60 protein-coding genes (2 of these 60 cut by a window edge) are annotated in these 57,671 nt (G+C 37.5%); 27 read left to right on the plus strand and 33 right to left on the minus strand.

The genetic code is table 11. From position 1 onward, the window contains the following. The 20 genes from rpsN to K5G00_RS06265 all read right to left on the minus strand — a co-directional run. A protein-coding gene (rpsN, locus tag K5G00_RS06170; protein WP_158863346.1) for a 30S ribosomal protein S14 crosses the window boundary here: on the minus strand, positions 1 to 58 show its 5' portion. It extends 212 nt beyond the left edge of the window; 58 of the gene's 270 nt are visible here — the first part of the coding sequence; it begins with the start codon at positions 56 to 58; its stop codon lies off the left edge, out of view. A 3-nt stretch (positions 59 to 61) separates the two neighbouring features. Beyond that, positions 62 to 619, minus strand: a complete 558-nt coding sequence (gene rplE, locus K5G00_RS06175; protein WP_158863348.1) for a 50S ribosomal protein L5 — start codon at positions 617 to 619, stop codon at positions 62 to 64. Next, positions 619 to 939 (minus strand): 50S ribosomal protein L24, encoded by a 321-nt coding sequence (gene rplX / locus K5G00_RS06180; protein WP_158863350.1) that lies wholly within the window; start codon positions 937 to 939, stop codon positions 619 to 621. The genes rplE and rplX overlap by 1 nt, the downstream gene beginning before the upstream one ends. 18 nt (positions 940 to 957) lie before the next feature. Then, entirely contained in the window at positions 958 to 1,323 is a 366-nt protein-coding gene (rplN, locus tag K5G00_RS06185) for a 50S ribosomal protein L14 (protein WP_158863352.1), read from the minus strand. A gap of 2 nt (positions 1,324 to 1,325) precedes the next feature. Further along, positions 1,326 to 1,589 (minus strand): 30S ribosomal protein S17, encoded by a 264-nt coding sequence (rpsQ, locus tag K5G00_RS06190; RefSeq protein ID WP_158863353.1) that lies wholly within the window; start codon positions 1,587 to 1,589, stop codon positions 1,326 to 1,328. A 7-nt stretch (positions 1,590 to 1,596) separates the two neighbouring features. Continuing rightward, positions 1,597 to 1,800 carry a 50S ribosomal protein L29 gene (rpmC, locus tag K5G00_RS06195; RefSeq protein WP_158863356.1) on the minus strand — a complete coding sequence of 68 codons (204 nt, stop codon included), beginning with the start codon at positions 1,798 to 1,800 and terminating at the stop codon, positions 1,597 to 1,599. A 14-nt stretch (positions 1,801 to 1,814) separates the two neighbouring features. Further along, the gene (gene rplP / locus K5G00_RS06200) at positions 1,815 to 2,237 is read right to left on the minus strand and encodes a 50S ribosomal protein L16 (RefSeq protein ID WP_158863358.1); all 423 of its coding nucleotides are present in this window, start codon (positions 2,235 to 2,237) and stop codon (positions 1,815 to 1,817) included. A gap of 27 nt (positions 2,238 to 2,264) precedes the next feature. Continuing rightward, a complete protein-coding gene (rpsC, locus tag K5G00_RS06205; protein ID WP_158863360.1) occupies positions 2,265 to 2,975 on the minus strand; it encodes a 30S ribosomal protein S3 in 711 nt (236 codons plus the stop codon). A 6-nt stretch (positions 2,976 to 2,981) separates the two neighbouring features. Beyond that, positions 2,982 to 3,401, minus strand: coding sequence for a 50S ribosomal protein L22 (gene rplV / locus K5G00_RS06210; RefSeq protein WP_158863362.1), 420 nt, complete (start codon positions 3,399 to 3,401; stop codon positions 2,982 to 2,984). Positions 3,402 to 3,429: 28 nt separating this feature from the next. After that, positions 3,430 to 3,696: a 30S ribosomal protein S19 gene (gene rpsS / locus K5G00_RS06215; protein WP_158863364.1), complete on the minus strand. Its 267-nt coding sequence runs from the start codon at positions 3,694 to 3,696 to the stop codon at positions 3,430 to 3,432. A gap of 17 nt (positions 3,697 to 3,713) precedes the next feature. Continuing rightward, positions 3,714 to 4,538: a 50S ribosomal protein L2 gene (gene rplB, locus K5G00_RS06220; protein ID WP_158863366.1), complete on the minus strand. Its 825-nt coding sequence runs from the start codon at positions 4,536 to 4,538 to the stop codon at positions 3,714 to 3,716. A gap of 6 nt (positions 4,539 to 4,544) precedes the next feature. Next, on the minus strand, positions 4,545 to 4,835 hold the full coding sequence (gene rplW, locus K5G00_RS06225) for a 50S ribosomal protein L23 (RefSeq protein WP_238765279.1): 291 nt from the start codon (positions 4,833 to 4,835) through the stop codon (positions 4,545 to 4,547). 12 nt (positions 4,836 to 4,847) lie between these two features. Then, positions 4,848 to 5,477, minus strand: coding sequence for a 50S ribosomal protein L4 (rplD, locus tag K5G00_RS06230; RefSeq protein ID WP_238765280.1), 630 nt, complete (start codon positions 5,475 to 5,477; stop codon positions 4,848 to 4,850). Further along, positions 5,468 to 6,097 carry a 50S ribosomal protein L3 gene (gene rplC / locus K5G00_RS06235; RefSeq protein ID WP_158863372.1) on the minus strand — a complete coding sequence of 210 codons (630 nt, stop codon included), beginning with the start codon at positions 6,095 to 6,097 and terminating at the stop codon, positions 5,468 to 5,470. The genes rplD and rplC overlap by 10 nt, the downstream gene beginning before the upstream one ends. A 21-nt stretch (positions 6,098 to 6,118) precedes the next feature. Continuing rightward, the gene (gene rpsJ, locus K5G00_RS06240) at positions 6,119 to 6,424 is read right to left on the minus strand and encodes a 30S ribosomal protein S10 (protein WP_038558987.1); all 306 of its coding nucleotides are present in this window, start codon (positions 6,422 to 6,424) and stop codon (positions 6,119 to 6,121) included. A 20-nt stretch (positions 6,425 to 6,444) separates the two neighbouring features. Beyond that, the gene (gene fusA / locus K5G00_RS06245) at positions 6,445 to 8,559 is read right to left on the minus strand and encodes an elongation factor G (RefSeq protein WP_238765281.1); all 2,115 of its coding nucleotides are present in this window, start codon (positions 8,557 to 8,559) and stop codon (positions 6,445 to 6,447) included. A 67-nt stretch (positions 8,560 to 8,626) separates the two neighbouring features. After that, entirely contained in the window at positions 8,627 to 9,103 is a 477-nt protein-coding gene (gene rpsG / locus K5G00_RS06250; protein ID WP_158863376.1) for a 30S ribosomal protein S7, read from the minus strand. Positions 9,104 to 9,232: 129 nt separating this feature from the next. Beyond that, complete coding sequence (rpsL, locus tag K5G00_RS06255) at positions 9,233 to 9,607, minus strand: 30S ribosomal protein S12 (protein WP_158863378.1); 375 nt, start codon at positions 9,605 to 9,607, stop codon at positions 9,233 to 9,235. A gap of 223 nt (positions 9,608 to 9,830) precedes the next feature. Further along, positions 9,831 to 11,204, minus strand: coding sequence for an HlyD family efflux transporter periplasmic adaptor subunit (locus K5G00_RS06260; RefSeq protein ID WP_238765282.1), 1,374 nt, complete (start codon positions 11,202 to 11,204; stop codon positions 9,831 to 9,833). A gap of 40 nt (positions 11,205 to 11,244) precedes the next feature. Beyond that, positions 11,245 to 13,434, minus strand: a complete 2,190-nt coding sequence (locus tag K5G00_RS06265) for a peptidase domain-containing ABC transporter (RefSeq protein ID WP_238765283.1) — start codon at positions 13,432 to 13,434, stop codon at positions 11,245 to 11,247. A 547-nt stretch (positions 13,435 to 13,981) separates the two neighbouring features. Here K5G00_RS06265 and K5G00_RS06270 point away from each other — a divergent pair. The 14 genes from K5G00_RS06270 to K5G00_RS06335 all read left to right on the plus strand — a co-directional run bounded on the left by K5G00_RS06270 (position 13,982) and on the right by K5G00_RS06335 (position 27,114). Continuing rightward, entirely contained in the window at positions 13,982 to 14,716 is a 735-nt protein-coding gene (locus tag K5G00_RS06270; RefSeq protein ID WP_238765284.1) for a LytR/AlgR family response regulator transcription factor, read from the plus strand. A 416-nt stretch (positions 14,717 to 15,132) separates the two neighbouring features. Next, positions 15,133 to 15,519 (plus strand): HU family DNA-binding protein, encoded by a 387-nt coding sequence (locus tag K5G00_RS06275; RefSeq protein WP_238765285.1) that lies wholly within the window; start codon positions 15,133 to 15,135, stop codon positions 15,517 to 15,519. 351 nt (positions 15,520 to 15,870) lie between these two features. Further along, positions 15,871 to 16,263: an FAD:protein FMN transferase gene (locus K5G00_RS06280; protein WP_238765286.1), complete on the plus strand. Its 393-nt coding sequence runs from the start codon at positions 15,871 to 15,873 to the stop codon at positions 16,261 to 16,263. 169 nt (positions 16,264 to 16,432) lie between these two features. After that, on the plus strand, positions 16,433 to 17,998 hold the full coding sequence (locus K5G00_RS06285; protein WP_238765287.1) for a serine hydrolase domain-containing protein: 1,566 nt from the start codon (positions 16,433 to 16,435) through the stop codon (positions 17,996 to 17,998). Then, positions 17,995 to 20,088, plus strand: a complete 2,094-nt coding sequence (locus tag K5G00_RS30005; protein ID WP_238765288.1) for a S41 family peptidase — start codon at positions 17,995 to 17,997, stop codon at positions 20,086 to 20,088. The genes K5G00_RS06285 and K5G00_RS30005 overlap by 4 nt, the downstream gene beginning before the upstream one ends. A 51-nt stretch (positions 20,089 to 20,139) precedes the next feature. Then, the gene (locus K5G00_RS06295) at positions 20,140 to 20,895 is read left to right on the plus strand and encodes a hypothetical protein (RefSeq protein WP_238765289.1); all 756 of its coding nucleotides are present in this window, start codon (positions 20,140 to 20,142) and stop codon (positions 20,893 to 20,895) included. Positions 20,896 to 21,095: 200 nt separating this feature from the next. Then, the gene (locus K5G00_RS06300; RefSeq protein ID WP_238765290.1) at positions 21,096 to 21,518 is read left to right on the plus strand and encodes a hypothetical protein; all 423 of its coding nucleotides are present in this window, start codon (positions 21,096 to 21,098) and stop codon (positions 21,516 to 21,518) included. Between the two features lie 93 nt (positions 21,519 to 21,611). Then, a complete protein-coding gene (locus K5G00_RS06305; RefSeq protein WP_238765291.1) occupies positions 21,612 to 23,033 on the plus strand; it encodes a hypothetical protein in 1,422 nt (473 codons plus the stop codon). A gap of 103 nt (positions 23,034 to 23,136) precedes the next feature. Continuing rightward, positions 23,137 to 23,631 carry a DUF1648 domain-containing protein gene (locus K5G00_RS06310; RefSeq protein WP_238765292.1) on the plus strand — a complete coding sequence of 165 codons (495 nt, stop codon included), beginning with the start codon at positions 23,137 to 23,139 and terminating at the stop codon, positions 23,629 to 23,631. A 1-nt stretch (position 23,632) separates the two neighbouring features. Further along, positions 23,633 to 23,935 carry a YugE family protein gene (locus K5G00_RS06315; protein WP_238765293.1) on the plus strand — a complete coding sequence of 101 codons (303 nt, stop codon included), beginning with the start codon at positions 23,633 to 23,635 and terminating at the stop codon, positions 23,933 to 23,935. 63 nt (positions 23,936 to 23,998) lie between these two features. Then, complete coding sequence (locus tag K5G00_RS06320) at positions 23,999 to 24,796, plus strand: hypothetical protein (protein ID WP_238765294.1); 798 nt, start codon at positions 23,999 to 24,001, stop codon at positions 24,794 to 24,796. A 141-nt stretch (positions 24,797 to 24,937) separates the two neighbouring features. Beyond that, positions 24,938 to 25,522: a DUF1287 domain-containing protein gene (locus K5G00_RS06325; protein ID WP_238765295.1), complete on the plus strand. Its 585-nt coding sequence runs from the start codon at positions 24,938 to 24,940 to the stop codon at positions 25,520 to 25,522. A gap of 80 nt (positions 25,523 to 25,602) precedes the next feature. Continuing rightward, positions 25,603 to 26,268: a hypothetical protein gene (locus tag K5G00_RS06330; protein ID WP_238765296.1), complete on the plus strand. Its 666-nt coding sequence runs from the start codon at positions 25,603 to 25,605 to the stop codon at positions 26,266 to 26,268. Positions 26,269 to 26,604: 336 nt separating this feature from the next. After that, complete coding sequence (locus tag K5G00_RS06335; protein ID WP_238765297.1) at positions 26,605 to 27,114, plus strand: hypothetical protein; 510 nt, start codon at positions 26,605 to 26,607, stop codon at positions 27,112 to 27,114. A 39-nt stretch (positions 27,115 to 27,153) separates the two neighbouring features. Here the strand turns inward: K5G00_RS06335 and K5G00_RS06340 are convergent, their stop codons facing one another. The 4 genes from K5G00_RS06340 to serC form a co-directional block, all read right to left on the minus strand. Beyond that, complete coding sequence (locus K5G00_RS06340; RefSeq protein WP_238765298.1) at positions 27,154 to 30,129, minus strand: PEP/pyruvate-binding domain-containing protein; 2,976 nt, start codon at positions 30,127 to 30,129, stop codon at positions 27,154 to 27,156. 139 nt (positions 30,130 to 30,268) lie between these two features. After that, the gene (locus K5G00_RS06345; RefSeq protein ID WP_238765299.1) at positions 30,269 to 31,519 is read right to left on the minus strand and encodes a DUF1015 domain-containing protein; all 1,251 of its coding nucleotides are present in this window, start codon (positions 31,517 to 31,519) and stop codon (positions 30,269 to 30,271) included. Between the two features lie 135 nt (positions 31,520 to 31,654). Next, positions 31,655 to 32,575, minus strand: coding sequence for an NAD(P)-dependent oxidoreductase (locus K5G00_RS06350; RefSeq protein WP_238765300.1), 921 nt, complete (start codon positions 32,573 to 32,575; stop codon positions 31,655 to 31,657). Between the two features lie 56 nt (positions 32,576 to 32,631). Then, positions 32,632 to 33,702 (minus strand): 3-phosphoserine/phosphohydroxythreonine transaminase, encoded by a 1,071-nt coding sequence (gene serC / locus K5G00_RS06355; RefSeq protein WP_238765301.1) that lies wholly within the window; start codon positions 33,700 to 33,702, stop codon positions 32,632 to 32,634. Positions 33,703 to 34,073: 371 nt separating this feature from the next. Here serC and K5G00_RS06360 point away from each other — a divergent pair, with 371 nt between their 5' ends. Further along, on the plus strand, positions 34,074 to 35,468 hold the full coding sequence (locus K5G00_RS06360) for a sulfatase (protein ID WP_238765302.1): 1,395 nt from the start codon (positions 34,074 to 34,076) through the stop codon (positions 35,466 to 35,468). Between the two features lie 28 nt (positions 35,469 to 35,496). On the opposite strand, the gene gcvT is transcribed toward K5G00_RS06360, so the two are convergent. Continuing rightward, complete coding sequence (gcvT, locus tag K5G00_RS06365) at positions 35,497 to 36,579, minus strand: glycine cleavage system aminomethyltransferase GcvT (RefSeq protein WP_238765303.1); 1,083 nt, start codon at positions 36,577 to 36,579, stop codon at positions 35,497 to 35,499. Between the two features lie 212 nt (positions 36,580 to 36,791). Between gcvT and K5G00_RS06370 the strand changes: the two genes are divergently transcribed. Together K5G00_RS06370 and K5G00_RS06375 are read left to right on the plus strand one after the other, a co-directional pair. Then, positions 36,792 to 37,142: an Hpt domain-containing protein gene (locus tag K5G00_RS06370; RefSeq protein WP_238765304.1), complete on the plus strand. Its 351-nt coding sequence runs from the start codon at positions 36,792 to 36,794 to the stop codon at positions 37,140 to 37,142. 23 nt (positions 37,143 to 37,165) lie between these two features. Next, positions 37,166 to 37,456 (plus strand): PQ-loop repeat-containing protein, encoded by a 291-nt coding sequence (locus tag K5G00_RS06375; RefSeq protein ID WP_238765443.1) that lies wholly within the window; start codon positions 37,166 to 37,168, stop codon positions 37,454 to 37,456. Here the strand turns inward: K5G00_RS06375 and clpB are convergent. After that, on the minus strand, positions 37,453 to 40,041 hold the full coding sequence (gene clpB, locus K5G00_RS06380; protein WP_238765305.1) for an ATP-dependent chaperone ClpB: 2,589 nt from the start codon (positions 40,039 to 40,041) through the stop codon (positions 37,453 to 37,455). The two genes, K5G00_RS06375 and clpB, sit on opposite strands and share 4 nt — an antisense overlap. Before the next feature lie 618 nt (positions 40,042 to 40,659). Between clpB and ppdK the strand changes: the two genes are divergently transcribed. Further along, positions 40,660 to 43,362 carry a pyruvate, phosphate dikinase gene (ppdK, locus tag K5G00_RS06385; protein WP_238765306.1) on the plus strand — a complete coding sequence of 901 codons (2,703 nt, stop codon included), beginning with the start codon at positions 40,660 to 40,662 and terminating at the stop codon, positions 43,360 to 43,362. 363 nt (positions 43,363 to 43,725) lie between these two features. On the opposite strand, the gene K5G00_RS06390 is transcribed toward ppdK, so the two are convergent. The 5 genes from K5G00_RS06390 to K5G00_RS06410 form a co-directional block, all read right to left on the minus strand. Continuing rightward, positions 43,726 to 44,379 carry a response regulator transcription factor gene (locus K5G00_RS06390; RefSeq protein WP_238765307.1) on the minus strand — a complete coding sequence of 218 codons (654 nt, stop codon included), beginning with the start codon at positions 44,377 to 44,379 and terminating at the stop codon, positions 43,726 to 43,728. Between the two features lie 13 nt (positions 44,380 to 44,392). Next, complete coding sequence (locus K5G00_RS06395) at positions 44,393 to 45,178, minus strand: sensor histidine kinase (protein ID WP_238765308.1); 786 nt, start codon at positions 45,176 to 45,178, stop codon at positions 44,393 to 44,395. A 101-nt stretch (positions 45,179 to 45,279) separates the two neighbouring features. Continuing rightward, positions 45,280 to 45,927 (minus strand): hypothetical protein, encoded by a 648-nt coding sequence (locus K5G00_RS06400; protein ID WP_238765309.1) that lies wholly within the window; start codon positions 45,925 to 45,927, stop codon positions 45,280 to 45,282. Positions 45,928 to 45,941: 14 nt separating this feature from the next. Beyond that, on the minus strand, positions 45,942 to 46,583 hold the full coding sequence (locus tag K5G00_RS06405) for a hypothetical protein (RefSeq protein ID WP_238765310.1): 642 nt from the start codon (positions 46,581 to 46,583) through the stop codon (positions 45,942 to 45,944). A 233-nt stretch (positions 46,584 to 46,816) separates the two neighbouring features. Next, positions 46,817 to 48,004, minus strand: a complete 1,188-nt coding sequence (locus tag K5G00_RS06410) for a hypothetical protein (protein WP_238765311.1) — start codon at positions 48,002 to 48,004, stop codon at positions 46,817 to 46,819. Positions 48,005 to 48,207: 203 nt separating this feature from the next. On the opposite strand from K5G00_RS06410, the gene ruvX reads away from it, so the two are divergent. The 5 genes from ruvX (at position 48,208) to K5G00_RS06435 (ending at position 54,316) form a co-directional block, all read left to right on the plus strand. Further along, entirely contained in the window at positions 48,208 to 48,630 is a 423-nt protein-coding gene (gene ruvX / locus K5G00_RS06415) for a Holliday junction resolvase RuvX (protein ID WP_238765312.1), read from the plus strand. Between the two features lie 47 nt (positions 48,631 to 48,677). Further along, positions 48,678 to 49,235 carry a peptide deformylase gene (gene def / locus K5G00_RS06420; protein ID WP_238765313.1) on the plus strand — a complete coding sequence of 186 codons (558 nt, stop codon included), beginning with the start codon at positions 48,678 to 48,680 and terminating at the stop codon, positions 49,233 to 49,235. Between the two features lie 57 nt (positions 49,236 to 49,292). After that, a complete protein-coding gene (locus K5G00_RS06425; protein ID WP_238765314.1) occupies positions 49,293 to 51,326 on the plus strand; it encodes a ComEC/Rec2 family competence protein in 2,034 nt (677 codons plus the stop codon). 185 nt (positions 51,327 to 51,511) lie between these two features. Next, positions 51,512 to 52,846: a Trk system potassium transporter TrkA gene (gene trkA, locus K5G00_RS06430; protein ID WP_238765315.1), complete on the plus strand. Its 1,335-nt coding sequence runs from the start codon at positions 51,512 to 51,514 to the stop codon at positions 52,844 to 52,846. A 24-nt stretch (positions 52,847 to 52,870) separates the two neighbouring features. Next, positions 52,871 to 54,316 (plus strand): TrkH family potassium uptake protein, encoded by a 1,446-nt coding sequence (locus K5G00_RS06435; RefSeq protein WP_238765316.1) that lies wholly within the window; start codon positions 52,871 to 52,873, stop codon positions 54,314 to 54,316. A gap of 19 nt (positions 54,317 to 54,335) precedes the next feature. On the opposite strand, the gene K5G00_RS06440 is transcribed toward K5G00_RS06435, so the two are convergent. Then, positions 54,336 to 54,950: an L-threonylcarbamoyladenylate synthase gene (locus K5G00_RS06440; protein WP_238765317.1), complete on the minus strand. Its 615-nt coding sequence runs from the start codon at positions 54,948 to 54,950 to the stop codon at positions 54,336 to 54,338. A 124-nt stretch (positions 54,951 to 55,074) separates the two neighbouring features. Here K5G00_RS06440 and mnmD point away from each other — a divergent pair, with 124 nt between their 5' ends. The 4 genes from mnmD (at position 55,075) to K5G00_RS06460 (ending at position 57,578) form a co-directional block, all read left to right on the plus strand. Further along, positions 55,075 to 55,743 carry a tRNA (5-methylaminomethyl-2-thiouridine)(34)-methyltransferase MnmD gene (gene mnmD, locus K5G00_RS06445; protein ID WP_238765318.1) on the plus strand — a complete coding sequence of 223 codons (669 nt, stop codon included), beginning with the start codon at positions 55,075 to 55,077 and terminating at the stop codon, positions 55,741 to 55,743. A 61-nt stretch (positions 55,744 to 55,804) separates the two neighbouring features. Next, the gene (locus K5G00_RS06450; RefSeq protein ID WP_262921298.1) at positions 55,805 to 56,416 is read left to right on the plus strand and encodes an FKBP-type peptidyl-prolyl cis-trans isomerase; all 612 of its coding nucleotides are present in this window, start codon (positions 55,805 to 55,807) and stop codon (positions 56,414 to 56,416) included. 13 nt (positions 56,417 to 56,429) lie between these two features. Continuing rightward, positions 56,430 to 57,134: an FKBP-type peptidyl-prolyl cis-trans isomerase gene (locus K5G00_RS06455; protein ID WP_238765319.1), complete on the plus strand. Its 705-nt coding sequence runs from the start codon at positions 56,430 to 56,432 to the stop codon at positions 57,132 to 57,134. Between the two features lie 75 nt (positions 57,135 to 57,209). Next, complete coding sequence (locus K5G00_RS06460; RefSeq protein WP_238765320.1) at positions 57,210 to 57,578, plus strand: DUF3127 domain-containing protein; 369 nt, start codon at positions 57,210 to 57,212, stop codon at positions 57,576 to 57,578. Positions 57,579 to 57,642: 64 nt separating this feature from the next. Here K5G00_RS06460 and yaaA read toward each other — a convergent pair whose 3' ends face one another. After that, positions 57,643 to 57,671 carry the end of a peroxide stress protein YaaA gene (yaaA, locus tag K5G00_RS06465; RefSeq protein ID WP_238765321.1) on the minus strand. The gene runs 745 nt beyond the window's last position, so the window shows 29 of its 774 coding nt (coding positions 746-774); its start codon lies off the right edge, out of view; its stop codon occupies positions 57,643 to 57,645.

Raw genomic sequence — 57,671 nt, forward strand, 5'->3', positions numbered from 1 at the left:
ACTTGTCAACTAATTTTGCGCGCTTAACTTCGCGGGCTTTCATTGATTCCTTAGCCATTTCTTAGTTCTTTTTAACGTTTTTAAATGGTAAACCTAATTCTTTCAACAAAGCAAAACCTTCTTCGTCGGTACTTGCAGAAGTAACAAAGGTAATGTTCATCCCATTGATTTTGCTCACTTTGTCAAGCACAATCTCCGGGAAAATTATCTGTTCCGGAACACCTAAGGTATAATTTCCTCTCCCGTCCATTTTGCTTTCAATTCCGCGGAAATCGCGAATACGTGGCAAGGCCACTGCAATTAAACGATCAAGAAATTCATACATTTGGTCGCGACGCAGTGTAACGCGCACGCCAATAGGCATTTTTTTCCTTAACTTAAAATTAGAAATGTCCTTTTTTGACATCGTTTGTACGGCTTTTTGGCCGGCGATTGCTGTCATTTCGTTTGTAGCAACTTCGATAATCTTTTTATCGGCGATAGCTGCTCCAACACCTTGGTTAAGAACAATTTTTTCTAATTTCGGAACCTGCATGACAGAAGAATAATCGAATTCTTTCTTCAATGCAGGAATAATTTCTTCCTGATATTTCTTTTTAAGAGTTGGTACGTAAGCCATTACTTAATCTCCTCTCCAGATTTTTTGGAAAAACGAACTAATTTACCTTTGTCGTTCAATTTTCTCCCAATACGTGTAGCTCCCATTTTAGGATCTTCAAGCATTAAATTCGAGATATGAACAGGTGCTTCTCTTTCAACAATACCACCCTGCGGATTTTCAGCATTGGGTTTAGTATGTTTTTTAATCATATTAACACCTTCTACAATTGCTCTGTCGGTTTTTCTGATTACTTCTAAAACACGGCCTTTCTGACCTTTATTATTACCAGTAATCACAACCACAGTGTCACCTTTCTTTATGTGTAATTTTTTCTGCATTTTGAGCTTTTTTCTAAATTACAGTACTTCGGGTGCGAGTGAAATAATTTTCATATTCTTCTCACGTAATTCACGTGCAACCGGACCAAAAATACGGGTTCCCCGCATTTCACCAGCGTTGTTTAACAAAACAACTGCATTATCGTCGAAACGAATATAAGAACCGTCGCCACGGCGAACTTCTTTTTTCGTACGAACAACTATTGCACGCGATACCGCACCTTTTTTAACATCGCTACCAGGTATGGCACTTTTTACAGTAACCACAACAGTATCTCCCAATGAAGCATAACGTTTTCTGGTTCCGCCTAATACACGGATACACAGTACTTCTTTTGCTCCACTGTTATCGGCTACTGAACATCTTGATTCTTGTTGTATCATGATTACTTAGCTCTTTCAATTACTTCAACTAATCTCCAACATTTGCTTTTACTGAGCGGACGTGTTTCCATAATCCTTACAGTGTCGCCAATGTTGCAGGTATTACTCTCATCGTGAACATGGAATTTGGTTGTTTTATTAACGAACTTACCATAAATTGGATGCTTTACTTTACGTTTTTCAGCAACCACAATGGTTTTTTCCATTTTATTGCTAACAACCACCCCGATTCTTTCTTTCCTGAGATTTCTCACTTTATTTTCCATCGCTGAATTAATTCAATTTTTCGTTTAATTCCCTATCGCGAAGAACCGTTTTTAACCGGGCAATATTTCTCTTGCTTTCTGTTAACTTGTTAGGGTTATCAAGCGGAGAAACTGCGTGATTTAAACGAAGGCGAACCAGGTTTTCCTGTTCAGTCTGTATTCTTTCGACGATCTCTTTGGTCGTCAGTTCTTTAATTTCAGATGTTTTCATTATTCACCTCTCTTTTATTCTTCGACAAAATCGCGTCTTACTACAAATTTTGTTGTAACCGGCAATTTCTGGGCTGCTAATCTTAAAGCTTCTTTGGCAAGTGCGAATGGCACGCCATCGGCCTCAATAATTATGCGTCCCGGAGAAACCGGAGCAACAAATGCTTCAGGAGCACCTTTACCTTTACCCATCCTTACTTCGGCTGGTTTTTTGGTAATAGGTTTATCGGGAAATATCCGTATCCATATTTGACCTTGACGTTGCATGTGGCGGGTTACCGCAACCCTTGCTGCCTCAATTTGGCGACCGGTAATCCAGGCCTCTTCCAACGACTTTATTCCAAATGAACCGAATGCTAACTGGTTGCCTCTTTGGGCATTTCCTTTCATTCGGCCTTTCTGTACTCTTCTAAATTTTACCTTTTTTGGCTGTAACATCCTTGTAAATTTCTGAGTGTTAAACCACTATTTTCTTCTTCTTCCACGGTTTCCACCGCCACCTTTACCGCCTCTGCCCGGTTTTTGACCGATGTTGGGCGAAAGATCACGATTTCCGTAAACCATACCTTTACAAATCCAGACTTTTACACCGATAAGTCCGGTTTTGGTCAACGCTTCAGCCAATGCGTAGTCGATATCGGCACGCAAAGTATGCAGCGGAGTACGGCCATCTTTATACATTTCAGAACGAGCCATTTCTGCTCCGTTTAACCTTCCTGAAACCAATACTTTGATTCCTTCAGATCCCATTCTCATGGTTGAAGCAATGGCCATCTTAACTGCCCTGCGGTAAGCAATTTTACCTTCGATCTGACGCGCAATGTTTGTTGCAACGATTTTAGCATCGAGTTCCGGGCGTTTGATCTCAAAAATGTTGATCTGAACTTCTTTATTGGTAATTTTCTTCAACTCTTCTTTCAGTTTATCAACTTCCTGACCTCCCTTACCAATAATAATACCTGGGCGTGACGAGTGCACGGTAATGGTGATAAGTTTCAAGGTACGTTCAATTACGATTCTTGAAATACTGGCTTTAGCCAAACGTGCGTTCAGGTATTCCCTGATCTTTTGGTCTTCTACCAGTTTATCACCATAATCATCGCCGCCGAACCAGTTTGAGTCCCATCCTTTGATGAACCCCAAACGATTTGCAATCGGATTTACTTTTTGTCCCATGTACTATTAATTAAGATTTTCTTCAACAACACTTTCTTTACTATCTACGTAAATAGTAACGTGGTTGGAACGTTTTCTGATTCGGTGTGCACGACCCTGGGGAGCCGGACGTAACCTTTTCAGAATACGGCCTGAATCAACCATAATTTGTTTTACGTAAAGTTCACTTTCTTCTAAACGAACTCCTTCGTTTTTCGCCTGCCAATTGGCAATAGCTGAAAGAAGAAGTTTTTCTACCCTGCGGGAAGCTTCTTTTGATGAATATTTCAAAACATCCAGCGCTTTATTTACCTCCATGCCGCGGATCATATCAGCTACAAGCCTCATTTTCCTTGGAGATGTTGGGCAGTTTCTCAAAACAGCAAAATATTGTTGTTTTTTTTCTTCTTTTCTTTTTTCAGCTGCTAGTCTTTTTCTGGCACCCATTTCTTTTTCTTTTAAAATTAATTATGCCTTATCTTTTATTACCAGCATGCCCCCTGAATGTACGCGTAGGTGCGAATTCACCCAAACGGTGGCCAACCATATTCTCGGTAATGTAAACCGGAATGAACTTGTTTCCGTTATGTACTGCAACAGTATGGCCTACAAAATCAGGAGAAATTACTGATGCCCTGGCCCATGTTTTAACAACCGATTTTTTCCCCGACTCATTCATAGCCAGAACTTTTCTTTCAAGTTTAAAATCGATAAAAGGACCTTTTTTTAATGAACGACTCATAATTTATTCCTCTTTAACTATTTTTTCCTACGTTCTACAATATACTTGTTGGATGCTTTCTTTTTAGAACGGGTTTTATACCCTTTAGCAAGAACGCCTTTACGTGATCTTGGGTGTCCTCCTGATGAACGGCCTTCTCCACCACCCATTGGGTGATCAACCGGGTTCATAACAACACCACGTACACGAGGCCTTCTGCCCAACCATCTTGAACGACCGGCTTTACCCGATTTTTCAATGTTGTGTTCTGTATTTCCAACTGTACCTACTGTAGCCCTGCAAGATGTAAGTACCATACGAGATTCGCCTGAAGGCAATTTCAAAATTGCATATTTGCCTTCACGTGAGGTCAATTGCGCATATGCGCCTGCACTACGAGCCATAACGCCACCCTGCCCAGGATGGAGTTCAATGTTGTGAACCAAAGTACCCAGAGGTATTTCACTAAGTGGTAATGTATTTCCAATTTCAGGTTCCACACCGCTACCGCTCTTTACCGTTTGGCCAACTTGCAACCCGTTAGGCGCTACGATATATCTTTTTTCGCCGTCTTCGTATTGAAGAAGGGCGATGCGAGCAGTACGGTTTGGATCGTACTGAATGGAATCGACAACAGCTGCAACACCGTCTTTATCGCGTTTAAAATCGATAATACGGTATTTGCGTTTGTGTCCCCCACCTATATACCTCATCGTCATGCGGCCCTGGTTGTTTCTACCTCCAGATTTCCGCAGGGGCTCCAACAATGATTTCTCAGGTGTAGATGCAGTAATGGTATCAAAAGCACCTATAATCTTGTGCCTTTGACCCGGAGTTACTGGTTTTAGTTTTCTTACTGCCATTTTATATTAAATATTACTATAAAAGTCAATACTATCACCTTCTACCAAAGTAACAATTGCTTTTTTGTAAGAAGCAGTTTTACCGGTAATGATACCGCCTTTGGTATATCTTGATTTCATTTTTCCACCATAAACTATGGTATTTACGCTGTCAACCGAAACATTATAAAGGTTTTCAACAGCCTTTTTAATTTGAGGTTTGGTTGCTCTGCGATCAACGACAAAACCGTAACGGTTAAACCGCTCAGCCTGGTCTGTCATTTTTTCTGTTACTAATGGTTTTATTAATATTTCCATTTTTTACAAGCCTTATAGGTTAAACGCCTCTTCTATTTTTTTCACAGACCCCTCAACAAGAACAACAGTTTTTGCGTTTAAAATCTGATAAGTATTTAACTCAGAAGCAGTTACAACCGAAACATCCTTCAAATTTCTGGAGGACAAATATATATTATTATTTTCGACTGGTAAAACGAAAAGTGACTTTTTATCAGCGATTTGCAAATTTGCTTTAATCGTCACCAATTCCTTTGTTTTAGGCGCTTCCAAATTAAAATCTTCGAGAACTACAATACTTTTTTCGTTTGCCTTATAAGTCAACGCTGATTTTCTGGCCAACTGTTTTACTTTCTTGTTCAGTTTAAAGCCATAATTGCGCGGACGTGGTCCAAAAACAGTACCACCACCACGGAAAACAGGAGACTTGATACTACCGGCACGAGCTGTACCTGTACCTTTTTGTCTTTTAATTTTCTTGGTACTTCCTGCAATCTCAGCACGTTCTTTTGCTTTATGCGTTCCCTGACGCTGATTTGCCAAATATTGTTTTACATCGAGATAAATGGCATGGTCGCTGGGTTCAATACCGAAAATCTGGTCGTTTAAAGCGACCTTTCTTCCGGTTTCTTTTCCTTCTATATTCAGTACACTTAGTTCCATTGTTTCCTAATAATTATGTATGAACCTTTGGCGCCAGGCACTGAACCTTTCACCACAATTAAATTCTTTTCAGGAATAATTTTCACTACTTCCAGGTTTTCAATAGTGATGGTTTTACCACCATCTCTACCTGCCATTCGCATTCCTTTAAAAACACGTGAAGGCCACGAGGAGGCTCCGATAGAACCCGGTGCTCTCAGCCTGTTGTGCTGTCCGTGTGTTGCATCATTCACACCACGGAAATTGTGTCTTTTTACTACACCCTGGAATCCTTTTCCTTTTGAAACTCCGATTACGTCAACGTAATCTCTTTCATGGAAAATTGAAACATCGATTTCCTGTCCCAACTCAAATTCTTCCTGGTAAGTGTTATGAAACTCAACTACTTTACGCTTTGGTGAAACACCAGCCTTTTTAAAGTGGCCATACTCGGCTTTTGTGGCGTGTTTTTCTTTCTTATCGCCATAAGCCAGCTGAAGCGCTTCGTAGCCGTCGGTTTTGGTGGTTTTCACTTGTGTAACTACACAAGGACCAGCCTCAATCACAGTGCATGGGATATTTTTCCCCTCAACACTGAATACGGATGTCATTCCGATTTTTTTTCCAATAATACCAGCCATTTTTCGACTACTTTTTAATTATCAAACTTTAATTTCAACTTCAACGCCACTGGGTAATTCCAGCTTCATTAAGGCGTCAATTGTTTTTGCGGTAGAGCTGTAAATATCAATCAAACGTTTGTATGACGACAACTGAAACTGCTCTCTCGATTTTTTATTCACGAAAGTGGAACGCAAAACTGTAAAAACTCTTCTGTGCGTTGGTAGCGGAATAGGACCACTTACAACAGCTCCGGTAGTTTTTACCGTTTTAACGATCTTCTCAGCCGATTTGTCAACAAGGTTGTGATCGTAAGATTTCAGCTTAATCCTGATCTTTTGACTCATAATGAGAAAATTGTTATAAATTATTTTAATAAATCAACTCTTCCCTGTACACTTTCCAATACTTTCTCTGCCAACTGACGCGGTACTTCCTGGTAGTCGTTAAACTCCATTGATGAAGTAGCACGTCCGGACGAGAGCGTACGCAATACCGTCACATAACCAAACTGTTCTGATAGCGGAACTTTTGCGTTTATTACTTTTGCACCGCCTTTGGTTTCCATTCCTGCAATATCTCCACGACGACGGTTCAAATCTCCAATAATATCACCCATATATTCTTCCGGAGTAACAATCTCCAGTTTCATAATAGGTTCAAGCAATTTGGGACTAGCCTTAGAGGCTGCATTCTTAAATGCTTGTCTCGCACAAATTTCAAACGACAACTGGTCTGAATCCACCGGGTGAAATGAACCGTCAAGCAAAGTCACTTTAAGGCTGTCGACCGGATATCCTGCAAGCGGTCCGTTTGACAGTGCTTCCTGAAATCCTTTTTGTACGGAAGGAATATATTCACGTGGAATTCTTCCACCTTTTACTTCGTCAACAAATTGTAAACCCTGTACCCCTTCGTCTGCGGGTTCAACCCGAACAATGATATCAGCAAATTTACCGCGTCCACCGGTTTGTTTTTTGAATACTTCACGTAACTCAACCGATTGGCTAATTGCTTCTTTGTATGCTACCTGGGGAGCTCCCTGATTACACTCAACTTTAAATTCACGTCTCAGCCTGTCAATCAGAATTTCGAGGTGAAGTTCTCCCATACCGCGAATAACAGTTTGGCCTGAGTCAGGGTCGGTATTTACCTGGAATGTCGGATCTTCTTCTGCTAATTTGGCTAAACCGTTTCCAAGACGATCCAAATCTTTTTGTGATTTTGGTTCTACCGCAATACCAATAACCGGTTCCGGAAATTCCATACTTTCCAGTTCGATCGGATTTTTAATATCACAAAGGGTATCACCTGTACGAATATCTTTGAATCCAACTGCAGCGCAGATATCTCCTGCTTCAATTACATCCTTTGGATTTTGTTTATTGGAGTGCATCTGGTATAAACGTGAAATACGCTCTTTTTTACCTGTTCTTGAGTTTAATACCTGCGAACCGGATTCAATTTTACCTGAATACACTCTGATATATGCCAAACGACCAACAAACGGGTCGGTAGCAATCTTAAATGCCAAAGCAGCAAGTGGTTCATCAACATCAGCTGTCCGGGTAACTTCTTTATCAATTACCGGATTTTTACCTGTTACATCTCCTTTATCAAGCGGGCTTGGAAGGAAAGCACATACTGAATCGAGCAAACGCTGAACTCCTTTATTTTTAAATGCTGATCCACACATCATTGGGATAATAACTCCATCGATGGTGGCACGGCGAATAACCGTAAGCATCTCTTCTTTTGTTATAGAATCCGGGTCCTCGAAGTAACGTTCCAAAATTGCATCGTCAACTTCGGCAACCGATTCTACCAGTTTTTCTTTCCATTCTTCAGCCTGTTCCATCAATTCTTCTGGAATATCTTCAAGGCTGTAGTTGGTTCCCATATTTTCATCGTCGAACCAGCGAATGGCTTTCATTTCAATAAGATCGATAACCCCTTCAAATCTTTCTTCTGCACCGATCGGAATTTGAACCGGCACCGGGTTCGCTCGTAATTTTTCTTTAATATCATTATATACATTAAAGAAATCAGCCCCCTGACGGTCCATTTTATTTACAAAAGCTATTCTCGGAACACCATATTTTTCTGCCTGACGCCATACAGTTTCCGACTGAGCTTCAACGCCACCTACTGCACAAAAAAGTGCAACGGTACCATCCAATACACGTAATGAGCGTTCGACTTCAACGGTGAAATCAACGTGCCCGGGAGTATCAATGATGTTGATCTTATGTTCAGCATCTTTATATTTCCAGAAAGTGGTTGTAGCAGCAGAAGTAATTGTAATACCTCTTTCCTGCTCCTGTTCCATCCAGTCCATGGTAGCAGCGCCATCGTGCACTTCACCAATACGATGCGTTAATCCCGTGTAAAAGAGAATTCGCTCAGTTACTGTGGTCTTACCCGCATCAATGTGCGCCATAATACCAATGTTTCTTGTATTTTTCAGATCTTGTTTAGCCATTTTTTAAACCAATTTTCTTAATCCTATTTTTACTAATCTTAAAAACTAAACTATACCATTTTCTAAACTAAAATCTGAAATGTGCAAACGCACGGTTTGCTTCGGCCATTCTGTGGGTATCTTCTTTCTTTTTGAAAGCTCCACCTTCTTCGTTAAATGCAGCTACAATTTCTGCAGATAATTTATCGGCCATTGATTTACCCGAACGCTTCCGGGCAAACAATATCATATTTTTAATACTGATTGCGGTTTTTCTTTCCGGTCTGATTTCCATAGGAACCTGAAAGGTAGCACCACCTACACGGCGGCTTTTAACTTCAACAGCCGGAGTAATATTTTCCAATGCTTTTTTCCAAACATCAAGAGGCGAAAGTTCTGTATCCTTCACTCTTTTTTCAACCATATCCAATGTTTGATAGAAAATGGCATAAGCAGTAGATTTTTTACCATCTACCATTAAATCGTTGACAAACCGGGTTACCAAAGTATCGTTGAATTTTGGATCCGGAAGCAAAATCCGCTTTTTTGGTTTCGTCTTTCTCATTTTAAAACTTTTAAGTGTTATTTAAATTGGCTGCCCGTAGGCGGTCTTCAGTGTTTTCTTCGGAAGACATTTTGAAAGAAAACCTTACTCAACCAAACCACTGCAAATAACGTTGTTAAATACTAATTTTTACTTTTTTGGTTTTTTAGCACCATATTTTGAACGACGTTGTAAACGTCCTTCTACACCTGCTGTATCAAGAGCACCACGAATTAAGTGATAACGTACACCTGGCAAGTCTTTTACCCTGCCGCCACGTACCAATACAATGGAGTGTTCCTGCAAATTGTGTCCTTCACCGGGAATATACGCATTTACCTCTTTCCCATTGGTCAACCTCACCCTTGCTACTTTACGCATCGCTGAGTTAGGTTTTTTTGGAGTTGTGGTATAAACACGCACACATACACCGCGACGTTGCGGGCATGAATCTAAAGCCGGAGATTTACTCTTCTCAACTTTAGTTTGTCTTCCTTTTCTAACTAACTGTTGAATAGTTGGCATAAATACCTGTTTTTTTATAACGTTAATAATACTTTTTCAAAACGGACTGCAAAAGTATGCAAAAATCCTTAAAAACAATACGTTTCGGGGGAAAAATGCATAGCACCCCCTTAAAACGGCACGCAAAAGTACAAATTCTTACCAAAGAACAATAACATTTTACTTCTTTTTTCCAAAAATTAAGATTGAAATTTGGGGAATAAAAGATACCTACAGAGAAAAGTTAATTATTTACCCTTTCTTTCCATAACGCTTTGAGCGGATTAAATATACGCTGTATCAGTTTCAGGTCTTCCGTTATAATTTCGGCCTGCCCCATTAACTGATTTTGAAACTCAAGAGACTTCCCGTAATTGGTAACCAATCCCTCAGGAAAAACAACTTCTACCATATAAAAGTTATCTTCTGCCGGAACGAGAGAAACATTGCTTACTTTTCCCCTGACCAAACCATATTCCATATAGGGATAATTATCAAATTTTATATTAACGTCCAATCCCTGTTTTACTTTTCCTGAACCGCGAATAGGAAGTTCTACTTTCCCAACAAGCTCACCAACGTTTTCGGGAACAATAGTAAATACCCTGTCGCCCTGAGTAACATTTTGATTAACACTCCAAAATTTATTAAAGGTGATAACTCCATCGATTGGAGATCGCATCAGATAGGTTAACTCCCAATTACTTACTTCGCTTTTTAATATATTGAATGCCTCCTGAAGCTCTGATTTAAATTTGTTTTTCTGGTCGGAATACAACTTTTCGTTTTCAATTATCTTCTGTTCCAGTTCACTGATTTCAATTTCACGTTCAGCAAGCTGAGACCGCAAACCGTCGAGTTCCCCTTTTTTACTCAACATCTCAGCTTCAGCCAATTCCAGGTCCGTGGAAGCAATCACCTGCCGGTCTTTTAATCCTTGTTGCCGCTCAAAATTTCTTTTTCTTATTTTGTACTCGTTGTTTACTGCATTTTTCTGCTCCCACAGCCTGTCGTATAAAATACGGGCCATATTGCGCTGCTGTTTTAACGATTCATTCATTCGGGGATAGTAATTCTGTTCAACAAACAGAAGCAGCTCATCATATTTTTTTAAAAACAGTGAATAGTATTCCTGGATTGTTCCGAGCTGAAGGTTTTTATCAAAAACAGGACGAATTGAAAAACCCAGGCTATCAAAAACAGGTTGAACAGAATCAATCTGCACATCCAGTTTTTGCACATCACGGTATTCAGCGGGGTTTTGAATAAGCGCAATTACCTGCCCTGCTTTTACCCTGTCGTTGTCGGCAACGGGCAATTGTTCTATTTTACCGGTAGAACGGGCGACCAGAGTAGCCGGGGGATTTTCGGTTGTGATGATAATGTTTGAACGTAAAACTTCAGGATATTTAAAAACAAACGCAGATATAATGATAACGGCAAACACAGCAAGAAAGATATAGATACCAAAACGCACAATACGTGCAGGAACTCCACCCAGAATTTCCTGCACCTCGCCTGAACGAATTTCTACAACGCCTCCTTTACCAGCGGTTAGCGTTTTTCTTTCCCGGGGTGAATTGGTTGCGTTTGTTGTATTTCCTGTATTATCCGGCATATTTACCTTTTCTGTTTCTCTTTCCCTTTTGAAAGAGCCTTTAACTTCCTAATTCCAACTGGTTTTTTACCAGTCTGTAATATTTTCCTTTTTTATCAATTAATTCCTGATGTTTCCCTATTTCAACAATTTGTCCTTTTTCAAGAACCACAATCTGATCGGCATTTTTCACGGTGCTCAAACGGTGCGCAACAACCACTACTGTTTTTCCTCTTGAAAACTCATCCATGTTTTCCATGATGAGTTTTTCGTTGTTTGCATCAAGTGCATTTGTTGCCTCGTCAAAAAACAAATAGCTTGGATTTTTGTATATGGCCCGGGCAATTAAAATCCGTTGCTTTTGCCCCTGGCTCAGCCCCGAGCCTTCCTGCCCGATAACGGTATTGTAACTTAAGGGCAACGATTCAATATAATTCTGAATATTCGCCATCTTTACTGCATGCAAAAACAGCTGTTCATCAATTGCTCCCTCGCTTACCACAATATTCCGCGCTATGGAATCGGAAAAAATAAAACCGTCCTGCATAACCACACCACATTTGTCGCGCCACATGGGCTGGTAATAGTTCGCCAGCCGAACACCGCCAATTTTTATTTCGCCCTCCACCGGCTGGTAAAATCCGAGCATTAATTTTATTAATGTAGTCTTTCCGCTTCCACTGGTTCCGACTATAGCAGTTGTTTTATTTTCCGGAATTTCAAGATTGATGTTGTTTAATACTTTGGGTGACCGTGGCCCCTCATATTGAAATACAAGATTGAAAATAGATATGCTTTTATTTTCAGGAAGCATTTTAACTTTTGTTCCTGCAAATTCCTGCTCATCTTTTTTCTCATGTATCTCGGCCAAACGTTCGAGACTTATTTTTGCATCCTGTGCCTGATGCATAAAATATATTAACTGCCGGAGCGGACTGTTTAGTTGCCCTAATATATATTGTATGGCCAACATCATCCCAAGGGTTAATTCGCCGTTGATAACCCCGGTGGCGGCAATTACAATTATCAGAATGTTTTTTGTTTCGTTAATAAATACAGAACCGGCGTTTTGGTATTGTTCCAGGGCCAGACTTTTTACACTTACTTTAAACAACCCGGCTTGTATACGCTCCCACTCCCAGCGCTTTTCTTTTTCGTAGTTGTTAAGCTTTATTTCCTGCATCCCGTTAATAATCTGGATGAGTTTGCTTTGGTTCTCCGACAATTTTCTGAACCGTTTATAATCGAGCTCCCGTCTTCGTTTCATAAAAATATAAACCCATACAAAATAAAGTACTGAGCCCACAATAAAAATCAGGAGTATCTTCAAGCTGTATATAGCGAGCACAACAGCAAAAATTACCAGGCTGAACATTGAAAACAAAATACCGATGGACTGTGCCGTGAGAAAACGTTCTATTCTGCCATGATCTTCAATACGTTGTAAGATATCTCCGATCATTTTTGAATCGAAAAATCCGAGCGGAAGTTTCATCAATTTTATCAGGAAGTCGGAAATAATTGAAATATTTATTCGTGTTGAAATATGAAGCAAAATCCATGACCGAATAAAATCGACCGACATACGACTGATAAACAAAACCATTTGTGCAGCCAGAACCAGATAGATAAAACCAATGTCCTGGTTACTGATACCGACGTCGACAATACTTTGTGTAAGAAATGGCAAGACCAACTGAATTAGACTGCCAAGAAAAAAACCAAGAAGCAATTGAATCACCAGTTTTCGGTAGGGTTTCAAATAGTTTAACACAAACCTGAAACCCGTCCGTTTTACTTTTTCGTCGGCTTCCTGGTAAAAGTCGGGAGTTGGCTGTAACAACAAACAAATCCCTTTTTCTTCGCCCTCTTTTACTGTAGAGAGCCATTTTTGTCTGAACTCGCTTTCAGAATACTCAAGCCGCCCAAAAGCCGGATCGGCGACAAAAACTTTTCCTTTTTTGAATTTGTAAACAACCACAAAATGGTTTTGCCCCCAGTGAACAATACACGGAAGCGGAGCCTCTTTTTTTAACTGTTCAAATGAAATTTTCACCCCCATCGAACGCAAACCGATTCCTTCGGCGGCGTCGCTAATCCCAAGTAAAGAAACCCCCTCGCGGGTAATAAATGATTTCTCCCGTAAAAATTCAGTAGAAAAATGTTTCCCGTAATATTTTGCGACCATTCGCAAACAACTTGGGCCGCAGTCCATTGCATCGTATTGCTGATAAAACGGGAATTTTGGCATGCCGGTTTTTTTGATTTCGAAAGATAAGAAAAAAATATATTGGGTTCTAAAAACAATAATTGCAAAATACAAATGCTGGTGATACGGATAAAAACTATTCTGAATTCTTAAAACGAATGATGCGGCGGTTTAATTTATGAAGCAATATTCATTTTTTAACCTTTGAAACAATTTTAAACAAGTCAGGAATACAATCACCAAACAAAACTACGCTGAAAATCAAACCGGAACAAAAACTATCGCTTAACTTTCCCTTATTCCGGTTAACATTTCTTTCGCTTAAATAAGAAATATTAGATTGGACAAAAATTCTTTTCCCATTACCTTGCCAAAAAAATAACCGGCAAAAAAACATGGAAATAAATGATACTTCCGGCAACTTTTCCGCAGTTTTATCCATCTACCTTTTGGGAAAAAGCAAAAAAACAGTTTTTTACCAAATTTAAATACTTGCCTGTAGTAACAAATACGAACCTAAAATTTGTGCGGAAAACAAAATATATTCAAACAACAATGTGTGTGAAAATTAAAAGAAAAAGTCAGAGTTATGAGGTGCATTGTTATTAAAAAACCGTCAGAACAAATTAATCTCCTCGGGTTTATAAAAACAGTTCCGTATTTTGATTTGGTTGCCAATTGTACTTCGGTTTTTGAAGCTTACGAAATATTACAAAAACAGCCCATTGACCTTATTTTTATTGATACCGATTTATCAAAAATATCCGGGCTTGATTTTATAAGGAGCCTTGATGATAAACCCCTTTTTATTTTTTATTCCTCAAACGCCAATCTTGCCATTGAAGGTTTTAACCTGAATGCCATTGACTTTTTGTTAAAACCATTTTCTTTCGACCGCTTCTTAAAGGCGGCCAATAAAGCCCTTCTTCATTATACCTTTCGTGAGAAAAAAGCGGGGCACGAAAAAGAAAAAGAAAATGTGGAAAACAACAGCCAGTCGAATGAGTTTGTGCTGGTAAAAACCGATTACCAGACCATTTTGGTGCGGATCGACCACATTCTTTACATTGAAGGATTAAAAGATTACATCAAAATATATACCTCGCAAAATGCCAAACCAATTATTACATTAAACTCATTAAAACGACTCCAGCAAAATCTCCCGTCGGAAAAGTTTTCGCGGATTCATAAGTCATATATCGTCGGGCTCGATCACATAAAAGCAATCAACAAAACCCAGGTGGTTATAAACGATAAATACATTCCGATTGGAGAAAGCTACAAAAGCATTTTTTTAAGCCGGATGGAAGAACTGAGGATTTGATGACCCAAAATCCCGGATACATTGTTCCGTTTTTATGTTTGCTTGTGCGCATCTTCTCTGTCTTTTGCTGCATTCATACAAAAGCCCGGGCAGTATTATCTTAAACCAGCTTATGGAAAAAAACGATTTGACAAGGACGGGATATTATTTTCTCTGTTGGTATTGAAAAATGGATTGTTTCAAAAGAAACACGGGTTTTATCATTATAGCCGACTAATCACCTCATTACTATGTTAGTAAACATACTGCGGCGTTTCAAAGCAAAAAAATTTTATATTTACTGATATACAATATAAAAACCCAAATATTTGTACAAAAAATGATTCTGAAAACTCCAGTAACGATCGCTTTATTATTGCTGCAAACCTGTAAGTCCGGTTGGACTTTTTTTATGTATAACACTCAAATTTAAAATTATGTCAGTAAAATTTAAAGTTATTGAGAGAGGCGAGCCCGGAGTATCCGGAGGCGGCCAAAAGAAGTACTATGCAAACGCGGTATCGTCGGGTGAAATGACGCTGACCAAACTTACCAAAAGCATTGAAAAAGTAAGTACGGTGAGCGGCGCCGACATTCGCGCGGTGGTATATGCAATGGTTGATGTAATGAAAGATGCCCTGGAAGACGGACAAATTGTTCGGTTAGGTGAATTGGGCAGCTTGCGGATCAGTATTTCGAGCAAAGGCGAAGATTCGGCCGACGATGTAAATGCAGCATCGGTAAAAGCGGCAAAAACTATTTTTACACCCGGTGGCGAACTGCGAAAAATGCTCAAAACACTCGATTTCGAAAAAGCAGAGTAATCAGGCATTTACAACAGCTACAGAAATCATGCCCGTGAAATAAAAAAATCATAGGCATGATTTTTCTTAAACATAGTGAAGATTTTATAATTTCATAACTAAGTTTTTACAAAAAAGCGGAGAAGCCCCCGTACCCTGAAACATAACTTTGAGAATTTTAAACCTACCGGATGAGCTACCGAAATAAAAAACTCCATATCCCCACCCCTAAAAGGGCTAAAAACCAAAACAACAATAAAGAGATAAATGAAAGTTGGGGTACACAGCTTTTATATGCAATCCTCCTACGGGTTGTAAAACAGTTGAGTTTTTGTACTAACGTCCAGTTGATAGCAAATGTTAAATGAGAAAATGAATACAAAGTACATCCTTCTAATTTCTTTGGTTTTAATCTTTTTCGGATGTAAAAGGTATCACAAAATTAAAGGTAGTCATCATGCTCCTTATCAAATTGCTTTTCAAAGGAATTCTTTAAAAAGGGTTAAACATTTGATACAAAAAGAGTTTGAAAGATATTATCGTTCTATAAATTCATTTGACTCTCTTTCAATTATATCATATGTAAACCAAAATGAAGATGTAGAAGTTGATTCAATCTCTATCAATGTTTTCAATAAATCAATAGAAATATCAAAGCTATCTGACGGAATGTTTGATGTAACTTGCGATTTATTCAATTTGTATGGACAAAAGGTTGTTAAAATTGAAAATGGAAAGTTTATCAATGAAACAGATATTGAATAATAAATAAAACACTGCGCATAACTATGATTTGTGGGAACTACTTAAAAAAAGAATAATATTAAAATCTCAGGGGCTTAATTTTATTATTTAGCCAGACTGTCGTCAGGCAACATTAAATTAGACGGATTCATTAATTTACATTAAAAATTATTACAATTATAAGATAGGTATGAAGAGAAATAATCAAAAAATTGAGAAACTCAAGATAACAAGTAATGCTGTTATTATTTTTGTAATTCTTCTGATTTCATTAGCATGTTCGAAAGAGAAACATACTTGGGAGGGTGTCTGGCAAACAAATATTGAGTTTTACCCGGGATTCACAGTAGCCAGTGAATTTGAATTATATCAAGATTCCATTGATAAAACATGGAGTGCAAATTGGGAAATTCCGGAGTTAATGAGTTTTGGAGTGTATAAAGATGTAAAAGTAACTCCTTCCTACATCGAAGTTGATTTGGAATCCGGCTGGACTTTAAAAGGTATTTTATTAGAGGATAAAAAATCTATGAACGTAATACGCTATTCACCGACTCTGGGAAGTGATACAATAATGTACCATATGGTTGAAAATGGGACATCTAAGATGCCTGCAAGGCTTGATAATAAAGGCCAGAAAGTGAAATCATGGAATTACACTGCTCCTGATTTAATGAAGGATGATTGGACAATCGGAGCACTATGTGATTCCAATAATAATTGCCAACCATTAGAAGGACTTTTCCAGAAGATTCTTGATGGTAAATATCAAGGATTAGATGCAATACTTGTAGCGCAAAATGGCAAATTGGTACTTGAAGAGTATTTCCATTTAGGCAGAAGAGATAGGGTCCACAGTATTCAATCCGCAACGAAAAGTGTAACTTCTCTCTTGGTTGGTATCGCATATGACAATGGCTTTATAAGTAACCTGGACAAACCATTGCAGGATTGTTTCCCAAAGTACAGAGATTCCTTTAGTCAAAAACCTTGGTCTGTCAGCCTTAAGCACGCCCTAATGATGTCTGGAGGTTTAGACTGGCAAGAGAAAATTCCATATACTGATCCACTTAATGACGCTATAGTTATGAATAATAGCGGTGATATGTACAATTATGTCTTGTCTCGTGATATTAGGCAAGGTGAACAACCGGGTGAAAAGTTTGAATACAACAGTGGACTTTCCGTATTACTTGGTGGTGTGGTTCTGGACGCAACTGGTGTACCGATTGATGAACATGCTGAACAAAACTTGTTTAGTAAACTTGGAATAAAACATTATATCTGGAGTTCAAACAATGGTCAGGTTCATACAGGAGGTGGATTGTATATGCAACCCAGAGATATATTAAAAATTGGACAATTAGTACTTAACAATGGGCAATGGAATGGACAGCAAGTCGTTTCACAATCCTGGGTTAAAGAATCAACAGCATTCCATTTACCTATAAATAGTTCAAAAAATCTTGTGGGGTATGGATATCAGTGGTGGAGAGGCATATTTGAGGTTAACCAAACGAAATACAATACAATTTATGCCGAAGGTTATGGGATACAATATTTATGGATAATTCCCAAATTAGATTTGGTTGTGTTGGTACTTCACCATAATCCAACCGACATTGTTGGCAATCACAGTATCATCTGGAAAGAAATGGAAAGATTTATAATCCCTTCATTTCTTCAGGAAGAAATGACGATAGATTCTAAAGATGAGAATAAAATTACTCCTAATGTGAAAAAAATAAATGAGTGACAGTAAAGTACATATTTCAGAGCGGGGTTGGTGCGGGTTGTAACTGCGGATTGTCGCATCATCGTTCCGTTCCGCCGGACAAGAACGAAGCTCCGAAATCTGCAACATGTACCAACCGCTACCTACAAAACCACGAACCATTGAAAAAAATACAAATTATAATATTGGCATTGTTCTTAATTGGCTGCCAGACTAAAAACACTTCATTTAAAGCTGATTTAGATAAAGAGTTTGATTCAGGCTCAAATACCGAAATGCCGGAATTAACAAATGAGCTAACTGACAATCTGGCCTTATTGGGCAAGATTTGGGGTTTTTTAAAGTATCATCACCCTGAAGTTGGAAAAGGGATATATGATTGGGATGATGAACTGTTTCGGTTTCTACCGGAATACATGAACGTAAACAATACCAGACAGCGGGACAAATTACTACTTCGATGGATAGAAAACTACGGTGAAGTGCCTGAATGTATAACCTGTAAGGAAACAGCTGCCGATGCTTATCAAAAACCTGATTTTTCGTGGCTTGAAAACGGAAATATGAGCGCTGCTTTAAAAGAAAAGATAAAAGAAATCTATCAGAACAGGCACCAGGGAACTCATTATTATATTAAAAAGGTGTATCGTGGTGATAATCCCGAATTTTTAAACGAACAAGCTTATCCAACTTCTTATCCCGCCAAAGATCTTCGTTTATTGGCCTTGTACCGGTACTGGAACATCATCCACTATTTTTTCCCATATAAGTATTTAACAGACAATAATTGGAATGAGGTACTGAGAGAATACATCCCCGTATTTATTAATGCAAAAACAGCATTGGAATATCAATTGGCCGTACTTCAACTTGCAGGCGAAACCAGTGATACGCACGCAAGACTTCTTATGGGAGCAAATGAAACAGGCTTCTTGAGAGGAACAAGGTATGCGCCTCTTCGGACAAAAGAAATAGACTCATTGAGAGGAACAAAGTATGCGCCTTTCCGGGTTCGGTTTATTGAAAATAAATTAACGGTTATTGATTATTTCAAGCCGAAATTGAAAGAAACTGCAGGTTTGGAAATTGGCGACTTCATAACCCATATAAACGGTAAAAAAATTGAATATATCATTGATAGTATCAAAACATATTATCCGGCATCGAACGAAGCAGCACGAAGGTATTACATGGCAACCGATTTGATGCGTTCGAATAGTAATTCAATTCATATCGTCTATAATTCTTACGGGACAATAAAACAAAAAGAATTAACAATGGTTGAAAGGTCTGATTTGAATATGGACGAACCCAATAGTAAATTGTCTTATGACAGTATTATGATCGGTAACGATTCCGGGGTTATCGGATACATTACACTTGAAACCATTAAAGACACGGAAATATCGGATATTAAAAAGTCTTTTAAGAATGCGAAAGGAATCATCATTGATATTCGGAATTATCCTGCCACTTTTGTGCCTTTTGTTTTGGGTGAGTTTTTTACTTCGACAAGAAAGCCTTTTGCGAGAATAACAACAGGAAATTTAAATAATCCGGGAGAATTTAATTTTAGGCCTTATCCGAATTCACTAAATTATAAAGCAGGAACCCGTGATAACTTAAATGATTCTAAAAATCTTAAATCAGAAAATTCAATTAATTCGGAAGGGTTTAAATTGAATCATAGTATGCCGTTTTTAAGCAATAACACAGGAAACCGTGATAGCTTAAAAAATTTTGAACAACCTACATCAGAAAATTATTTCCAGGGAAAGCTAATCGTCATTGTGAATGAAGCAACCATAAGTCTGGCTGAATATACTGCTATGGCACTCAGGGCGGGAGATAATACGACTATAATTGGCAGCCAGACCCAGGGAGCTGACGGAGATGTTTCATTAATCCCGTTACCGGGAGGAATAAAAGCCGGGTTTTCGGGTATTGGTATTTATTATCCGGATGGGAAAGAAACTCAGCGTATTGGCATCGTTCCGGATATTGAAGTAAAACCTACCATTCAAGGGATTCGGGAGGGACGAGATGAACTCCTGGAAAAAGCAATTGAATTAATACTAAAAGAATATGATATTGAGATTTCAGAAAATTAAATATATTTTACAGAGACTGTCGTTGTGTGCCATTTAAGAAACATCGTATATATGAAACAAACTTTGATAATTATAGGATATTTACTGGTAATTACACGGTTGGTGCATGCACAAGATGAGCTATGTGAGAACTGTATTGAATATACATTGGAATTCACCGACAATAAATTACAGGGAAGTAGTCTTCAGTTTTCGGGATATGATGTTTCGATGCTATTACCCTCTGATTTTTCAGATGATAGTTTAACCATAAATGGTTTGTTTGAGACTATTCAAAATCATGATATTAAAGGAGAATTCATTTTCCCAAATGGTAATACCACTGAAATAGAATATTCATTGATACCTTATAATGATTCAATAACTATTTTTATGAAAACATCCAATGGTTGGTATCCATGGGATAAGTTGAGAATTGAGAATAAAAAATTAATATTTTCCTACGATTATTGGTATTGTCCTCCAGCTGCTAAAGCTGACTTAGAAATTTTGGACATATGCTTTGACTACCTTAAAAATCCAGCATATTGGAATCGAAATGATGATAGAAAGTGTGAAGCTGATGAATCCGATAAATTATGGAGCCTGTTTTGTGCTATAAAAATTGCTTCGATTAAAAAATATGGAGAATACAACCACCGAGGACATGTAATTCAAACAGCCCGATTTGTGATCGACGAACTTTATCCGAACCGAGAATATGCTCACACTTTAATGGATTTTAATAATGATTCATCAACAAAGTACGACGATATAATTAAAGTACTGGCAATCGTGAAAGACAGGGCCGAGAAGGAATTAAAATAAAGAGACAAATAAACGGCGAACAACAAGTGCGTTTTGAAAACCAAAACACACCTGGAAAAGCGTTCCTGCGAACTAATTGATTATTAAAATCGCTTTCATTTGTATACTAAATAGTTTTTGACAGACTATAGCAATAATTCGAAGTAAATTGTGTTAGTGAATTAGAACAAAATCAAATAGTCAACCCAAAATCTAAAATTATGAAATCAAACTTATTTCAGATAATCAGCTTATTGGTTGTTTGCTTAAGTCTTGTTTATTGCGACAGACCTCAGTGCACTAACAACAATCCGATTTTTGAACAAAATCAACCCGATTCCAAAATATATAAAGAAGAACTCGCTCGAAAACTTAAGGAAGTTGACCAAACTAAACTTCGTTATTGGCTTCAAAAGTACGAAGAAAAAAATGGGAAGGAGTACTTATATTTTTATGTTCAAGGAGATGGTTTATGTGCAAAAATTATGTTGACTATGAATAACTGGGAGAGACTTGAAGACCTGAGAAAAAAGAAAGGAGTGACCTACCGTGGCGCGAAGTTTACAAATCTCAAATATGAAATCAGACAGAGTGCAGGCAATACCGAGTTCATTTACAAGTCTTATCGAGAAATAATTGATTAAGAGCGGCACTATAAAACACGGTGTAAAATATTGAAATATCAAGAGTTTAATGTTACTTTTTAGCCATACTTTCTTTGTGCATGAATCTGCAAAATGATGAAAAAACTGCTCACGGTACTGAATACTTTCGTTATTATTAACTCCATCCTTGCATCTGGTATTAAGACCGATGATATTAGAGGTAAGTGGTATTTAAAATCAATAGTAATTGATGGCGTATCCAGAAGTCCTGATGAAAATATTTCACCATATATTTATTTTGGATTTGATTCAAGCAATAAATTTTATCACAATGGCTCTTTTCTTATCGTTAATGGAAAAGATAACTTCAGCGAATCTTATTCCTTTCAAAACTTTTATCAACTAAAAAGCGACTCAGTAAAACTTGTTGGCCCAAGATTAATAGGTTATTATGGAACTAACGGTACCACATTTGATTTACGTAATGAGTTATATGGAGCATTTAAGTATAGTATCTCGAGTAACAACCTGATGCTTGAAAACGAGAAAATATCTCTGTATTACGAAAAGGATTCTGTAATCAATTATGGGCTCGAAAAAGCAGTAAATTCTCCTGACTTCGGTTTTGATAAGAAATTAATAGGCAGTTGGCGGTTAGTAAAAATGAATGTTCCGGACTCTTTGGTTGAAGAAATCAACAGCAGCATAGAAAAAGCGTACAAACTAAAAAGCAACCGTGGACTTCCACAAAAAAAGCGACCTGAAAAATTGATTGAGATGGCTAAACAAGAAGTTCAACGGTTTTTAAAGGATGGAGGCTGGACTGTAAATATTGGTGATTTTCTTGAAAATACCAGCTCTTATGATACTTTAAGCTATGGCAACTTTATTAGTTACAGTGATGGGTGCAATCGTTGTGGAGGGTATATCAAACTTTTTAACGACACTTTAAAAACAAACAATATTATGTGTAAGTCGATAGATTGTTTTCCCAATTTTACAGGTACTTTTAAAAGCTCCAGTGTATTTAACAACGCTACTTATCATTTTAATACTGATACCTTAATAGTTGAAGCTAACGACAGAGCAAGTTTTTTTATCCCGTCAGAACAGGCACCATCAATAAAAAAATATGATTTTAAGAATTTGAACAAGTTCTACCAGCTCGTAAATTTGAATATTGAAAATAAAGAGTTGGAAAGAATTGTTTTGAGCCTGATACCGGAAAATGAAATATATTTCCACCTCAAGAGCGGCAGTGGAGTCAACCCAGAAAATCACGACTGTTCAGGAAAAAATATGAAAATATATCTTTATAATAATGAGAATTACTACATGCAAGAGTTAATGTCGGTAATTCATGAGAACCTCAGAGATTTTCAAAATACGTTTAACTATCACTGTGTTTTTGTCAGGAAGAAACATGGAATAAATAAATACTTAAATATGAAAGAATTATTAGGCGAAAAATACATTTTCAATATAGAAGGAAACAATCTCACTTTCCGCTCTCCAAACGGTCGGAACTTTTTGTACCTTAAGTCCAATTACTAAAAAAGAAACAAATCATAAGTCCATAATCAAATAAAAACCAGGATAATCGTAAATTTAAGTGTTGTATTTCATGTTAAAAAACCAAAAATCGAAATAACCTGACATGGAAAAAAGACCCAGAATCCTCATTAACTTAACTTTAATTGACTATTTCTTTGAGATAATCGGAGCAATCGGAATGGTCTGTCTGATTCTCTTACCTGTTTATTACTTTAATGACTTGCAGAGCCAAATGCCAAAGCATTTTAATACTCTTGGACAAGTTGATTCATATAGAAACAGGGGAATAATTTGGTTATTACCGGCAATTGGAATGTTTTTATATGTCGGTCTCTCAATTTTAAATAAATTTCCTTTTGCTTTTAATTACCCAACAAAAGTGACAAACGAGAATGCGGAAAAGTTATACACTCCTGGAACAAGGACAATAAGACTTTTAAAACTAATTGTAATCCTTTTGTTTGCTTTTCTAAATTTTAAAACCCTAGAAACCGGGTTAAACAGAGCAACAGAGGTTGGAAAATATTTCCTGGCAATTTTTCTAATTGTATTTACAATCTTGATGGTAACAATGATTTATAAAATGACTAAAAAATAAAATGACCAATTTTCAAGAATCAAAAGACAGGCTGGAAAAGATTGAAAGAATCAAAAATATTCTTACAAATTGGAATCCATTAGGAGAACAGGCAAAAAGTATAAGTGACCTTGATAATTATGATACCGAGGCAAATGATATTTACTTCCATTTTGTAAGCGAAATAGATTTTCAAAAAAGTAAAAACCCGTTAAAAAGAATCCAAACAATAACAAAGGAAGTATTAAACGAGGCATTCAATCTTTGGTTAAGTGACAAAGAATGTGAAAAACCAGCTAAAAATATAATGGAAATACTAAAATAAAACACCAACGCACAAACCACTGCACATCACAGGGCGGGATTGGTCGTAACAAACAGTTAATCAATGAGAAACCGGATATTAATATTAGTCATTCTAATCTTCGTTCCGTATAGCAATAAAGGACAAGAGAGAGAATGGCTGTTAAACAAAGACTCTGTTTTTACATTAGTATCTTCTGAACATTTTAAACTATATTCTTTTGATGGTCATCTTACTACAGAAACAAAATTAGATATTCTCAAAGAAAGGGAAGTAGCTTTTCAGAAGATTTCCGATTTTTTTGAGATTAAACCAAATCTATCAGTCAATATTTTTCTTTTCAGGAATGAGCAATTAAAGTATAATCTTACTGGTCACAGAGGTTTGGGATGGGGCTTTGATAGTACCATCGTCGAAGTATTTAATGATTCATTTCGTATGGACCCCTACCATGAACTGGTACATATTCTCGGATATACAATTCATAAAACTCCGGCGTTGATTGATGAAGGTACAGCTGTTTATCTGTCTCAATTATATGGCGACAACGCTTTTTCAAAAATGATTGGTTACCCGACAAAAAGTATCAATGAAATTCTTTTATTGCATCGCAAAACAGAAGGATTGATAAATATCTCAACTCTGCTTTTATATGATAAAATTGGAAATTCAAACAATTTTGTCTTAGAATATTGCACATCAGCATCTTTTGTTGAGTTCTTAATCAGGAAATTTGGCAAACAAAAATTTCTTGAATTGTATAAATCAATATCAACTGTAAATAATGCCGGGAATGAAATGATATTTGAAAAAATTTACGGCGCAGAATTTAATCAAATCGAAAATGCATGGACAAAACAAATAAGGATTAACAAATTATAAGGGAGCATATTTTTTTTGTTTAACAAACTACTTTTATCTTATTTATTGAAAAGCAAACCACGATATAAAAAAGGCATAAAAGCGATACAGAGCGTGTATAAAATCTGACGAAATTTATATAAACTAAAACGCGAAAGGTACATGACAAAAAAATTGATCAAAATATTATTGCTCTTATTGACTTTTTATCCAGCCGTTGGACAAACCAGCTTTTACAATCAACTTGCTGATTCTGCATTAACACTGACAAAACAAAAAGTAACTTACGACCCAGGATACTTTCAAATTGAATACCCAAACGGAGATATCCCGGCAAACAAAGGTGTTTGTACCGACCTTGTAATTCGAGCTTACAGAAAACTCGGAATTGACTTACAAAAAGAAGTACACGAGGATATGCTTGGCAACTTTGACAAATACCCGAAAAATTGGGGTCTAAGTTATACTGACAAAAATATCGACCACAGACGAGTTCCAAATCTAATGACATTTTTCTCCAGACATGGAATTGAAAAAGAGATTACAGGCAATTCCACAGATTATCAGCCGGGAGATATTGTTTGCTGGAATTTGGATCGGGGAATTACTCATATTGGAATTGTATGCAGAAAAAAATCAAAAGATGAATTACGATATTTAATTGTACACAATATTGGCAGAGGACAGGTTGTTGAGGACTGTTTATTTCGTTTCAAAATAATCGGGCATTACCGTTACAAAAGGTAGAAAACAAAAATAACCAATAAATTTCCGGAGAACAAAAAGGATTAAAACCGTACATTTTATAATAAAAACATAAAATCCCGATGACCTATTTTAATAAAAAAACCAAAACAACCGCGTCAGCAATGGGAGTGTTGCTTGGCATGGCAGGCGTTATTAATCACGGAGTATTTGAGATTCTTCAGGGCTTTACTCCTACCAACGGATTTTATATTGAAGCCATTGGCGAAGTCCATCGATTTTGGGTTTATGGAACGGAAGGAGCCTTTACAATAATTCATAATTTTCTGATTACAGGTATTTTTGCAGTCTTGACAAGCTTAGCCATAATTATTTGGTCTCTGAAGTATATACATACAAAACATGGCACAACCATATTCCTGTTATTAACTGTTTTATTAATTCTTGTTGGCGGTGGGATCGGTTTTATTATCGTCTTCATTCCCACATGGGCTTTTGCCAGCCAAATAAACAAAGCGCTGAGTTGGTGGAAAAAAATATTTCCCTTCGGTTTAAGAAAGATATTGTCTTCGTTTTGGATCTTCAGTTTAGCTACAGCAATGATTTCGTGGTTGATTGTTATGGAACTGGGAATTTTTGGTTATATCCCGGGGCAAAACAACCCCGATATCATCTTAAACATTGTTTTCATATTACTATTTTCTTCAGCAATTTTAACATGTATAAGCTTTATTTGTGCATATTCAGGAGATATCAATGACAGAAAATTAAATCGCGAATTGCAGTAACAAATTGCTATACGCTTCTGGCATATCATATTAAAACAAAACATTTTCAGCAGTGAATCAGTGCCTTTTATTAAAACTTCCCGAGGCTTCTATAATCTCCGTATATCTTGTAGAAACTGGTTCCTCAAGCAGATTTTTGTTGCCCAATTTAGTTCTCACAGAAATATAAAAAGAAAAAAACACTTATCAATCGACAGGCGGGTGAGAAAACGGATCCCGCTTCTCTCAAGTTAGTTTGAAAACAAATTAAGTTGTACATGACTGGCTCATTTTTTGTTAAATATCAATAAGGTTGAGTTTCTTTTAAGCTAATTCTCAAAACTAAAATATGGAGTCATGAAAGTAAAAATGTTTTTGTTCACCGTTATTCAATTATTTGTTGTACATATTTATGCCCAAAGTCTGAGTGAATCTCTGGGAGGCGTTAAAACCAACTTCCATTTTTTTTCCAACAATACTGATTTGAATGTAACTGACCAGTTCATAATTAAGAGAGCAGAAAAGAAGGCGTCAGCGAGTACCAACTACTCATTCCATTCCGCATATGGTTACGGTTATGGATATCAGTCTTTTCACCTTGAATTTATCACAAGGGAATATTATGTAACAGAAGAAGTTGAACATAAAGGCAAATACAGTGATAAAATAGAGCTGACATTTTATAACTCGGATGATATTGCTCTGGCAACCCATACTTTAGATTATTCGGTTGTGGACTTGTCCTACAATATATCATCCGATGAAATTCAGTTTTTTTATTCGGTAGACCTTTTAGGTATACCAATTGTTCTGTTAAACAAAACTGCGAAAATCAATTTTATAAAAAAGGTATCCAACAAAAAATAGTAAATACAATCCACCAATAATTTAATCAAATTCTTATTTTCAGCAGTAAATCAACGCCTTTTGTTCTTTGCCATTCATTAAAACTGTCAGGGGTTCTTTAAACTCAACATGTTTAATAAATTCTGTTTCCTCAACCAAATTTTTGTCGGTAAGTTTCTCCATTTTCAACTTTGAACTGCGGGAATTATGCGGCACCGAGAAGTAGCCCACATTCATTGACGTTACGTTGTGGAAAAAATGTGAACCAAGAGAGGCATCCAGTGGAAAATCGGGCAGCCCCATTTCTACAATAATACGCGCTTTTGAAATGTGCGCCCACAAAACAGGAATCCCGGTGTATGGATCCCGCGAGCCCCAGCGCCCGGGTCCTATCAGAATATATTCTTTTCCCTGTGCTTCAAAACGGAGGTTTAGTTTGCGAATCTCTTCCGCCATTTGTTTGGTCTTCATTTTATTAAATTTTACAGGATCGACAAAAACCACATCTTTAATATCGTTTATCTTTCCGTTTCCCATTCCCCTTTCGGCGTACATAAGTATTTTGTCCTCATCAACAGCACCCATATCAATCTCCACTTTTTCCTCTATACGGATCAATGGTTTTATCTGTAAAAGATAAAATGTAGGCAATCCATTCTCAGCCTTTTCCAAATCGATGGCATATTCAATTTCAACCGGTGAGCCCATCGCTTCTTTAAAAAGCTTTAATAGCACTTGTAAGGTTTCAGCCAGTGGCAAGTAACCGTATTTTAAGATATTTGCAAAATCGACAACACGCGGTCCCTTCATCTGGATTCCCGGGATCAAATCATCATTTTCCATTATATAAGTGGAAGTAGAATGTTCGAGAGTTTCATCTTCTTCAGCATCTTTTATCCGGAACCGTTTTATAGCGGCATCTTCTCCGTCGGTAATTAAATCAAAATTGTCTTTGGTAAGGTCGATAGCATAAAAATGCTTCTGCGAGTCTCTGAGCTGATCTTTAACAGAAGTTGGATTAATGTTTGGATAAAGCGGACAAAACCTGTAGGAATTTTCGCCGCCAACCACGTACATTCCCAAACCAACGGCAGCTACAGAAAAACCATCCTCCGGCTTCATATATGATATGGGATAGTAGTTAAACGACTGTGCCACACCCGAAACACTTGGATAATATTTATCGTTGTAATTGTGCCCAATTACCTCCTGGATAACCACTGCCATTTTCTCTTCTTCTATTTTATAGTTCACCGCATCAAAATAAGCTTGTGCCGAATCGGTAAAAATACTGGCATACACTAATTTAATCGCCGTTTCCAATTGCTGGTAACGAATTAAAATATCTGTATGGTTATTGGGAATAAGATAAGTTGAATAAACCCCCGAGAAAGGCTGCAGCAAAGAGTCTTCAAATAAACCGGAAGAACGAACCGCCAGTGGCTTTTTCATTTTTTCGAGGTATTTTATTAGTCGTTTTCGGATTTTTTCGTCAAACTCTGATTCCAGAAAATGCTGGCGAATCGATTCAAAATCATTTAATGAATAAATATCATCGTACAGATTATTCATTTCGATGAATTTATCAAACTCCAGGGCTCCTAAAACTGCTGTAGCAGGTATACGAATATTCATACCCTTGATATAATTCTGAAAATCTATATTTTCGATAATGTGGCAAATAAAAGCGATTCCGCGGCCCTTTCCCCCTAAAGACCCCTTCGCCAGCCTAACGACAAAACGATTATGATCAACCAGAACCGGGTCAAAGTTTACAATCGTTCCCTTTAATTTTTCGTATCGAACCGAGCGAAAAACATTGAGACAAAAATTTCTCAACTCCTCTGCAGATTCAAAATCTTCTGTTTTTATGGGACGTAATCTTTCGGCCATATTTATTTCACCGCGCGCCATTAACCAGGTGGAAAAAGAATTTCGTTTTCCGTGATAGAGCATTGCCTCAGCCGGAATGGTACTAAATTTTTCCTGAAACTCCTGCAGATTTTCTGCTTCGGCCAGGGGTTTACCATCCATACCCTTAAATACAAAATTCCCAAATCCAAGCCTCCTGTAAAGAAAATTAAGAATGTCCATCGACAAACTTTCTGAATTTTTATTGATAAAATCGGCACCTACACTTTTGGCGCGTTCCGCATTTGAAATATCATGCGATTGTAACAACGATGGAATCGGATATTTAAAAGTTTGTTTGGCATATTTTAGTAATTCAATTCCGGCATCTTCGTTATCCACGCCATCCTTCTCAAACTTAACATCGGAAATAACACACAAAATATACCGGCGGTAAGCGTTAATTAAACGAACTGCCTCTTCGTAAGTATCAACCAGCAATACTTTCGGACGTGCCCTCATTTTTAAAATTTTATGCAGTTCGTCGGTAGCATCCTCCTGAACCAAAATCTGGGTTTGTGTCATCACTGTAGTGTAAAGCATCGGCAAATACCTTGAATAGTATTGAATGCTATCCTCCACCAAAAGAATAACCCGTACATTTCCGTTTTGTGTATCGCGGGCCACGTTTTTTTTATCCTCGATATATTTTATCATGGCAAGAAAAACATTCGAGTTTCCATTCCAGACAAAAATACGGTCGATTGAATCCAGCTTTCTCCCTTCCGCCTGAAAATACCGTAAATCGGCATTGTTGTTTACAAGTAACAAAAGCGGAACCCTGGGACGAATGGCTCTTATTTCTTTTGACGTTTGAACAGGTGTATTCTTGTCAACTCCGGCCATAACAATAATTAAATCAAAATCTTTATGCTTTAGCGTTAAAAGCGCATCTTCCTGTGAGTTAACACTTGTAAAGCGCGGTGCTGCATATAAATTTAGCTGTAAGTATTCTCCAAAAATCTTGTCGCTAAACTGTCCTTCACGCACAATGGAATACGAGTCGTAAAGTGTAGCAATCAGGAGCACCTCTTTCACTTTAGTGGGCATCAATTCCTGAAAAATATCACGATCAGTTTTTTTCCGTTTGTAAATGTTTGCCAGTGAAATATTTTCAAGTTCCATAAATATCTGTTTTGAACGATGAAATTAAGAAAAATTCAGGCTTGTTTTTGAATTGGGAATATGCTGAAAAAAAGGTAATTGTTAAATTAAGGACAAAAAAATCCCGGAGTTTTCTCCCCGGGACATTTGATTTGTTTTATCAGTCGAGTTTATGAATAACCAGGCCTGAGCGTAGTTTGGGTTCAAACCAGGTGGTTTTGGGCGGCATAATGTTTCCGCTGTCGGCAATATTTATCAACTGCTGCATAGAAACCGGATATAAAGCAAAAGCGGCTTTCATTTCCCCTGAATCGACTCTTCGTTTTAATTCAGCCAAACCACGAATTCCGCCAACGAAATCAACTCTTTTTGAAGTTCTTAAATCTTTGATATCCAATACCGGATCTAAAATCTGTTTTGAAAGAATGGTTACATCCAAAACACCAATCGGGTCTTCATCATCATACGTTCCTTCTTTTGCTGTAAGTTTATACCAGCTTCCGGAAAGATAAAGACTGAACTCATGTAATTTTGAAGGTTTATAGATTTCCTCTCCCATATTTACTACTTCAAATCCTTTTGAACATTCTGCCAGAAAATCAACATCTGACAAACCATTTAAATCGGCAACCACACGATTGTAATCGATAATCTGCAACTGATCATCAGGAAAATGAACTGCCATAAAAAAATTATATTCCTCGTCTCCTGAATGATTGGGATTTTGTGCTGTTTTTTCCAGCCCGATTCGGGCTGCTGCTGCCGTGCGGTGATGACCGTCGGCAACATAGGTAAAAGGTACTTTCTCTGCAAAAAGCCTTTCAATTTTTTTATTTGTTTCCGCGGAATCAATCGTCCAGAAATGATGTCCGAAACCATCTTCTGCGGTAAAATCATATTCCGGGGGATTATTTTTAACGATTTCTGCTACAATTTTGTCAATTTCAGGAACAGCTTTGTATGCAAAAAATACAGGCTCGATATTGGCATTTAAATAACGGGTCAGTACCATCCGGTCTTCCTCTTTTTCCGGCCGGGTTAACTCGTGCTTCTTGATGATTCCATTTTCATAATCGGCACAGGCCGCGGCACCTACAATTCCATACTGCGTTTTTCCATTCATAGTTTGCGCATAAATGTAATATTTTGCCTGTCCATCCTGTTGCAGCCAACTTTTTTCCTGGAAAGCTTTAAAATTTTCAACCGCTTTGTTGTACACTGTTTCAGAATGAATATCATCTACATCGGGGCATTCAATTTCAGCTTTTGTAATCCGCAACAGCGATTTTTCTTTTCCTTCAGCCATTTGAGCTGCTTCTTCCGAATTCATTACATCGTAGGGAAGACATGCCAGTTCTTCAACAATTTCTTTTGGTGGCCGCAGCCCTTTAAATGGTTTTATTTTTGCCATTTGAAATAGATTTTGAATATTGATACAAATAGATTTTAGACCGTCAAAAATAAAAATCTAAAATCCAATAGCGATAACAATTAGAATAATCTTTTCCTAAAAAATTCCTCCTCTTTGGGAAGGCCGGGTGGGTCTCTATTTATTCACCTGGTATGTTTTATCTCCTTTTTCAAAAAAACCGACGATTTGTTCTGCAGCTGCAACTCCGGCATTAATATTTGCCTCTGCAGTTTGTGCTCCTGCTTTTTTGGGTGTAAAGAAATAACGTCCGTCAAATCTTTCAGCAAAATCTGCTTCACAGTCGGGAGTAATATCCGACATGTATTTTAAGCCTGGCTTTTCTTCCATAATCTTCAGCAAATCCGGTTCATTTATTACTTCTTTTCGGGCAGTATTTACCAAAATACTACCGTCTTTTAAGTGTTTCAACACTTCGTAACTTACCGATTTTATGTGTTCTCCCCTGGCCGGAACATGAATGGATACGATGTCGCTCTTTTCATACAACTGTTCCAGCGAATTGGTTACTTTTAGCCCGATAGCAGCAGCTGCATGTTTACTGTAGCGTGTATAAACAATTACTTTCATTCCCATGGCACGTGCAATACGAAAAACATTTCGTGCCACAAAACCAAATCCGTGCAGTCCGAGTGTGCGACCACGAAGTTCTCCACCAGGTTTGCCGCTAAACATTTCACGAATTCCAAAAATGGCCAGACCGATTGCAAGTTCAGCAACTGCGTTGGAGTTCTGGCCGGGAGTATTCATTACTACTATACCTCTTTGGGTTGCTGCACTCAGGTCAACATTATCGTAACCGGCGCCGGCGCGAACCACAATCTTTAAGTTCCTTGCAGCGTCCAGAACTTCTGCATCAAATTTATCGCTTCTGATAATGGCTGCATCAACATCAGAAATACGCTTTAGAAGCTCTTCTTTCGAACTGTATTTTTCAAGTAATAATAAATCATAACCCTCCTTTTTTAAAATTTTACCTATTTTTTTTATTGCTGCGGGAGCAAAAGGTTTTTCAGTAGCAATTAAGATTTTTCTCATAACTCAAATTTTTAGTGCAGAAAAAAAGATGCAGGGTGAAAGTCCTGCATTTTTTTTTATTTTATTTTTTCAAATTCCTGCATGGTTTCGACCAGCGCCTTAACACTGTCGGTGGGCATCGCATTGTAGATTGAAGCCCTGAATCCTCCAACCGACCGGTGTCCCTTGATACCAATCATTCCTCTTGCTGTTGCAAATTCAAGGAATTCTTTTTCAACTTCACCATATTCAGGCGCCATAACAAAAGTTACATTCATTCTTGAACGATCTTCCGGCTCAGCGACTGTAGGAACAAATAATTTATTACGGTCGAGTTCATCATAAAGAATAGATGCTTTTTCCACATTTACTTTTTCAATGGCTTCTACTCCACCCTGGTCTTTTAGCCAGATTAAAGTTTGCAAGCAACCAAAAACTGCCAATGTTGAAGGTGTATTAAACATCGATCCTTTATCAGCATGGATTTTATAATCAAGCATTGTTGGAATCGTCCGTTCAACTTTCCCCAGAGCATCGTCTTTTACAATAACCAAAGTCGCACCTGAAGGGCCAAGGTTTTTTTGCGCGCCGGCATAAATCACAGCATATTTTGACACGTCAAGCGGGCGGCTGAAAATATCTGATGACATATCGGCAACCAGTGGCATAGCAACTTCCGGTTCTTTCAGAATTTCTGTTCCGTAAATGGTATTGTTTGTTGTGTAATGAAAATATTCAGCATCGGCCGGAACTTCATATCCTTTTGGAATATAATTAAAATTTGCATCCTTTGATGATGCAACTTCAACCACTTCTCCAAACAGTTTTGCTTCTTTAATTGCTTTTGAAGCCCAGGAACCTGTGTTCAGGTAAGCAGCTTTTTTGTTCATCAGATTATAAGGAACCATTAAAAACTGTGTACTCGCACCTCCCTGTAAAAACAGTACAGAATAACCGTCGGGAACATGCAGTAACTCTTTTACCAATGCTTGTGCTTCGTCCATTACGGCAACAAACTCTTTGCTTCGGTGTGAAACTTCCATTACAGAAAGCCCTGTTCCTGCAAAATTAACCGCTGCTTCCGCTGTTTTTTCCTTTGTAAATTCGGGCAAAATTGAAGGCCCTGCATAAAAATTGTGCTTTTTCATTATTACAACAAATTAAAAAGGTGAATTAATTAAAACCATTTCGTTGCAAACTTTACTTCAAAGTTCGTTATAAGTTAAAGGTTTGCAGATGAGAAAAATCAATATATCTAATAAAAATTTGAGTTTTAAAACATTAATAAACAACACAAAACCAAATGACAGAAATCATATTTTCTTCCAGATGATTTATAATCGGATAAAGCCCAACTGTTTGTTTAGCATACAAATTTATCGGAATCTAAATAAGAAATCCATTTTTTAAAACATTAATCTTCTACAATAATAATTATTTAAAAAAGTTATAAATTACCGCTTTACAAAATTGTTTGAAAGAATTACTGACAATTTCTGCCAAATCAAATTGACATAAAATGAAAAACACCAAATTCAAGCGGTTACTAATCCTTCTGTTGGTCATACTGGCTTATTCGTGCAAGACAAATCAGGAAGACAAACCGGTTAATTTTATTTTTATTTTAGCTGACGACCTGGGATACGCTCAATCCGGTTGTTACGGCAGTGAATATTATACAACTCCCAACATTGACAAGCTCGCCCGTGAAGGCATGCGGTTTACCAATGCTTATGCTGCGTGCCCGGTATGCTCCCCAACAAGGGCAAGCATAATTACAGGCAAATACCCGGCACGTTTGCACATCACTGATTTTATTGCAGGAAATAAGCGTGATGATTATCCGCTCTCCCAGCCCGACTGGCAGAAGTTTCTTCCTCTTGAAGAAGTTACGTTTGCTGAACTACTGAAGCAAAACGGCTATCAAACAGCGCTGTTTGGGAAATGGCATTTAAGCAAAGAAAAAACACCGCCGGAGAGTTTACCTTTTAATCCGGACAAACAGGGATTTGATGAAACTTTTGTTACTTACAAACCTTCCGGAAATATGGAGCAGCCCTGGCAACAGCCGGAAATTGACGGGCACAATGTAGATACCATTACCCGTTTGGCAACAGAATTTCTGGAAAGAAACCAAACAAAGCCGTTTTTCCTGTTTGTGTCGCATAACTCCATTCATGATCCTTTAATGGAAAAACAGGAAACCATTGAAAAATACAAAAAACGGAAGGGAGTCGATAAACGGGAAAACCACGCTGTAATTGCTGCCATGATTGAACGGCTTGATAAAAGCTGTGGCACCATCTTTAATAAAGTGAACGAACTGGGACTTGAAGAGAATACTGTGATTATTTTCTTCTCTGATAATGGCGGCAGAGATTTGTATGCCAAACAAACACCGCTTCGTTCCGGCAAAGGATGGATTTACGAAGGAGGAATACGCGAACCGCTGATTGTAAAATGGAAAGATAAGTTTCGAGCGGGCACCCTCTCGGAATCATTGATCAGTTCAATTGATTTTTATCCAACATTTCTTGATTTAGCGGGAATAAACGAAAACCCTGAAAATATAGACGGAAAAAGTTTTCTTCCGGTTTTAAACAATCCGAAAATAGAAATACACGATAATCTTTTCTGGCACTATCCACATTACCACGCTGGTTCAGGGATGATGCCTGCAAGCGCTGTTCGCTCAGGGAGATATAAACTAATTGAATGGCATGAACCTTTGTTGATTGAAAACCAAAATGCGTGGGAGCTTTTCGATTTGGAGAATGATATCGGAGAAAAACAAAATCTTTGCGACAGCCTTCCAGAAAAAGTAAAGGAACTGAAACTTGTCTTAACCACCTGGAGAAGCGAAGTGAATGCCCAGATGCCTCAAATAAATAAAAATGCCACTCCAAAAAATTGAAGCGGCAACAATATTGTATGAACGAGATTTAAATAAAGGGCAACTTTACAATCTCTGCGGGAATATTTTTATTCCTGATTTTTACAAAAATCTGCGTTCCAAATGCAGAATACTCTTTGGCAACATATCCCATACCAATTCCTTTGTTTAAAACGGGCGACATGGTACCCGAAGTTACCTTCCCAATAACACTCCCTTCCGAATTTACCAACTCATAGTCATGTCTCGGAATACCACGCTCCTGCATAATAAAACCGCGCAGTCTGCGTGTAATGCCTTCGGTCTTTTGCATCATCAGAAAATCACGATCGATAAATTTCCGGCCGTTGTTAAATTTGGTAATCCATCCTAATCCGGCTTCAATCGGAGACGTAGTGTCATCAATATCATTTCCATATAAACAGTATCCCATTTCCAAACGTAAAGTATCGCGCGCACCTAAACCAATAGGTTTTATTCCAAATTCTTCGCCCGCTTCAAAAATAGCATTCCACATTTCGTCAGCAACTTCATTTCTGAAATAGAGCTCAAAACCACCCGCACCGGTATAACCAGTAGCTGAAATAATTACATCATCTATACCAGCCATTTTGCCTGTAACAAATGTGTAGAATTTTATTTCGGAAAGATTTATGTCTGTTAATTTCTGTAAAGTGGCATTTGCTTTGGGCCCCTGAATTGCAAGCTGGCTAATTCTGTCGGAAGCATTCTCAAGCTCCGCGCCAACATCATTCTGACTCACAACCCAATTCCAGTCCTTTTCAATATTTGCAGCATTTACAACCAACATGTATTTTTCGGGTTCATAAAAATAAACCAGCAGATCATCAACAATTCCACCTTTACCGTTTGGGAAACATGAATATTGCGCCTGCCCTGGAGTTAAAATGATTGGGTCATTTGAAGTAATCTTTTTTACCAAATCCAGCGCTTGTGGTCCTTTGATCCAAAACTCGCCCATGTGCGAAACATCAAAAACTCCTACAGACTCACGAACAGTCATGTGTTCATCTTTAATTCCGCTGTATTCTATAGGCATTTCAAAGCCTGCAAACTCAACCAATTTACCACCCGCTTCTTTATGAATTTTGTTAAATGCTGTAATTTTCATTTCAATATTTTTAGTTCATCCAATCCACAATAACCATCGAATTGGAAACATATTTAACTGATATAACGTTCAAAATAAAAAACTCAAAATATAAGTAATTATTACGCAAAGCTATCAATTCAAATATAGCTGACACATGAAATTTATCAGAAAAAATAACAAGTAGAATGTATCAGATATTTCGTTAAATTGCGAATTATTAAAATTTCAAGATGGAAAAGGAAAATTATCCCTTGGATTTGGGTTACCTCGACGATGTTGCCGGAGGTGATATCGATTTCAAAAAAGAACTGGTAAAAATTTTTCTGCAACAAGTGCCGGTTTTTATTGAAAACATGAAAAAATTTCAGGAAGAAAAAGATCTTGAGAATCTTGCAAAAGAGGCACACACTGCAAAATCATCGGTTTTAATTTTTGGGATGGAAGAAACCGGAGCCAATTTAAAAAAAATTCAACTTCTGGCAGAAGAAAATCAAACGCAACAGATCCCGATGTTATTGGAAAAGTCTATCCGTGACATGGAGGAAATAATACTTCCGTTACAGCATTTTATGGAATCCTGACTTCATACCTTTTAAAAGTGAATATGTTGAATGAAATGATTGGCTGGACAGGAAATATCCTTTTCGCCATTTGTGGTATTCCACAGGTTATTAAAACCTATAAAACCAAGAGTGCAAAAGATTTAAGCATTCTGTTTTTATGGTTATGGCTTGCTGGCGAAGTTCTGACCTTTATCTATATTATCAATGGAGATCTGGAAACAGGCTCCATACATTGGCCGTTGTATTTTAATTACATCGTCAATATTTTTATGGCCTGTTTCCTGATCTACGCAAAATATATCTACCCAAAAAAATACGTTTCCGCTCCTTAATTTCTGAAAATTAATCCGTTGCTATCAAAATCAATTACAATTGTTTTATCTTTTTGAACCTTCCCTCCGATAATCTTTTTTGATAACTCATTTAACACGTGTTTTTGTAATATACGTTTTACCGGACGTGCTCCAAAATGAGGATCAAAACCAGCACTCGCCAACCATTCCACAGCCGAATCAGTAATTTCTATTTTTATGTCTGCTCCCGCCACTCTCTTTAATACCTGCTCAAATTGGAGTCGAACAATTTCTGTAATATCCTCTTTTGAAAGTGGAGTAAACACAATTGTTTCATCAATCCGGTTCAAAAACTCCGGCCGAATGGTTTGTCTCAGCATTTCCATCAAACGGTTTTTTGTTTCTTCCAAAATAAACTCCTGATTCTCCTCATTCATACGCTCAAAACTTTCCTGAATGATTTGTGAACCGAGATTGGAGGTCATTATGATAATGGTATTTTTAAAATTTACAGTCCTCCCCTTATTGTCTGTTAATCTTCCGTCGTCGAGCACCTGAAGCAGCACATTAAAAACGTCGGGGTGTGCTTTTTCAATTTCGTCAAACAACACTACAGAATACGGTTTGTGACGGACTGCTTCAGTCAATTGTCCACCTTCATCATACCCTACATATCCGGGGGGACTACCGATGAGACGCGTGACTGAAAATTTCTCCTGGTATTCCGACATGTCAATCCGCGTAATCATATTTTCGTCATCAAAAAGATACTCCGCCAGTGCTTTTGCCAATTCTGTTTTTCCTACACCTGTCGATCCCAAAAAAATGAAAGAACCGATGGGTCTTTTCTCATCCTGCAAGCCAGCCCTGCTTCTACGCACCGCGTCTGAAACAGCAACGATTGCCTCATTTTGTCCAACAACGCGTTTATGCAGCTCATCTTCCATAAGAAGTAGTTTTTCACGCTCGCTTTGTAACATTTTTGATACCGGAATTCCCGTCCAGCGAGCTACGACTTCGGCTATGTCTTCTGCATCAACCTCCTCTTTAATCAGATTTTCACCTTCTTTTAATTTTTGCAGTTCTTCCTGGTATTTCTGAATCTCATTTTCGGCCTCTTTAACCCGACCATAACGAAGCTCTGCTACGCGCTCATAATTTCCCTGGCGTTCTGCTTCTTCTGCTTCACGTTTAAAATCTTCAATTTCCGATTTCTTTTTCTGAATATTATCAATAACTGCTTTTTCGGACTGCCATTTGGCTCGCAACCGCGATTGTTCTTCTTTCAGATTTGAAATTTCTTCGTGCAGTTGTGCCAACTTTCTGTCGTCTCTTTCCCGTTTTATTGCTTCACGTTCTATTTCGAGCTGTTTTACCCGACGTTCAATTTCATCCAGCTCTTCCGGGACTGAATCCATCTCCAAACGTAATTTTGCTGCAGCCTCATCCATTAAATCAATAGCTTTATCAGGTAAGAACCGGTCGGAAATATAGCGTTGCGACAGCTCTACCGAAGCAATAATTGCGTCGTCTTTTATTCGTACCTTATGGTGGTTCTCATACCTTTCTTTTATTCCTCGTAAAATAGAAATGGCACTCAGCGTATCCGGCTCTTCCACCTGCACTACCTGAAACCTTCTTTCCAGCGCTTTGTCTTTTTCAAAATATTTTTGATACTCGGCATAGGTTGTCGCTCCAATTGCACGAAGTTCACCACGAGCGAGTGCGGGTTTTAAAATATTGGCTGCATCCATTGCACCTTCTCCTTTTCCCGCTCCAACCAAAGTATGAATCTCATCGATAAACAACACCACTTCATCATTCGACTGAACAACTTCATTCACCACAGCCTTTAAACGTTCCTCAAATTCTCCTTTGTATTTTGCACCTGCAATCAGCGCTCCCATGTCGAGAGAATAAACCTGTTTTGTTTTCAGGTTTTCGGGAACATCACCGCGAACAATTCGATGTGCCAGGCCTTCTGCAATAGCAGTTTTCCCTGTACCGGGTTCACCAATTAAAATAGGATTATTTTTTGTCCTGCGGGATAAAATCTGAAGAATTCGGCGAATTTCGTCATCACGTCCGATCACCGGATCCAACTTTCCACTTCTCGCTCTTTCATTTAAATTCAAAGCGAAACGGCTTAACGAATTAAATCTGTCTTCAGCAGTCTGACTATCGACATTGGAACCTTTTCTTAACTCTTGAATAGCTAATTTTAATTCTTTTTTTGCAATACCATTGTCCTTCATCAAATGGCTTACAGAATCTCCAGCTTCAAGCAATGCCAACAAAATATGTTCTACGGAGACAAACTGATCCCCCATCTCCTGAGCCAACGCAAGTGATTTTTGCAAAACCTTGTTGGCCGATGAAGAGAGATACTGTTCCCCTCCGGTAACTTTCGGGTATGATTCGATTATCTTATCAAGTGCCTGTTGAAAAATTGCGGTATTAACTCCTAATTTTTTTAAAAGAAAATTCACCACATTCTCTGCAGAATGTAAAAGTCCTTTTAACAAATGGCCTGTTTCTATACTTTGCTGATTATAGCCTTGTGCTATTTGAAAACCATGTTGAATGGCCTCCTGCGCTTTTATTGTAAAATTGTTTAAATTCATATCTCTCCTGTTTTAACAAACATTCAGCCACAAGCAAAAAAAGAACCATAACTACCTAACAGACAGCCTGTCATATTTATACAATTTGAAAATGAAATTATTTCTGAAAATGAAATTATGATATGAATATTTGGCAGAAAACAAAAAAACAAGGATGAAATCTCACCCTTGTTTTCTTAACCTAACCAAATCTATTCTCTATGAAAAAACACTTTTTTTGTCTAACTTCTTGTACAAAAATAAGCCAGAAAAGAGTTAATACATCTCAAGCAAAGTTAAAGAATGTTAAACCTTAATTCTCAAATCAATAAACAACATTCTATTAACATTTACTCCTTCTATATTTCCTATTTTTAAAGTGCTTACGAAATTTTATTTTAACTGAATCAGAGTTGAACAATCAACCACAAAATTCAATTATTTTATTCATAAGCCTGCAAATATGTACATAAATAAATATTATATGAATTATAACCCACTGAAAATAATGCAATATGCATCTATAACAGCTTTGTAATGTCCTATAAAAGTTTCTATTATGAAAAAATAGAGTTACTTTAGCAGTCCGAATTTTTCGAGATATTTTTAATCTAATTATAACTAAAAAAAATACATTTTATGGCAAAGTACGTTTATACCTTTGGAGCAGGTAAAGCTGAAGGTAAAGCTGACATGAAAAATCTCCTTGGTGGAAAAGGAGCCAATCTCGCAGAAATGAATCTCATCGGAGTTCCGGTTCCTCCCGGATTTACAATTACTACCGAGGTTTGTACCATGTATAATGAGCAAGGGCAAAAAAGTACGTTTGAACTTATAAAACCGGAAGTAGAAGCTGCCGTAGCCATGGTAGAAGAACTTACCGAAACAAAATTTGGCGATAAAGAAAATCCATGTTTGGTTTCAGTTCGTTCGGGAGCAAGAGCTTCAATGCCCGGAATGATGGACACCGTACTAAACCTTGGTATGAATGAAGATGCGGTTGAAGGCATTTCAAAAAAATCAGGAAACCCAAGATTTGCTTGGGATTCATATCGTCGTTTTGTTCAAATGTACGGCGATGTGGTAATGGAAATGAAACCTGCCAGCAAAGAAGAAATTGATCCTTTTGAAGAAATCATAGAAGAATTAAAAGAAGAAAAAGGCATCCAGCTTGACACCGAATTTACTACTGAAGATTTAAAAGAGTTAGTAGTACGTTTTAAAGCCGCCGTAAAAAAAGAAACAGGAAAAGATTTTCCTGTTGATCCCTGGGAACAACTTTGGGGAGCTGTGGCCGCAGTATTTAACAGCTGGAACAATCCACGGGCTATTCTTTACCGTCGTTTGGAACAAATTCCTGACGAATGGGGAACTGCGGTGAATGTTCAGGCTATGGTATTTGGCAATATGGGGGGTAACTCAGGTACAGGAGTTGCTTTTACCCGCGATGCGGCTACCGGTGAAGACATTTTTAATGGTGAATATTTGATCGATGCACAGGGAGAAGATGTGGTAGCAGGTATTCGTACTCCACAGCAAATTACACTGGAAGGATCCAAAAGATGGGCTATTTTACAAGGAATCAGTGAAGAAGACAGAGCTGCTAAATACCCTTCGCTGGAGGAAGCGATGCCTGAAATGTATAAGCAGTTGAATGACACTCAGCAAAAACTGGAAGATCACTACAGCGATATGCAGGATCTTGAATTTACCATCCAGGAAGGTAAACTGTGGTTATTACAAACCCGTAACGGAAAACGTACAGGTGCAGCCATGGTAAAAATTGCTGTTGATATGCTCGAAGAAGGTCGAATTGATGAAAAAACTGCCCTTTCAAGAATAGACCCAAACAAGCTGGACGAATTACTGCACCCTGTTTTCGAAACTGAAGCGATAAAATCGGCAAATGTATTAACAAAAGGGTTACCGGCATCTCCGGGAGCAGCGACCGGCCAGATTGTTTTCTTTGCTGATGAAGCAAGTAAATATCCTGCTTCAATTCTTATCCGGGTTGAGACTTCTCCTGAGGATTTGGAAGGTATGCACATCGCCAAAGGCATCTTAACCGCACGCGGAGGTATGACATCGCATGCAGCAGTTGTTGCCCGCGGAATGGGAAAATGTTGTGTATCAGGAGCCGGAATGGTAAAAATAAACTACAAAACCCGGATTATGACCATTGACGGAAAAGAATTCAGAGAAGGTGACTGGGTTTCATTAAACGGGACTACAGGTGAAGTTTATGAAGGTAAAGTTGCAACCATGGACCCGGATTTAAGTGGTGATTTTGGTAAAGTAATGGATTGGGCTGACAAATTCACAAGAATGAAAGTCCGCACCAATGCAGACACACCAAATGATGCAAAAGTTGCCCGCGAATTTGGCGCTGAAGGAATTGGTCTCTGCCGCACAGAACACATGTTCTTTGAAGGTGAACGAATTAAAGCTATGCGCGAAATGATTCTGGCTAAAACAGAAGAAAAAAGACGCAAAGCTCTTGACAAACTATTGCCTTACCAAAGAGAAGACTTTGAAGGTATTCTCGAAGCGATGGCCGGTTATGGTGTAACTATCCGTCTTCTCGATCCGCCATTACATGAATTTGTTCCTCACGAAGAAGAAAACCAGAAAGAGATGGCAGATGAAATGGGGATCTCAGTTGAAGAAGTAAAAGCTTTGGTTGAAGATTTACATGAATTCAATCCAATGTTGGGACATCGTGGTTGCCGTCTTGGAAACACCTATCCAGAAATTACTGAAATGCAGGCGCGCGCCATTATTGAAGCAGCTGTCAACCTGAAACAAAAAGGTGTTGATGCACGCCCAGAAATAATGGTTCCTTTAATCGGTACTGTTAAAGAATTAAAACTCCAGGCAGATATTATTCACTCAACCGCTAAAAAAGTTTTTGAAGAAAAAGGTGCTGAGTGTGAATATATGGTTGGAACAATGATTGAAATACCAAGAGCTGCTGTTACTGCCGATCAGGTAGCTGAAGTTGCTGAATTCTTCTCGTTTGGTACAAACGACCTTACACAGATGACTTTTGGATACTCACGAGACGATGCCGGCAAATTCCTGCCAGTTTATATCGAAAAAGGAATACTGAAAAATGATCCATTCCAGGTTCTTGATCAGGAAGGTGTTGGACAGGTAGTTAGAATGGGAGTTGAAAAAGGCCGAAGTGTAAAACCCGGGTTAAAAGTAGGAATCTGTGGTGAACATGGTGGCGAACCTTCATCTGTTATGTTCTGCGATAGCGTGGGAATGGACTATGTAAGTTGTTCTCCATATCGCGTTCCAATTGCCCGCGTTGCTGCAGCTCAGGCAAATACAAAATAATCAGATACTTACTCACAATATCACTAAAAGCCGTTCAGTTGAGCGGCTTTTTTTATGTTTGCCATTAGGTATTTTTACCTAATATAAAAACAGGTATAAATACTCTTTCACAGATAAATTAATTATAAGACATTTGCTGGTGAGATTTAGAATACGAAAAGACATAAAACAACATTTAAGATATTCCCCGCACATTAGTTAGTAGTTATTCTTAGTCACACACAGCGTTCCTTTTTGTATCGTAAAGGTTTTCAGTTCAAACTCTCTAACTTTGGAATCCCTTCCGTACTGAAAAATTCTAAGCTAAAATGGGGAACAACTAGAAATTTCTATTTAAAAGGCCGCAAAATAGCGGCCTTTTTTTTATATATGAACTATCTTATTTTTAAAAGCAAAAACAACTAATCCTGCCATATTTTTTGTTTCTGTTTTTTCCAAAAGCCTTTTTTTGTGGCCCTCGACAGTTCTTTTGCTGATAGATAAAACCTCTGCTATTTCCTGTGCTGTATTTTCTTTGCAAATAAGCTCCAGAACCTGAATTTCTCTTTCCGACAATTCCGGATTCAAAGAAATCTCTTTTCTGCTTCCATTGTGAATATTCCGTAAAACCAAATTTGAAATATCAGATGGAAAATAAAATTCTTTCTCGATTAGTTGAGAAAGGGCAAGTTCCAACTCATCGGGGTCGGCATTTTTTAATAAATATCCGTTTACTCCCTTGTTTATCATGTAAAGTATAATCTGCTCGTCGTCTTCCATGGTCAGAATCAAAATTTTCACATCTGGAAATTGCTCCTTTATTTTCTGTGTAGCTTCAATGCCATCCATTACGGGCATTTTTATATCAAGCAAAACGACATCAGGCTTAACCTCTAAATCATGAAGCAATTTAATCAGTTCCAAACCATTTTCTGCTTCGTATATCTCATTTACAAACTCAAAATCTTTAACAATCGAATGAATACCTTTTCGGAATAATCGGTGATCGTCGGTAATTACTACGTTTATTTTCTCCATAGAAAGAATGATTCTAAAAATTGGCAAAAATAATAGCTAACGTTCCTTTTCCCGGGATCGATCTCATTTTAAATTTGGCGCCTATTGTTCCGGAACGACTCTCCAAATTTTTTAATCCCAGGCCTGTTTCCAGTTTTTCATTCAAGTCAAATCCTTTCCCATCATCGCTGATGGAAACTGCTAGAGAGGAGTTTAAAAACCTTGTTTTTATTTGAATTCGAGATGGCTCTGCATGTTTCAACGCATTGTTTACAATTTCCTGAACAATACGAAAAACGGCCAGTTCCTTCTTTATTTCAAACCGAACAGGCTCTCCGGTGCTCCAATATTCAATTTCGATTTTCCCTGATTTATTGATCCAGTTGACTAATTCCTGTATTGCAAAACTTAACCCCAGTTTTTCAAGTGAAGGAGGTAACAAATCCCTTGAAATACGCCTTACCTGTGTAATAACCTCATCTAAATAGGATTTTGTTTCTCCTGCAAGTGTTTTTGCTTTTTCTGATTCCGATTTTTTTTCAATCTGCCCCACATTCAGTTTTACAACCGACAGCATCGCTCCAACTTCATCGTGTAAATCGCGTGCAATTCTCTTTCTTTCTTTTTCCTGAGCAGAAATTGTATTTCGTAATATTTCTTCCTGTTGGTCCGATTTCACTTTAGTTAATTCCAACTCTTTTTTCAGAAGCCTTTTTTGATAAGCAACAAAAAAGAAAAAGATGGCCACTGCAAGAATGATCATTCCGAGTGAACCAATATAATAAACGGTTGTAATATCGGTAATTCCGGTTTCCGGCATCAAACAAACATTTAAGAAATCCCTTAGGGAAGCTAAAATTAAAACAATTTCATAAACTTTTATCTGAAATCATTTATTTATTGAACACCGGAATCAATTTATTAACCGACTGTTTTTCGTTTACCAGCCTTCAAAAAACCAACAGCTATCAGAATATAAAATAAAGCCATCAAAGCGGAATAATAATACACAGTAATTTTTGAAAATTCCCTTGAAACTGCCAGAATATTGTTAAACAAAATGTAAAAAAACAGGTTTCCTGTATAGTAAATTAAAATAGCTGTATTGATCCATATCAAAGGTTCGTCGGCAAGTTTAACAATTTTTGCTTCCATCATCACTTTATAAAAATACATGATGGATAATAAAATTATTAATATGTCTCCCAACGAACTCGGTAAAGACGGATACTCATAAATACTTTGAATAAACAACGAATTGACTACCCAATATACGATAAAAACAAAACTCAAGATTAAATAAATCCTCTTATCTATAAGACCTCTTAAAACATAAAAATAGAATGTAAAAAGCAATCCAAGGGAAACAGCTCCATACAAATGCAATACTGGCATCGCATTTCTAACATCAGCGAGCAAAAAAAGTAGTCTGGTAAATACTTCGTTAGCCGTCCCGTAACAAACAAAAATGAATATTATTTTCAGATTTTTGTCAAAACTTTTAAAAACAAATAATCCAACAATAAACGGAATTAGAATGGAAGTCCAGTTTAGATAAATAAAATTCACAGGAACAATCAGTGTTATGTATTGTAAATACTCCTCTCATCGCAAAATGGAGGGCAGAAGCCACTTCCGTCAAACACTTCCATATCGTCATCCTCTGCTCTCATCTCGGTCGGCTCCGGATAAATCATCACATCCATCGCTTTTTTGACACCAAAATCCAATTCAGCTTCTGTTTGACTTTGAGTAATAAATATCTCGTGTAATTCGAACTTGGTGAGCAGATAGGCATTGGGGTAAATATACCTTCGTACTTTTGCCTCTGCATCTTCAGCATCAATTTCCCCCGACCGCCATTTCCGGTATCTCCTGATACTACCGATAACAGCCTGTGTGTTATTGGAATAATCCACATTCTTTTCCTCCAGTTTAAAAACCGGTGTTTCATAATCGGCATAAACATCGCCGCTTCCCAGCAAAAATGCAGAAACGGCATATGCACACAATACATTTTTGCCATTTTGTTTTTCTTCTTCTAACGCCAGGTAGATTCGAACCCGGTTTTCGTTCTCACCGGCCAACTTTAAATAGGTATCCTTTTCAAGTATAATTTGGGGAACAATAAGGTTAAATGTTTTTTCTTTTTCTTCGTTAAAATTTTTTCTCCAGTTCCTTGCTTCAACTGGTGGAATTTGATCTCGCTTTAATTTTGAACTCATTGTATTTCTAATTGGTTAAGTAAAAATAACTAAAATCTACCATTTGAAATCAGGTCTAAAAACATATTTATCTACAATTTAGTTAAATCTGTTTATAAAATACAAATCAACTGCATGGTGTTTACATAATATATATAACGTAATAAGGCCAAGTTTATTTACACTTTTAAAATAAAGACAAAAAAAGACTACCACAGAGGTAGCCTTTTTCAAAATTATAAACAAGAATTATATCAGTAGTAAAGGTCGTCTTCAAAATAATAGCCATCATTCCGGTAACCGTCATCAAAAGAGTAATATCTTTCGGGATAATGCACTAAACGAAAACCAAAATCTGTAAACTCAAAGAATAAATTACCGACTCTGAAGTAAAGATATCCGTTAATATACACTCTTTCATATTCGTGAGGCAGTGCGTCAAAAACAACTCCGAAAGGCACATCCACCAAAACATATCCAACACCTCTGAAGAATCTGAAGAAATGCCCGTCGTAGCAATAATACCTGTTATGGTTATATACAAATATGTTCGGACTGTAAACAAACCTGCGGATTACGTGACCATATACAGGATGGTGATAATAATGTTTGTGGTATCTGTATGAATAGGGATTGTATCCATGATAATAGTCTCTCCAGCTATAGAAATTCCAACGATACCTTTCCCAACTTCTGTCCCAATGTTTGTGATTACTGTAATTGTATTTCTTGTAATATCCCCTATCTCTGTGGTTATAGTTCATATTACCTGGCCTTCTGCTTTTATTCCAAACCTGTTTGCTTCCCCTGTAATCTCTGTTTGGAGTGTATCTTTTGTCATTGGTATCCAGCCGGTATTTTTCGCGCGAATTTATTCCAGTTGTGCGACGCACGTTGTTATTTGTATTCCGCGTTGAATTAAAATGGTAAGTTGCACTCTTTTCCCGGCCCGACGGTCTACGATCGTTTCTGTTTAAATTAACGGCAGAGGAAGAATTTCTATTTCTTTCAACCTGTCTGTTTACACTACTGTTGCGTTGGTTTCCAGTCTGAGTATTTCTGGTTGCATCCTTAAATTTAGGAGAGCTTTTCCCTGAGTTGGCTGTCCCCCTGTTTGAAGCAGACCTGTTTTCACGATTATTCTTCTGCTGTTGTGAACGACTTGATTTATTTACACTGCTCCTTGAGATATCATTTGATCTGCTTGACGAATTTCGATTAACTGTACTTTTTGAAGTACTCTTTTTAGATTCAAATTTCCTGGAGTCCGATTGTTTCGTTTTTTTGCCACTGCTTCGTCTGTTATCGCTTTTTTGTACCCGCGTTTCAGTTTTGTTTGTCTTACTTTGTTGGCGTTGAGCTGTTGCAGGAATTGCTGTGCTTATTACAACTGCTGCAAGAGTAACCATCGTAGCAAGCAGTTTTATTTTATTTGTTTTCATGATTTTGTTTTTTAGTAAATTCTACAACGTTTTTTGCTATGCTCTAATGGCGCCTTTATTCATATCGATATGTTATGAAATAAAGCAAAGCCTGTGCCAAAACATTTTTTAACATTTCGTTAAAAACACAAAACCCTCATCGATAAAGCCTTATAATCTGTTTTTTATTCTATAAAATCTATCTAATTTTACGCCGAAATATTATGGGAAGAATTTTAGCTATCGATTACGGAAGGAAAAGAGTGGGAATAGCAGTTACCGATCCGCAACAAATAATTGCCAATCGTTTAACCACAATTGCAACACACACCATCTGGGAGTTTTTAAATAAATATTTTCAGGATGAAAAAGTTGACGGAGTTGTTGTCGGCTATCCAATGACACTGAACAACCAACCCTCGGAAGCTGTTAATTATATTAATCCTTTTTTAAAAAAATTCGAGAAAAAATATCCCGAAATAAAACTGGAAACATTTGACGAAAGATTTACTTCGAGAATGGCTTTTCAGACAATGATTGACGGAGGAGTAAAAAAACAAAAAAGAAGAGACAAAGCTATGGTTGATGCAATAAGTGCAACCATTATTTTGCAAAACTATTTAGAATACAAAAGAAATAAAATATAATTCCTGTTCTTTCAGGTAATTTCACACCAAATAAAAACAGAATATAAATGAAATACCCGGTAACAGTATACGGCGATCCTTTATTAAGAAAAACAGCAAAAAATATTGACAAAGATTTTGAAGGATTAAACGAGATAATTGAAAATATGTGGGAAACCATGTATACCTCGGATGGAGTTGGTTTGGCAGCGCCACAGATTGGTAAATCCATTCGGATTTTTATTGTTGATGCTTCATCGGGAGCTGACGAAGAGCCGGAACTGGCCGATTTTAAAAAGGTATTTATTAATCCTGAAATAATTGAAACATATGGGGACGAGTGGATTATGAATGAAGGTTGTCTCAGTTTACCTGAAATAAGAGAAGATGTTTCAAGACCCGATAATGTGCGTATAAAATATTTTGACGAAAACTTTGTTGAACATGAAGAAACGTTTAAAGGATATGCGGGAAGAATTGTTCAACATGAATACGATCATCTTGAAGGTAAGTTATTTATAGACTATTTATCGCCATTGAAAAAAAGATTGCTTAAAGGTAAACTTACAAATATTGCCCGAGGAAAGGTTCAGCCACACTACAGAATAAAAGCTCCTGTTAAATAAAACATAACCTTTTTTCAAAATTTCCGTTTGAAATAACAAATCCTTCAAACTGAAATTTTGGACCAAACAGTACAAAAAATTCCCTTTCTCCGATTGACCATTGCCCTGGCACTGGGGATAATCATTTGTGCGCAAGCTGCAATCCCGGCACTGCTAATTCTTCCTCTAGTAATTACGGTACTTTTTTTACTCATTTTTCTTCATAAAAATTATTCATTTAACCGCCGAACCCTATTTGGCGTTTTAGTACACTTTCTATTTTTCTCTGTCGGCGTGCTTACTTTTCATTTGTATAACAAAAAGCCAACATTTTATAAAGAGGGGAAATTTCTGGCAACCGTTTTTGAAACTCCTCAAGAAAGAGAAAATTCATATAAATCAGCACTTTTAATACGCGCTTTTTCAAGCTCGGGAGATAACAAATACACTAAAACAAAAGAAAAAATTATTGTTTATTTTGAACCTGATAAAAGAATGTCATCACTCTCCCCCGGAGATCAAATCATCTTTTCTCAATCACCCCAAATAATCCAAAACAATGGAAATCCGTTTGAATTTGATTACAAAAGCTACCTCGCGAGAAAAAAAATCTACCGACAAATTTATTTACCGTCTGACGAATGGACAAAAACCGACTTGAAACCAAAATTGTCGTTAATTATTCTTGCCGAAAAAACACGCGATAAACTGCTAAAAAAGTACAGGGAGCAAAACATCGGAGAAAACGAATTTGAGATCCTGTCAGCACTGACGCTTGGTTACAAACGGGAGCTCGACCCGGAAATTAAAAGAGTATTCTCTTCAGCGGGTGCCATGCACGTACTTGCGGTGTCGGGTCTGCATGTTGGTATCATATACTGGGTTCTTATCACTTCTTTGGGTTTTATCAAACGAAAAAAAACGGGCCGCTTACTTTTTGCATTGCTTGCCATATTTTGCCTGTGGACATACGCTTTTGTTACCGGCCTGTCTCCATCGGTACTGAGAGCTACAACGATGTTCTCCTTTTTTGTTATTGGCGATAGTATCAAACGCAAAGGAAATATATACAATTCCCTGGCTGCTTCTGCCCTGTTCCTGTTATTAATTAACCCGAATAATTTGTTCGAAGTTGGCTTTCAACTTTCCTTCTCTGCTGTTTTTGGCATTGTGTACCTTCAACCAAAAATAAGTGGATTACTTCCAATTAAATATAAACTCCCTAACTATTTCTGGACACTTTTAACCGTATCTGTTGCAGCTCAAATTGCCACTTTCCCAATTTCTACCTTTTATTTCAACCAGTTTCCGAGCTACTTTTTTATTTCGAACCTCTTTGTTATACCGGCGGTTTTTGTTTTAATTCCCCTGGGAATTTTGCTTCTTGTTTTTTCATCAGTTCCAATACTTTCAAACAGTATCTCTTTCGCAATCAATTGGGTACTCAATAACATCTATTTTCTGCTTAAAGAAATTGAGAATTTACCATTTGCTGTTCAGAAAATTTCGTTCACAACACCGGAACTTATTTTTGTTGTTACTATTTTAGTTTCATTCCTTTTAATCCTGAAAACGCCTCGCACGTTATATATCAAAATCACATTAATTTCAATTTTACTGCTTGTTTGCAATTCTCTGATTCAAAAAATTCAATCAAGAAACACAAATCAACTTATTGTATACAACAGTGCGGAGAATCTTATTTTGCAGCTTATCTCCGGCAAATCAAACTATGTAATTTCAGACAACGAAATACACAACGAAGATTATGAAAAAACCTTTATTGAGAATACCACAGTAAAAATGAATCTGAACCCGGCTCGTTATTTAAATCCAAACAAAACGTTTAAAAACGAAGAGTTATTTATCAAAAACGGACTTATATTCTTTAAAGGTAAAATTATTGCAGAAAACGAAAATGCAAATAAACTCCCTCCCAACATTATCGCCGACTTTGTCATAAATCCTGTTTATTTCACTAAAGAAAAACAAAACCACATCAACAAATCTTCAATTATTATTACAAACAAAAGATTTATTCCAAAAAGCAATCCCTTTTCAAATCAAATTTTCAATGTAACAAAACAAGGTGCTTACCAAAAAAAATGGTAACTTTTCACATTAAAAGAATATTTTTTTATATAATATTCGTCCATTATTTTCTGGAAATTTAGAACTTAATGGTTTATTTTGTCGCGGATTAGAAAAAGACAGAAAAACAGACTCACAATCTGAAAAGAGATGGATAACAAAATAGTTTTTGGGAAGACTATTAAGATTGATAAAAAATTGAATTCATGAAAGTTGTAATTGCAGGTGCCGGAGAGGTTGGAACTCATTTAGCAAGAATGTTAAGTAACGAAAACCACGACATTGTTCTGTTGGACGACTCACCCGAAAAATTATCTAAAATAAGCAGCGATGTCGATTTAATGACCGTTACTGGTTCCGCCCATTCCTTTCAGGATTTGAAACAAACAGGACTGGCCAAAGCCGATCTGTTTATCGCGGTTACACCTTTCGAGGAACGAAATGTTCTCGCCTGCTCAATGGCTTCCTACCTTGGAGTTGCAAGAACGATAGCAAGGATTAACAATTCAGAATATTTACAGGAACGTTACCGTGCTAAACTCAACAACCTTGGAATTCACGAACTTATTTATCCTGAAAGTCTGGCTGCCAAAGAGATTGTTGCGTCGGTAAAACAAACCGGAACCCGACAAATGATTGAATTCTCGAATGGAAAATTAATTTTACTCGGAATAAAAGTAAGAGAAGGTGCTAAAATTCTAAATAAAACTTTTGAGGAACTGTCGCAGGAAAATGATCATATCCTGGTAGTTGCCATAAACCGTGGAAACGAGACACTTATTCCTAAAGGTACCGATTTTATTAAAGATGGCGACATTGTATTTTTTATCACCACGCGAGCCGAACAACAGCATGTATTTGATCTAACCGCGAAAAAAACGTTCGACGTAAAAAACATTATGTTCCTTGGCGGAAGCCGGATTGCACAAAAAGCAGTTGAAAAGTTGGGCGACCAGTACCGGATAAAAATAATTGAAATTAACCGCGAAAAATGCGAAAAAATTGCCGACCGCTTTGAAAATGCATTGGTAATTAATGGTGACGGTAGAAATCTGAATCTTCTCAAGGAAGAAGGAATTGAAAAAATGGATGCCTTTGTAGCCACAACCGGAAACTCGGAAACAAATATTTTAAACTGTCACCTTGCAAAATTCTTCGGAGTCAGAAGAACAGTTGCCGAGGTTGAGAACCTGGCTTTTATGGGGCTGGCAGAAAATATGGACATTGGAACAATTGTAAATAAAAAACTGAATGCGGCAAGTTATATCTATCGTTTTACGTTAAATGCTGAAATTTCGAAAGTAAAATGTTTGACTGCATCCGACGCCGAGGTTTTCGAATTTATTGCAAAACCCAATGCAAAAATTACCCAACGTGCCATCAAATTTCTGGATTTTCCTGATGAAGCAAAAATCGGTGGGATAATCAGAGGAGACAAGGCTTTCATAGCCCACGGAGACAGCGAAATAAGGGAAGGCGATAAAGTAGTAGTATTTACACTCCCCTCCGGCATAAAAAAATTAGAGAAATTTTTTAAGTAGATTTGGGAGAATTTTCGAAAACAAATGAATTTAAAACTTATATTTCGTGTTCTTGGTTTTTTGTCTTTAGTTGAAGGAATTGCCATGTTACTTGCATTGGCTGTTTCAGTCATTTTCGGAGAACATGATATTACCGCTTTTATTATTTCTTCAGGAATATCGGTACTTACAGGCGGACTAATTCTTTTACTAACAAAAAATGCTTCCCGGGATATTGGAAAAAGAGAAGGTTTTATTATTGTTTCATTTGCCTGGATTATCTTCTCATTTTTTGGCAGCTTGCCTTACATACTTAGCGGCTCAATTCCAAACTTTACCAATGCTTTTTTTGAAACCATATCAGGTTTTACCACAACAGGCTCATCCATTTTAGCCGATATTGAAGCTTTGCCACATGGAATCTTATTCTGGAGAAGTTTAACCCAATGGCTTGGCGGTATGGGAATTATTGTTTTATCACTGGCCATATTACCTGTTTTTGGAATTGGAGGAATGCAGCTTTTTATGGCAGAAGTTCCCGGGCCGACACCCGACAAAATTAGTCCCCGTATACGTCAAACAGCTAAAACACTTTGGATTATATACCTTGGTTTTACCGTTGCCGAAACAATTTTGCTTTGGGTTGGCGGAATGACGTTTTACGATGCAATCTGTCATTCATTTACAACAATGGCAACAGGTGGTTTTTCAACGAAACAAGCCAGCATTGCACATTGGAGTTCTCCTTTTATACAATATGTCATTATTCTTTTTATGTTCTTTGCCGGAACAAATTTCACATTGTCATATATCGCTTTAAAAGGAAGAGTAGGTAGAGTGCTGAAAGATGAAGAATTTAAATATTACAGTCTTTTTATCCTGGGATTTACTGCTGTTATTTTTTTAGGATTGGTGTTAACCTCTTCCTTAGGTGTAGAACAGGCGTTCAGAGATGCTCTTTTTCAAGTGGTTTCAATAATTACTACCACAGGTTTTGCCACATCCGATTACCTACTTTGGCCTCCGATACTTACCATTCTGATCTTTGTTTTGTTCTTTTTTGGAGGGTCGGCGGGTTCGACAGGCGGAGGAATAAAAATAATGCGTATTGTAATATTGTTTAAAAACAGTTATTATGAACTGCGCAGAATGATTCATCCGAAAGCTGTCATACCCGTAAAGTTTAACAAGCATTCCGTAGATGCCAAAATTGTTACTAATGTTCTGGCGTTTTTTATGTTATACTTTATTATTTTCGGCTTTAGTGTGGTAATCTTTACATTTATCGAACCCGATCTGGATTCAGCAATGGGAGCAGTTGCTACATGTTTGGGAAATATCGGGCCTGGTCTGGGACGTGTTGGTCCGGCAGAAAATTTTGCTCATGTTGCCCCTGCCGGTAAATGGTTTCTCTCTTTTTTAATGCTTCTTGGAAGATTGGAATTGTTTACTGTTTTGGTTTTATTCTCACCCACTTTCTGGAAGGAATAAAAATTATCGCAGAATATCTTCAGAACTCCAAAACACCTTTCCCTTCACGTAAAATTACAAGTTCGTTTTGTGAACAATCAACAATAGTAGAAGGCACCAACTCTCCATACCCACCATCTATTACTGCATCAACCATGTCTTTGTATTTTTCGTAAATAAGTTCCGGATCGGTTGTGTATTCCAAAATCTCATCCTCATCGTAAATAGAGGTCGAAACAATCGGATTGCCCAGTTCGCTTACTATTTCATGAATAATATTATTAGCGGGAACCCTGATTCCAACTGTCTTTTTCTTTCCTTTAAAATATTTTGGTACGTTATTATTGGCTTCAAGAATAAATGTAAAAGGACCGGGAAGATTTTTTTTCATCAATTTGAAAACAGTATTGGAAATTGGTCTTGTGTAATCAGATAAATGACTCAGGTCACTGCAAATAAATGAAAAGTTAGCCTTTTCAATTTTAACACCTTTTATCCGTGCTACTTTTTCAACCGCCTTATTGTTTGTAATATCACAGCCTAATCCGTACACCGTGTCTGTTGGGTATATAATAAGCCCTCCTTCGCGCAAAATATCCACAATTTTTCGCACTTCCCTCTGATTTGGATTTTCATTATATAATTTTACAAACATGCTTTTTATTGATCTGAAAATATTATGACCACACGAAACAATTCACCCAGCAGTTTTCCTAAATTTGCCGCGTAAAAATAATTTTTTTGTACGAATTCAAGGCTAAATTCGCCTTTTAATAAAAATGAAACACCAAATAATACAAACTGCTGATGGCTCAAAAACTATATATATTCCGGGCATGGACGAGCAGTACCATTCTGTAAATGGAGCACTTACAGAGTCAAATTACGTCTATATTGAAAAAGGCTACTCTTTTTGTAAAAAAGAATCTCCCGTGGTTTTTGAAGTTGGTTTTGGTACCGGATTAAATTGTATTTTAACTGCTCTTGAAGCAGAAAGGCAAAAAAAAATGACCTACTATTACAGTATTGATAATTTTCCGTTGGACAAACTTACTTTGGAGCAACTAGACCACGAATCCTTATTTTCAGAAAAAGAAAAAGCCATTTTCAAAAAAATACACTCCTGCAAGTGGAATAAATTAATCCCTGTTTCAGAATATTTTTACCTGAATAAGATACACTCAGATATCCGGGAATTTGATTTGTCTCTGCTTAAAAAATTTGATGTGGTCTATTTTGATGCATTTGGCCCCGACAAGCAACCTGAAATGTGGACCCAACAAATATTTGATCCCATTTATCGCCAGTGTTCGGAAGGAGCCATTCTTGTAACCTACAGTGCAAAAGGCGAAATAAGGCGGAATTTAGCTCAAATTGGTTACGTAATGGAAAGGCTTCCCGGCCCACCAGGGAAAAAACAAATGCTACGCGGAATAAAAAAAGATTAAAAGTTTAATTGCCAAAAAATTACGTTATCTTCGCAACTCTTAAACAAAAAAAGGAATTTTAATGACAGAAAAAAAGATTAAAGGAGAATTAGAACAGTTTAGTTATGCGTTAGGAATGAGTGTTGCCGGGAACCTGATCAATTCAGGGGTAACCACCATTAATCCGGAAATATTTTTAGAAGCTTTAAAAGATACTTTTTCGGGTGATGAGCCCAAATTAACGGTTGAAGAAGCCAACCATATTCTTGAAAATTTTATGGCTCAAACCGGCCAGGAACAAGGAAGCGAAAACCTTGAAAAAGGGAAGCAATTTTTGGCTGAGAACGCGAAAGAAAATGGAGTAACAGAACTGCCAAGCGGACTACAGTATAAAATTCTAAATGAAGGAGCAGGAGATATTCCAACTGCAAAAGACCAGGTAAAATGTCACTACCACGGAACACTTATTGACGGAACGGTTTTCGACAGTTCGGTTCAGAGAGGACAACCAGCTGTTTTCCCCGTTAACGGTGTAATAAAAGGCTGGGTTGAAGCACTTCAGTTGATGTCAACAGGTTCCAAATGGCGTCTTTTTATTCCTCCCTCGCTGGCATACGGAGAAAGAGGTGCTGGTGGTGCAATCGGTCCTAATGCTACCTTGATTTTTGATGTTGAACTATTGGAAATCGTTTAATTTAATGATAATCATGAGAAACAAAATTATTTATCTTTTGGCAATTGTATTGGGAATTGCCGGAACATCTTGTCAGCAAAACGGGGCTGTACAAAATGCAAAACTGGAAACCTCGGCAGATTCAGCAAGTTATGCTATTGGCTTTTTGGTTGGTGCAAACAACAAACAACAACTAAAATCAGCACCTGGTGGCGACGAAATGAACATTGAAACAATGGCTGCAGCCTTTCGTACAGCTTCTCTTGGTGAAGAAGGTGTGATAACTGAAGAAGAGGCAAATGAAATTGTTCGTAAGTTTTTTACGTCAGCCGGAGAAAAAGAAGCTCAGTCAAATCTGGAAGAAGGATATGCATTTCTGGAACAAAATAAATCACGCGAAGGTGTGCAAGTAACTGAAAGTGGACTCCAATATGAAGTTTTAACAGAAGGAACAGGAGACAAACCAGCTGCAGAAGATCAGGTACGTGTTCATTATCACGGAACGCTTATCGATGGAACTGTTTTTGACAGCTCTGTTGAACGTGGAGAACCCACTGTTTTCAGAGTAAATCAGGTAATTCCGGGATGGACTGAAGCCCTTCAATTGATGTCTGTTGGCTCAAAATGGAAAATATATATTCCTGCCAGCCTTGCATACGGAGAACGTGGTGCCGGTGCTGACATCGGTCCGAATTCAACATTGATTTTCGAAGTAGAATTACTTGAAATAGTAAAATAAGAAACGTTAATTTCTTTTGAATAAAAACCCTTTGTAATATTTTTTTGCAAAGGGTTTCTTTTTTATTTTCGCTTTATGAGTTTACAGGTAAAAGGAAAAGTCCAACAGATATTAAAGGCCGAATCGGGTGTAAGCCGTGCAGGCAAAGAGTGGAAAAAACAAGAGTTTGTAATCGAAACCGACGAACAATTCCCAAAGAAAATCTGCTTCACACTTTTTAACGATAAAACTTCATTAATTGAAGGACTGTCGACAGGTGAAGAAATTGAAGTTTCGTTTAATGTTGAATCGAGGGAATATAACGGCAGGTGGTTTCACAACATTAATGCTTGGAAAATTGAAAAACCGGCTTCAGAGAATCTACCGGAACCGCCGCCGGAATTCTCTGTTGGAGATATTCCTCCGGAACCGGCAGATGACGAAACAAATGATTTGCCTTTTTAAAACCGATTGAGTTAATCGCACACTAAGATGGCCATTTGCTTTTTTCTAATCAGCAAATGGCTTTTTATTCCTTATCCCGTGTAAAAACCGGGG

Source organism: Maribellus maritimus (assembly GCF_022267315.1).
GTDB lineage: Bacteria > Bacteroidota > Bacteroidia > Bacteroidales > Prolixibacteraceae > Draconibacterium > Draconibacterium maritimum.

Excerpts from the sequence above, each read along its gene's own strand:
- K5G00_RS06435 (WP_238765316.1), top strand. The coding sequence starts at position 52,871 with ATGAATTTAAAACTTATATTTCGTGTTCTTGGTTTTTTGTCTTTAGTT.
- gcvT (WP_238765303.1), bottom strand. The coding sequence starts at position 36,579 with ATGAAAATTACAGCATTTAACAAAATTCATAAAGAAGCGGGTGGTAAA.
- K5G00_RS06405 (WP_238765310.1), bottom strand. The coding sequence starts at position 46,583 with ATGAGTTCAAAATTAAAGCGAGATCAAATTCCACCAGTTGAAGCAAGG.
- rplV (WP_158863362.1), bottom strand. The coding sequence starts at position 3,401 with ATGGGTGCCAGAAAAAGACTAGCAGCTGAAAAAAGAAAAGAAGAAAAA.
- K5G00_RS06370 (WP_238765304.1), top strand. The coding sequence starts at position 36,792 with ATGGAAAAGGAAAATTATCCCTTGGATTTGGGTTACCTCGACGATGTT.
- clpB (WP_238765305.1), bottom strand. The coding sequence starts at position 40,041 with ATGAATTTAAACAATTTTACAATAAAAGCGCAGGAGGCCATTCAACAT.
- K5G00_RS06335 (WP_238765297.1), top strand. The coding sequence starts at position 26,605 with ATGAAAGTAAAAATGTTTTTGTTCACCGTTATTCAATTATTTGTTGTA.
- K5G00_RS06450 (WP_262921298.1), top strand. The coding sequence starts at position 55,805 with ATGACAGAAAAAAAGATTAAAGGAGAATTAGAACAGTTTAGTTATGCG.
- serC (WP_238765301.1), bottom strand. The coding sequence starts at position 33,702 with ATGAAAAAGCACAATTTTTATGCAGGGCCTTCAATTTTGCCCGAATTT.
- K5G00_RS06280 (WP_238765286.1), top strand. The coding sequence starts at position 15,871 with ATGAATACAAAGTACATCCTTCTAATTTCTTTGGTTTTAATCTTTTTC.
- rplB (WP_158863366.1), bottom strand. The coding sequence starts at position 4,538 with ATGGCAGTAAGAAAACTAAAACCAGTAACTCCGGGTCAAAGGCACAAG.
- rplX (WP_158863350.1), bottom strand. The coding sequence starts at position 939 with ATGCAGAAAAAATTACACATAAAGAAAGGTGACACTGTGGTTGTGATT.
- K5G00_RS06310 (WP_238765292.1), top strand. The coding sequence starts at position 23,137 with ATGGAAAAAAGACCCAGAATCCTCATTAACTTAACTTTAATTGACTAT.
- K5G00_RS06440 (WP_238765317.1), bottom strand. The coding sequence starts at position 54,950 with ATGTTTGTAAAATTATATAATGAAAATCCAAATCAGAGGGAAGTGCGA.
- K5G00_RS06275 (WP_238765285.1), top strand. The coding sequence starts at position 15,133 with ATGTCAGTAAAATTTAAAGTTATTGAGAGAGGCGAGCCCGGAGTATCC.
- K5G00_RS06270 (WP_238765284.1), top strand. The coding sequence starts at position 13,982 with ATGAGGTGCATTGTTATTAAAAAACCGTCAGAACAAATTAATCTCCTC.
- rpsG (WP_158863376.1), bottom strand. The coding sequence starts at position 9,103 with ATGAGAAAGACGAAACCAAAAAAGCGGATTTTGCTTCCGGATCCAAAA.
- K5G00_RS06340 (WP_238765298.1), bottom strand. The coding sequence starts at position 30,129 with ATGGAACTTGAAAATATTTCACTGGCAAACATTTACAAACGGAAAAAA.
- K5G00_RS06315 (WP_238765293.1), top strand. The coding sequence starts at position 23,633 with ATGACCAATTTTCAAGAATCAAAAGACAGGCTGGAAAAGATTGAAAGA.
- K5G00_RS06260 (WP_238765282.1), bottom strand. The coding sequence starts at position 11,204 with ATGCCGGATAATACAGGAAATACAACAAACGCAACCAATTCACCCCGG.
- K5G00_RS06320 (WP_238765294.1), top strand. The coding sequence starts at position 23,999 with ATGAGAAACCGGATATTAATATTAGTCATTCTAATCTTCGTTCCGTAT.
- K5G00_RS06375 (WP_238765443.1), top strand. The coding sequence starts at position 37,166 with ATGTTGAATGAAATGATTGGCTGGACAGGAAATATCCTTTTCGCCATT.
- K5G00_RS06330 (WP_238765296.1), top strand. The coding sequence starts at position 25,603 with ATGACCTATTTTAATAAAAAAACCAAAACAACCGCGTCAGCAATGGGA.
- K5G00_RS06395 (WP_238765308.1), bottom strand. The coding sequence starts at position 45,178 with ATGCCGGAAACCGGAATTACCGATATTACAACCGTTTATTATATTGGT.
- ruvX (WP_238765312.1), top strand. The coding sequence starts at position 48,208 with ATGGGAAGAATTTTAGCTATCGATTACGGAAGGAAAAGAGTGGGAATA.
- rplE (WP_158863348.1), bottom strand. The coding sequence starts at position 619 with ATGGCTTACGTACCAACTCTTAAAAAGAAATATCAGGAAGAAATTATT.
- rpsQ (WP_158863353.1), bottom strand. The coding sequence starts at position 1,589 with ATGGAAAATAAAGTGAGAAATCTCAGGAAAGAAAGAATCGGGGTGGTT.
- rplW (WP_238765279.1), bottom strand. The coding sequence starts at position 4,835 with ATGGAAATATTAATAAAACCATTAGTAACAGAAAAAATGACAGACCAG.
- rpsS (WP_158863364.1), bottom strand. The coding sequence starts at position 3,696 with ATGAGTCGTTCATTAAAAAAAGGTCCTTTTATCGATTTTAAACTTGAA.
- rpsC (WP_158863360.1), bottom strand. The coding sequence starts at position 2,975 with ATGGGACAAAAAGTAAATCCGATTGCAAATCGTTTGGGGTTCATCAAA.
- rplP (WP_158863358.1), bottom strand. The coding sequence starts at position 2,237 with ATGTTACAGCCAAAAAAGGTAAAATTTAGAAGAGTACAGAAAGGCCGA.
- K5G00_RS06295 (WP_238765289.1), top strand. The coding sequence starts at position 20,140 with ATGAAACAAACTTTGATAATTATAGGATATTTACTGGTAATTACACGG.
- K5G00_RS06265 (WP_238765283.1), bottom strand. The coding sequence starts at position 13,434 with ATGCCAAAATTCCCGTTTTATCAGCAATACGATGCAATGGACTGCGGC.
- K5G00_RS06410 (WP_238765311.1), bottom strand. The coding sequence starts at position 48,004 with ATGAAAACAAATAAAATAAAACTGCTTGCTACGATGGTTACTCTTGCA.
- trkA (WP_238765315.1), top strand. The coding sequence starts at position 51,512 with ATGAAAGTTGTAATTGCAGGTGCCGGAGAGGTTGGAACTCATTTAGCA.
- K5G00_RS06390 (WP_238765307.1), bottom strand. The coding sequence starts at position 44,379 with ATGGAGAAAATAAACGTAGTAATTACCGACGATCACCGATTATTCCGA.
- rplC (WP_158863372.1), bottom strand. The coding sequence starts at position 6,097 with ATGGCTGGTATTATTGGAAAAAAAATCGGAATGACATCCGTATTCAGT.
- K5G00_RS06345 (WP_238765299.1), bottom strand. The coding sequence starts at position 31,519 with ATGGCAAAAATAAAACCATTTAAAGGGCTGCGGCCACCAAAAGAAATT.
- rplD (WP_238765280.1), bottom strand. The coding sequence starts at position 5,477 with ATGGAACTAAGTGTACTGAATATAGAAGGAAAAGAAACCGGAAGAAAG.
- K5G00_RS06285 (WP_238765287.1), top strand. The coding sequence starts at position 16,433 with ATGAAGAGAAATAATCAAAAAATTGAGAAACTCAAGATAACAAGTAAT.
- mnmD (WP_238765318.1), top strand. The coding sequence starts at position 55,075 with ATGAAACACCAAATAATACAAACTGCTGATGGCTCAAAAACTATATAT.
- def (WP_238765313.1), top strand. The coding sequence starts at position 48,678 with ATGAAATACCCGGTAACAGTATACGGCGATCCTTTATTAAGAAAAACA.
- K5G00_RS06455 (WP_238765319.1), top strand. The coding sequence starts at position 56,430 with ATGAGAAACAAAATTATTTATCTTTTGGCAATTGTATTGGGAATTGCC.
- fusA (WP_238765281.1), bottom strand. The coding sequence starts at position 8,559 with ATGGCTAAACAAGATCTGAAAAATACAAGAAACATTGGTATTATGGCG.
- rpsL (WP_158863378.1), bottom strand. The coding sequence starts at position 9,607 with ATGCCAACTATTCAACAGTTAGTTAGAAAAGGAAGACAAACTAAAGTT.
- K5G00_RS06300 (WP_238765290.1), top strand. The coding sequence starts at position 21,096 with ATGAAATCAAACTTATTTCAGATAATCAGCTTATTGGTTGTTTGCTTA.
- K5G00_RS06325 (WP_238765295.1), top strand. The coding sequence starts at position 24,938 with ATGACAAAAAAATTGATCAAAATATTATTGCTCTTATTGACTTTTTAT.
- rplN (WP_158863352.1), bottom strand. The coding sequence starts at position 1,323 with ATGATACAACAAGAATCAAGATGTTCAGTAGCCGATAACAGTGGAGCA.
- ppdK (WP_238765306.1), top strand. The coding sequence starts at position 40,660 with ATGGCAAAGTACGTTTATACCTTTGGAGCAGGTAAAGCTGAAGGTAAA.
- K5G00_RS06305 (WP_238765291.1), top strand. The coding sequence starts at position 21,612 with ATGATGAAAAAACTGCTCACGGTACTGAATACTTTCGTTATTATTAAC.
- K5G00_RS06360 (WP_238765302.1), top strand. The coding sequence starts at position 34,074 with ATGAAAAACACCAAATTCAAGCGGTTACTAATCCTTCTGTTGGTCATA.
- rpmC (WP_158863356.1), bottom strand. The coding sequence starts at position 1,800 with ATGAAAACATCTGAAATTAAAGAACTGACGACCAAAGAGATCGTCGAA.
- K5G00_RS06460 (WP_238765320.1), top strand. The coding sequence starts at position 57,210 with ATGAGTTTACAGGTAAAAGGAAAAGTCCAACAGATATTAAAGGCCGAA.
- rpsJ (WP_038558987.1), bottom strand. The coding sequence starts at position 6,424 with ATGAGTCAAAAGATCAGGATTAAGCTGAAATCTTACGATCACAACCTT.
- K5G00_RS06350 (WP_238765300.1), bottom strand. The coding sequence starts at position 32,575 with ATGAGAAAAATCTTAATTGCTACTGAAAAACCTTTTGCTCCCGCAGCA.